The organism is Cyanobium sp. NS01 (genome assembly GCF_014280235.1).
Classification (GTDB): Bacteria; Cyanobacteriota; Cyanobacteriia; order PCC-6307; family Cyanobiaceae; genus NIES-981.
Genome location: NZ_CP047940.1, coordinates 55,296 through 110,875, shown reverse-complemented (window position 1 = coordinate 110,875; position 55,580 = coordinate 55,296). Strand labels below are relative to the sequence as shown.

50 protein-coding genes and 2 tRNA genes (2 of these 52 cut by a window edge) are annotated in these 55,580 nt (G+C 69.4%); 24 read left to right on the top strand and 28 right to left on the bottom strand.

The features are described 5' to 3' along the window. Window positions 1–1,745: the 5' portion of a DNA topoisomerase (ATP-hydrolyzing) subunit B gene (gene gyrB / locus CyaNS01_RS00515; RefSeq protein ID WP_186698014.1), read on the bottom strand. The gene continues 214 nt to the left of window position 1, outside the view; the window shows 1,745 of its 1,959 coding nt (coding positions 1–1,745); it begins with the start codon at window positions 1,743–1,745; its stop codon lies beyond the left edge, outside the window. Window positions 1,746–1,896: 151 nt separating this feature from the next. Here gyrB and miaA point away from each other — a divergent pair, with 151 nt between their 5' ends. Both miaA and infC read left to right on the top strand, forming a co-directional pair. Further along, window positions 1,897–2,865, top strand: coding sequence for a tRNA (adenosine(37)-N6)-dimethylallyltransferase MiaA (gene miaA / locus CyaNS01_RS00510; RefSeq protein ID WP_370561877.1), 969 nt, complete (start codon window positions 1,897–1,899; stop codon window positions 2,863–2,865). A 75-nt stretch (window positions 2,866–2,940) separates the two neighbouring features. Next, window positions 2,941–3,636 carry a translation initiation factor IF-3 gene (gene infC / locus CyaNS01_RS00505; RefSeq protein WP_186698012.1) on the top strand — a complete coding sequence of 232 codons (696 nt, stop codon included), beginning with the start codon at window positions 2,941–2,943 and terminating at the stop codon, window positions 3,634–3,636. A 12-nt stretch (window positions 3,637–3,648) separates the two neighbouring features. Here the strand turns inward: infC and CyaNS01_RS00500 are convergent, their stop codons facing one another. Then, the gene (locus tag CyaNS01_RS00500; protein WP_186698010.1) at window positions 3,649–4,419 is read right to left on the bottom strand and encodes a dienelactone hydrolase family protein; all 771 of its coding nucleotides are present in this window, start codon (window positions 4,417–4,419) and stop codon (window positions 3,649–3,651) included. Window positions 4,420–4,543: 124 nt separating this feature from the next. Here CyaNS01_RS00500 and CyaNS01_RS00495 point away from each other — a divergent pair, with 124 nt between their 5' ends. Further along, entirely contained in the window at window positions 4,544–5,533 is a 990-nt protein-coding gene (locus tag CyaNS01_RS00495; protein ID WP_186698008.1) for a GntR family transcriptional regulator, read from the top strand. A gap of 9 nt (window positions 5,534–5,542) precedes the next feature. Here the strand turns inward: CyaNS01_RS00495 and CyaNS01_RS00490 are convergent. Next, window positions 5,543–5,614: transfer RNA gene (locus CyaNS01_RS00490), tRNA-Gly, on the bottom strand. A gap of 121 nt (window positions 5,615–5,735) precedes the next feature. On the opposite strand from CyaNS01_RS00490, the gene cysE reads away from it, so the two are divergent. Next, a complete protein-coding gene (gene cysE, locus CyaNS01_RS00485) occupies window positions 5,736–6,485 on the top strand; it encodes a serine O-acetyltransferase (RefSeq protein WP_186698006.1) in 750 nt (249 codons plus the stop codon). A 3-nt stretch (window positions 6,486–6,488) separates the two neighbouring features. Here the strand turns inward: cysE and secA are convergent, their stop codons facing one another. The 6 genes from secA to rfbA form a co-directional block, all read right to left on the bottom strand. Further along, window positions 6,489–9,362 carry a preprotein translocase subunit SecA gene (secA, locus tag CyaNS01_RS00480; RefSeq protein ID WP_186698004.1) on the bottom strand — a complete coding sequence of 958 codons (2,874 nt, stop codon included), beginning with the start codon at window positions 9,360–9,362 and terminating at the stop codon, window positions 6,489–6,491. Between the two features lie 119 nt (window positions 9,363–9,481). Beyond that, window positions 9,482–10,387, bottom strand: coding sequence for an N-acetylmuramoyl-L-alanine amidase (locus CyaNS01_RS00475; RefSeq protein ID WP_186698002.1), 906 nt, complete (start codon window positions 10,385–10,387; stop codon window positions 9,482–9,484). 131 nt (window positions 10,388–10,518) lie between these two features. Next, entirely contained in the window at window positions 10,519–11,622 is a 1,104-nt protein-coding gene (rfbB, locus tag CyaNS01_RS00470) for a dTDP-glucose 4,6-dehydratase (RefSeq protein ID WP_186698000.1), read from the bottom strand. After that, on the bottom strand, window positions 11,619–12,635 hold the full coding sequence (gene rfbD / locus CyaNS01_RS00465) for a dTDP-4-dehydrorhamnose reductase (protein WP_225875713.1): 1,017 nt from the start codon (window positions 12,633–12,635) through the stop codon (window positions 11,619–11,621). Before rfbD ends, rfbB begins: the two co-directional genes overlap by 4 nt. Continuing rightward, the gene (gene rfbC / locus CyaNS01_RS00460; protein WP_186697998.1) at window positions 12,632–13,216 is read right to left on the bottom strand and encodes a dTDP-4-dehydrorhamnose 3,5-epimerase; all 585 of its coding nucleotides are present in this window, start codon (window positions 13,214–13,216) and stop codon (window positions 12,632–12,634) included. The genes rfbD and rfbC overlap by 4 nt, the downstream gene beginning before the upstream one ends. Continuing rightward, window positions 13,206–14,141, bottom strand: a complete 936-nt coding sequence (gene rfbA / locus CyaNS01_RS00455; protein ID WP_186697996.1) for a glucose-1-phosphate thymidylyltransferase RfbA — start codon at window positions 14,139–14,141, stop codon at window positions 13,206–13,208. Before rfbA ends, rfbC begins: the two co-directional genes overlap by 11 nt. On the opposite strand from rfbA, the gene CyaNS01_RS00450 reads away from it, so the two are divergent. Next, the gene (locus CyaNS01_RS00450) at window positions 14,140–14,643 is read left to right on the top strand and encodes a GNAT family N-acetyltransferase (RefSeq protein ID WP_186697994.1); all 504 of its coding nucleotides are present in this window, start codon (window positions 14,140–14,142) and stop codon (window positions 14,641–14,643) included. The two genes, rfbA and CyaNS01_RS00450, sit on opposite strands and share 2 nt — an antisense overlap. Before the next feature lie 60 nt (window positions 14,644–14,703). Here CyaNS01_RS00450 and CyaNS01_RS00445 read toward each other — a convergent pair whose 3' ends face one another. The 3 genes from CyaNS01_RS00445 to psbZ all read right to left on the bottom strand — a co-directional run bounded on the left by CyaNS01_RS00445 (window position 14,704) and on the right by psbZ (window position 16,080). Next, window positions 14,704–15,249 carry a hypothetical protein gene (locus CyaNS01_RS00445; RefSeq protein ID WP_186697993.1) on the bottom strand — a complete coding sequence of 182 codons (546 nt, stop codon included), beginning with the start codon at window positions 15,247–15,249 and terminating at the stop codon, window positions 14,704–14,706. 95 nt (window positions 15,250–15,344) lie between these two features. Next, window positions 15,345–15,824 carry a 6,7-dimethyl-8-ribityllumazine synthase gene (gene ribH, locus CyaNS01_RS00440; protein ID WP_186697991.1) on the bottom strand — a complete coding sequence of 160 codons (480 nt, stop codon included), beginning with the start codon at window positions 15,822–15,824 and terminating at the stop codon, window positions 15,345–15,347. Between the two features lie 67 nt (window positions 15,825–15,891). Then, window positions 15,892–16,080: a photosystem II reaction center protein PsbZ gene (gene psbZ / locus CyaNS01_RS00435; RefSeq protein WP_186697989.1), complete on the bottom strand. Its 189-nt coding sequence runs from the start codon at window positions 16,078–16,080 to the stop codon at window positions 15,892–15,894. Between the two features lie 215 nt (window positions 16,081–16,295). Between psbZ and mutS the strand changes: the two genes are divergently transcribed. Continuing rightward, on the top strand, window positions 16,296–19,085 hold the full coding sequence (gene mutS / locus CyaNS01_RS00430; protein WP_186697987.1) for a DNA mismatch repair protein MutS: 2,790 nt from the start codon (window positions 16,296–16,298) through the stop codon (window positions 19,083–19,085). Here the strand turns inward: mutS and CyaNS01_RS00425 are convergent. Beyond that, complete coding sequence (locus CyaNS01_RS00425) at window positions 19,070–19,771, bottom strand: precorrin-8X methylmutase (protein ID WP_186697985.1); 702 nt, start codon at window positions 19,769–19,771, stop codon at window positions 19,070–19,072. The two genes, mutS and CyaNS01_RS00425, sit on opposite strands and share 16 nt — an antisense overlap. A gap of 32 nt (window positions 19,772–19,803) precedes the next feature. Between CyaNS01_RS00425 and holA the strand changes: the two genes are divergently transcribed. Together holA and CyaNS01_RS00415 are read left to right on the top strand one after the other, a co-directional pair. Further along, complete coding sequence (gene holA, locus CyaNS01_RS00420; RefSeq protein WP_186697984.1) at window positions 19,804–20,853, top strand: DNA polymerase III subunit delta; 1,050 nt, start codon at window positions 19,804–19,806, stop codon at window positions 20,851–20,853. 60 nt (window positions 20,854–20,913) lie between these two features. Next, window positions 20,914–22,797, top strand: a complete 1,884-nt coding sequence (locus CyaNS01_RS00415) for an aspartate kinase (RefSeq protein ID WP_186697982.1) — start codon at window positions 20,914–20,916, stop codon at window positions 22,795–22,797. Here the strand turns inward: CyaNS01_RS00415 and uvrB are convergent. The 3 genes from uvrB to CyaNS01_RS00400 all read right to left on the bottom strand — a co-directional run bounded on the left by uvrB (window position 22,760) and on the right by CyaNS01_RS00400 (window position 26,167). Beyond that, complete coding sequence (gene uvrB / locus CyaNS01_RS00410) at window positions 22,760–24,766, bottom strand: excinuclease ABC subunit UvrB (RefSeq protein WP_304523749.1); 2,007 nt, start codon at window positions 24,764–24,766, stop codon at window positions 22,760–22,762. The genes CyaNS01_RS00415 and uvrB overlap by 38 nt on opposite strands. Before the next feature lie 88 nt (window positions 24,767–24,854). Then, window positions 24,855–25,283 (bottom strand): phage holin family protein, encoded by a 429-nt coding sequence (locus CyaNS01_RS00405; RefSeq protein WP_186697978.1) that lies wholly within the window; start codon window positions 25,281–25,283, stop codon window positions 24,855–24,857. Between the two features lie 89 nt (window positions 25,284–25,372). Next, on the bottom strand, window positions 25,373–26,167 hold the full coding sequence (locus tag CyaNS01_RS00400) for a DUF561 domain-containing protein (protein ID WP_186697976.1): 795 nt from the start codon (window positions 26,165–26,167) through the stop codon (window positions 25,373–25,375). A gap of 55 nt (window positions 26,168–26,222) precedes the next feature. Between CyaNS01_RS00400 and tilS the strand changes: the two genes are divergently transcribed. Then, the gene (gene tilS / locus CyaNS01_RS00395; protein ID WP_186697974.1) at window positions 26,223–27,311 is read left to right on the top strand and encodes a tRNA lysidine(34) synthetase TilS; all 1,089 of its coding nucleotides are present in this window, start codon (window positions 26,223–26,225) and stop codon (window positions 27,309–27,311) included. Further along, window positions 27,295–27,927: a hypothetical protein gene (locus CyaNS01_RS00390; protein ID WP_186697973.1), complete on the top strand. Its 633-nt coding sequence runs from the start codon at window positions 27,295–27,297 to the stop codon at window positions 27,925–27,927. The genes tilS and CyaNS01_RS00390 overlap by 17 nt, the downstream gene beginning before the upstream one ends. A gap of 13 nt (window positions 27,928–27,940) precedes the next feature. On the opposite strand, the gene CyaNS01_RS00385 is transcribed toward CyaNS01_RS00390, so the two are convergent. The 3 genes from CyaNS01_RS00385 to CyaNS01_RS00375 form a co-directional block, all read right to left on the bottom strand. Next, window positions 27,941–29,983: a ribonuclease J gene (locus CyaNS01_RS00385; RefSeq protein WP_186697971.1), complete on the bottom strand. Its 2,043-nt coding sequence runs from the start codon at window positions 29,981–29,983 to the stop codon at window positions 27,941–27,943. 75 nt (window positions 29,984–30,058) lie between these two features. Further along, window positions 30,059–30,976, bottom strand: a complete 918-nt coding sequence (gene dapA, locus CyaNS01_RS00380) for a 4-hydroxy-tetrahydrodipicolinate synthase (RefSeq protein WP_186697969.1) — start codon at window positions 30,974–30,976, stop codon at window positions 30,059–30,061. Further along, window positions 30,973–32,034 (bottom strand): aspartate-semialdehyde dehydrogenase, encoded by a 1,062-nt coding sequence (locus tag CyaNS01_RS00375; protein WP_225875965.1) that lies wholly within the window; start codon window positions 32,032–32,034, stop codon window positions 30,973–30,975. The genes dapA and CyaNS01_RS00375 overlap by 4 nt, the downstream gene beginning before the upstream one ends. Window positions 32,035–32,624: 590 nt before the next feature. On the opposite strand from CyaNS01_RS00375, the gene tig reads away from it, so the two are divergent. The 5 genes from tig (at window position 32,625) to CyaNS01_RS00350 (ending at window position 39,036) form a co-directional block, all read left to right on the top strand. Further along, on the top strand, window positions 32,625–34,034 hold the full coding sequence (gene tig / locus CyaNS01_RS00370) for a trigger factor (protein WP_186697965.1): 1,410 nt from the start codon (window positions 32,625–32,627) through the stop codon (window positions 34,032–34,034). Window positions 34,035–34,186: 152 nt separating this feature from the next. Continuing rightward, window positions 34,187–34,834, top strand: a complete 648-nt coding sequence (clpP, locus tag CyaNS01_RS00365; RefSeq protein WP_186699991.1) for an ATP-dependent Clp endopeptidase proteolytic subunit ClpP — start codon at window positions 34,187–34,189, stop codon at window positions 34,832–34,834. Between the two features lie 287 nt (window positions 34,835–35,121). Continuing rightward, complete coding sequence (gene clpX, locus CyaNS01_RS00360) at window positions 35,122–36,480, top strand: ATP-dependent protease ATP-binding subunit ClpX (RefSeq protein WP_186697964.1); 1,359 nt, start codon at window positions 35,122–35,124, stop codon at window positions 36,478–36,480. A gap of 7 nt (window positions 36,481–36,487) precedes the next feature. Beyond that, a complete protein-coding gene (locus CyaNS01_RS00355) occupies window positions 36,488–37,192 on the top strand; it encodes a lecithin retinol acyltransferase family protein (RefSeq protein WP_186697962.1) in 705 nt (234 codons plus the stop codon). A 29-nt stretch (window positions 37,193–37,221) separates the two neighbouring features. Then, window positions 37,222–39,036 (top strand): DNA polymerase III subunit gamma/tau, encoded by a 1,815-nt coding sequence (locus CyaNS01_RS00350; protein ID WP_186697960.1) that lies wholly within the window; start codon window positions 37,222–37,224, stop codon window positions 39,034–39,036. A 16-nt stretch (window positions 39,037–39,052) separates the two neighbouring features. On the opposite strand, the gene CyaNS01_RS00345 is transcribed toward CyaNS01_RS00350, so the two are convergent. Continuing rightward, on the bottom strand, window positions 39,053–40,474 hold the full coding sequence (locus CyaNS01_RS00345; protein WP_186697958.1) for a glycosyltransferase family 2 protein: 1,422 nt from the start codon (window positions 40,472–40,474) through the stop codon (window positions 39,053–39,055). A 24-nt stretch (window positions 40,475–40,498) separates the two neighbouring features. Then, window positions 40,499–42,049, bottom strand: coding sequence for a SpoIID/LytB domain-containing protein (locus tag CyaNS01_RS00340; RefSeq protein WP_186697956.1), 1,551 nt, complete (start codon window positions 42,047–42,049; stop codon window positions 40,499–40,501). Window positions 42,050–42,133: 84 nt separating this feature from the next. Here CyaNS01_RS00340 and rpmI point away from each other — a divergent pair, with 84 nt between their 5' ends. The 3 genes from rpmI to CyaNS01_RS00325 are packed head-to-tail and all read left to right on the top strand — an operon-like array spanning window position 42,134 to window position 43,319. After that, complete coding sequence (gene rpmI / locus CyaNS01_RS00335) at window positions 42,134–42,331, top strand: 50S ribosomal protein L35 (RefSeq protein ID WP_186697954.1); 198 nt, start codon at window positions 42,134–42,136, stop codon at window positions 42,329–42,331. A gap of 51 nt (window positions 42,332–42,382) precedes the next feature. Then, entirely contained in the window at window positions 42,383–42,730 is a 348-nt protein-coding gene (rplT, locus tag CyaNS01_RS00330) for a 50S ribosomal protein L20 (protein ID WP_186697953.1), read from the top strand. Window positions 42,731–42,770: 40 nt separating this feature from the next. After that, entirely contained in the window at window positions 42,771–43,319 is a 549-nt protein-coding gene (locus tag CyaNS01_RS00325; protein ID WP_186697951.1) for a tetratricopeptide repeat protein, read from the top strand. Between the two features lie 12 nt (window positions 43,320–43,331). Here the strand turns inward: CyaNS01_RS00325 and CyaNS01_RS00320 are convergent, their stop codons facing one another. After that, a complete protein-coding gene (locus tag CyaNS01_RS00320) occupies window positions 43,332–43,934 on the bottom strand; it encodes a hypothetical protein (RefSeq protein WP_225875712.1) in 603 nt (200 codons plus the stop codon). Window positions 43,935–43,993: 59 nt separating this feature from the next. Here CyaNS01_RS00320 and CyaNS01_RS00315 point away from each other — a divergent pair, with 59 nt between their 5' ends. From CyaNS01_RS00315 to CyaNS01_RS00300, 4 genes are all read left to right on the top strand, one after another. Continuing rightward, window positions 43,994–44,854 (top strand): thiazole synthase, encoded by an 861-nt coding sequence (locus CyaNS01_RS00315; RefSeq protein ID WP_370561615.1) that lies wholly within the window; start codon window positions 43,994–43,996, stop codon window positions 44,852–44,854. Between the two features lie 107 nt (window positions 44,855–44,961). Continuing rightward, entirely contained in the window at window positions 44,962–45,132 is a 171-nt protein-coding gene (gene psb34, locus CyaNS01_RS00310; RefSeq protein ID WP_186697949.1) for a photosystem II assembly protein Psb34, read from the top strand. Window positions 45,133–45,219: 87 nt separating this feature from the next. Next, window positions 45,220–46,413 carry an NAD-dependent epimerase/dehydratase family protein gene (locus CyaNS01_RS00305; RefSeq protein WP_186697947.1) on the top strand — a complete coding sequence of 398 codons (1,194 nt, stop codon included), beginning with the start codon at window positions 45,220–45,222 and terminating at the stop codon, window positions 46,411–46,413. 60 nt (window positions 46,414–46,473) lie between these two features. Then, window positions 46,474–47,622 carry a glycosyltransferase family 1 protein gene (locus CyaNS01_RS00300; protein WP_186697945.1) on the top strand — a complete coding sequence of 383 codons (1,149 nt, stop codon included), beginning with the start codon at window positions 46,474–46,476 and terminating at the stop codon, window positions 47,620–47,622. 29 nt (window positions 47,623–47,651) lie between these two features. Here the strand turns inward: CyaNS01_RS00300 and mrdA are convergent, their stop codons facing one another. From mrdA to cbiD, 5 genes are all read right to left on the bottom strand, one after another. Then, window positions 47,652–49,394, bottom strand: a complete 1,743-nt coding sequence (gene mrdA, locus CyaNS01_RS00295) for a penicillin-binding protein 2 (protein ID WP_186697943.1) — start codon at window positions 49,392–49,394, stop codon at window positions 47,652–47,654. A 2-nt stretch (window positions 49,395–49,396) separates the two neighbouring features. Continuing rightward, the gene (locus CyaNS01_RS00290) at window positions 49,397–49,792 is read right to left on the bottom strand and encodes a hypothetical protein (RefSeq protein ID WP_186697942.1); all 396 of its coding nucleotides are present in this window, start codon (window positions 49,790–49,792) and stop codon (window positions 49,397–49,399) included. Window positions 49,793–49,876: 84 nt separating this feature from the next. Beyond that, entirely contained in the window at window positions 49,877–50,506 is a 630-nt protein-coding gene (locus tag CyaNS01_RS00285; protein ID WP_186697940.1) for a hypothetical protein, read from the bottom strand. Window positions 50,507–50,587: 81 nt separating this feature from the next. Then, window positions 50,588–52,159 carry a glutamine-hydrolyzing GMP synthase gene (guaA, locus tag CyaNS01_RS00280; protein WP_186699984.1) on the bottom strand — a complete coding sequence of 524 codons (1,572 nt, stop codon included), beginning with the start codon at window positions 52,157–52,159 and terminating at the stop codon, window positions 50,588–50,590. Between the two features lie 117 nt (window positions 52,160–52,276). Beyond that, complete coding sequence (gene cbiD, locus CyaNS01_RS00275; protein WP_186697938.1) at window positions 52,277–53,440, bottom strand: cobalt-precorrin-5B (C(1))-methyltransferase CbiD; 1,164 nt, start codon at window positions 53,438–53,440, stop codon at window positions 52,277–52,279. Between the two features lie 121 nt (window positions 53,441–53,561). On the opposite strand from cbiD, the gene CyaNS01_RS00270 reads away from it, so the two are divergent. Both CyaNS01_RS00270 and CyaNS01_RS00265 read left to right on the top strand, forming a co-directional pair. Further along, a complete protein-coding gene (locus CyaNS01_RS00270) occupies window positions 53,562–54,713 on the top strand; it encodes an alanine--glyoxylate aminotransferase family protein (RefSeq protein ID WP_186697936.1) in 1,152 nt (383 codons plus the stop codon). Window positions 54,714–54,821: 108 nt separating this feature from the next. Further along, window positions 54,822–54,893, top strand: a tRNA-Gly gene (locus tag CyaNS01_RS00265). A 427-nt stretch (window positions 54,894–55,320) separates the two neighbouring features. Here CyaNS01_RS00265 and CyaNS01_RS00260 read toward each other — a convergent pair. Next, window positions 55,321–55,580, bottom strand: partial view of a M48 family metallopeptidase gene (locus CyaNS01_RS00260; protein WP_186697934.1) — the final stretch only. Its footprint extends 460 nt past the window's final position; 260 of the gene's 720 nt are visible here — the last part of the coding sequence; its start codon lies off the right edge, out of view — the gene reads right to left on this strand; it ends in the stop codon at window positions 55,321–55,323.

Genomic DNA, 55,580 nt, shown 5'->3' with positions numbered 1-55,580 from the left:
ATGTTGTAGTTGGCCTTCTCGCCAAACTCATCGATGGTGGCCTTGAGATCGGCCTCGTTATAGCAATAAACATGCTTCTTGCCCCTTTCCACTTTGTAGAGGGGTGGGCAGGCGATGTAGATGTAGCCACCTTCCACCAGGGCCTTCTGATAGCGGAAGAAGAAGGTGAGGATCAGGGTGCGGATGTGGGCACCATCCACGTCAGCATCGGTCATGATCACGATGCGGTGGTAGCGCAGATTTTTTTCGTCGAACTCTTCCCCCTTGATGCCCAGGCCCAGGGCGGTAATCAGGGCCTGGATCTCCGTGTTCTTGTAGATCTTGGCATCGTCTGTTTTCTCGATGTTGAGGATCTTGCCTCGCAGCGGCAGGATCGCCTGGAAGCGGCGGTCGCGGCCCTGCTTGGCGGAGCCTCCGGCCGAATCCCCCTCCACGATGTAGATCTCAGACTCGGAGGGATCACGGGAGGAACAGTCGGAGAGCTTGCCGGGCAGGGTGGAACTCTCCAGCACGCTCTTGCGGCGTACCAGCTCGCGGGCGCGGCGGGCGGCCTCAGCGGCATTAAAGGCCTGGATTGCCTTCTCGAGGATCAGGTCGATCACGGAGGGGTTGAATTCCAGGAATTCGCCCAGGGCTTCTCCCACCAGGGTGTCGACGATGCCGCGCACCTCGGTGTTGCCGAGCTTGGTCTTGGTCTGACCTTCAAACTCGGGCTCAGGCACCTTCACCGACAACACGGCGGTGAGGCCCTCGCGAATATTTTCACCGGCCAGATTGCTATCGGCATCCTTGCGCTTGCCACGCTTCTTGGCAAACACATTGAGGGTGCGCGTCAGCACCGTCTTGAGCCCCTCGATGTGGGTGCCCCCGTCGACGGTGCGAATGTTGTTGGCGAAGCCCAGGATGCTGTCGGAGTAGGCATCCACGCACCACTGCAGGGCGGCCTCCACCTGAACGCCTTCCTTTTCGGCATTCACATAGATGATGTCAGGGTGCAGAGGGTCTTTCTCCGCATTCATGTAGGCCACATACTCGCGGATGCCGCCTTGATAGAAGTAGATCTCCTCATGGGCTTCGCCGGCGACGTTGCGGGCCGAGCTGCGCTCATCGCGGAAGACGATACGTACGCCGCCGTTGAGGTAAGCGAGTTCGCGCAGCCTCGAGGAGAGGGTGGCGTAGTCGAAGACAATGCCGACCGTGAAGATCTCAATGTCGGGCTTGAAGCACACCGACGTGCCCGTGCGCCCCGCCTCGCCTGGAACGGAGACGAGGGTGCCGATCGGGGCGCCGCGCTCAAAGCGCTGCGTGTGCACCTGGTCTTGGCGGTAAACCTTGACCTCCACCCACTCCGAGAGGGCGTTGACCACGGACACGCCCACCCCGTGCAGGCCGCCGGACACCTTGTAGCCGCCGGAGCCGAACTTGCCGCCGGCGTGCAGCACCGTGAGCACCGTTTCCAGGGCGCTCTTGCCGGTGCGGGGGTGGATGTCGGTGGGGATGCCGCGGCCGTTGTCGGTGACGGCACAGGAGCCGTCGTCGTTGAGCACCACCAGGATCTGGTCACAGTGGCCGGCGAGGGCCTCATCCACGGCGTTGTCCACCACCTCGTAGACGAGGTGGTGGAGGCCCCGGGGCCCGGTGGTGCCGATGTACATCCCGGGTCGCTTGCGCACCGGTTCCAGGCCTTCAAGCACCTGGATCTGCTCGGCGCCGTACGCGGCCTGAACTTTCGTGGCTTCGCTCATGCGGGGGGTGCTTTCCAGGGGTCGGGCAGAGGCGGCGACTCGCCCTGGACAAGAGGGGGTGAGAAGTGGTGAAACCCCTTCTACGGTGGGCAATCTACCATCGCCAGCCCACCCGCCAGGGGGTATGAGGGCCACCTGGCACTGTGGGGAAATGGCCCTCGATGCGCCCCTGCCAACCAGCGCTGATCGCCCCGCTGAGCGTCCCGACCAGCGGCCCCTGGTGATTGCCCTGCTGGGTCCCACCGCCAGCGGCAAGACCGAGCTGGCCATCGCCCTGGCTCAGGCCCTGAACCTGGCCGTGCTGAACGTGGATTCCCGCCAGCTCTACCGCGGCATGGACGTGGGCACCGCCAAGCCCACTGCCGCCCAGCAGCGGCAGGTGCGCCACGAACTGCTGGACGTGAGCGACCCCGATCAGCCCCTCAACCTCGAGCAGTTCCGGCGCCTGGCCGAACCCCTGATCGCCCGCGAACACCAGCGTCTCCAGCAGCGGGGCGCCATGGCCCTGCTGGCCGGGGGCAGCGGTCTCTACCTCAAGGCCCTGCTGCAGGGGCTGCGGCCGCCGGCCGTGGCACCCCAGCCGGCCCTGCGCTCCCAGCTCAGCGCCCTTGGTCAACCCACCTGTCACCAGCTGCTGCGGGCCAGCGATCCGGCCAGCGGGGCCAGGATCGCCGCCGCTGATGCCGTGCGCACCCAGCGGGCCCTGGAAGTGCTCTATGCCACGGGCCAGCCCCTCTCCAGCCAGCAGGGCAGCTCACCCCCGGCCTGGAGGGTGCTGGAGCTGGGCCTCGACCCCGCCGACCTGCGCAGCCGCATCAGCGCCCGCACCGAGGCCATGTACGCCCAGGGGCTGGTGGCCGAAACGGCAGCTCTGATCGGCCGCTACGGGGCCGGGCTGCCCCTGCTCGACACGATCGGCTACGGCGAAGCGCGGCAGCTGCTGGCGGGCAGCCTGAGCGAGGCCGAAGCCCAGGCCCTCACCACCCGGCGCACCCTGCAGTTCGCCAAGCGCCAGCGCACCTGGTTCCGCCGGCAACACCGCCCCGTGTGGCTGAGCGGCCACGAAACCGACCAAAGGCTGGAGCAGGCGTTGCAGCAGGTCGAAGCCGTTCTAGGGTGAAAGGTGTGCTTGTGAGGGGCTGCCAGAGCCCTGCACCCGACAGACCCCTCACCCCCCAGATCCTCACCCCACTGAATGCCCCGTCCCCGTTTTGACCGCCGTGCTCCCGTTCGGGAGCTGCCCAACATCAATGAGCGCATCAACTACCCCCAGCTCAGGGTGGTCGACGCCGACGGCAGTCAACTGGGAGTGATCACCCGCGAGGCGGCCCTGGATGTGGCCAAAGACCGGGAGCTTGATCTGGTGCTAGTGAGCGAGAAGGCCGATCCGCCCGTGTGCCGGATCATGGACTACGGCAAGTATAAGTTCGAGCAGGAAAAGAAAGCCAAGGAAGCCAAGAAGAAGTCGCATCAAACGGAGGTCAAAGAAGTGAAGATGCGCTACAAGATTGACCAGCACGATTATGATGTGCGTATCGGCCAGGCTTCCCGCTTTCTCAAGGCCGGCGATAAAGTGAAGTGCACGGTGATCTTCCGGGGGCGCGAGATTCAGCACACCGCCCTGGCGGAGGTGTTGCTGCACCGCATGGCCCGCGATCTGGAGATGGCGGCTGAAATCCAGCAGCCCCCCAAGCGGGAGGGGCGCAACATGATCATGTTTCTCACCCCGCGCAAGGCGGCGGTGCCCAAGCCGGGCTCGGCCCCTGCTGCGGGCAAGCCCGCCACTCCCAAGCCGGTGCCCGTCAAGACAGCCGCTCGGGTGGTGACCAGAACCGTCGAGTCCAGAAACGCGGAACCCCCAGGCGGCGGATCCAGCCCGGCGACGCCCTAGTGCAGCAGCGGCTCAGCCCAGGCGGCGGGCGAACAGCTCCAGCATCAGCCGCCAACCCTCGGCCGCCGCTGAGGGGTTGTGGTCGGCGCGCTGCTCGCACATGTAGCCGTGGCCGGCGCCGGGGGCCAGCACCAGACGGCGCAGGCGAGCCGGATCGCGGCGGCTGTCGGCCTCGAGGGCGGCGGCGATGGCCTGCCGCTCCGGCTCAGGCATGAGCGGATCGTCTTCCCCGCAGAGGCAGAGCAGATCCCCGGAGATCCCAGGCAGCTGCTCCAGGCTGGGCGGTCCACCCCCGGGGCGGAACACCGAGACCCTGGCGCCATAGAAGTCGCAGGTGGCGGCCACCCCCTCCAGGCCGGCCACCAGCAGGGCCAGGTGGCCGCCGAAGCAGAAGCCCACACAGCCCACAGGGCGGCCCTCCAACCCGGGCTGGCCCTGCAGCCAGGCGATGGCGCGGCGGGCGTCTTCGAGGCAGCCGGCGGCCGTCACCTGGTCGCGGTGCCGGCGGCCGAGCTCCAGGCCGGCGGCGTCGTAGCCCACCTCGAACTGCGGCGCGGTGCGGGCAAAGATCGGCAGGGCCAGGGCGGCATAGCCCTCGGCCGCCAGGCGGTCGGCCACGCTGCGCACCCAGGCATTGACACCGAACACCTCAGGCAGCACCAGCACGGCAGCCCGGGGGGCGCCGCTGGCCGGCCGCGACCACCAGCAGCGCAGGGACGGCTGGTGGTCGCCCGGCAGCTGCTGCCAGGCCGAGAGCACCGGGCGGGAGGCGGAATCAGCCATCGGCAAGAGGCAGTTCAGGGGGATTCTGACCACGAACCGGCACAGCTCCGTATGCCAACGGGGGGATTGTCCGCAGGGCTCAGGCTCCGTAAGGTGAGCCCCTGCTCCCCTGGTTCACTCCTGCGTGCGATTTCACATCCAACAGGAAAGCGATATCCCGGCGTCGACCCAGCTGTACAACCAGATCTGCTTCGCGATCGCGGCGCGTCACTACCCCCCGGGCCACCGCTTGCCGAGCACGCGCCAGCTGGCCATGCAGACCGGTCTGCACCGCAACACGATCAGCAAGGTGTATCGGCAGCTGGAAACCGACGGCGTGGTGGAAGCCATGGCGGGCTCCGGCATCTACGTGCGCGACCAGCAGAAGCCGCGTGAGATCAAGCCACCGCCCGGCCCCCGCAACCGGGTGCTGCCGGACGCGGAACGCCAGGTGCGTGAGAGCATTGACGGCCTGCTGAACGGGGGCTGCACCCTGCAGCAGGCCCGCGACATGCTGACCCGCGAGATCGACTGGCGGCTGCGCTGTGGCGCCCGAGTACTGGTGAGCACGCCACGGGAAGACATCGGCGCCTCCCTGCTGATCGCCGAAGAGCTTGCGCCCAGCCTCGAGGTGCCGGTGGAAGTGGTGCCGATGGAAGAGCTGGAGGGTGTGCTGGAAACCTCCAACAACGGCACGGTGGTGACCAGCCGCTACTTCCTGCAGCCGGTGGAGGCGATCGCCAAGCGCCATGGGGTGCGGGCGGTGCCGGTGGATCTCAACGACTTCCACCAGGAGCTCAACCTGCTCAAGGAGCTGCGCTCCGGCAGCTGCGTGGGCCTGGTGAGCATCAGTCCGGGGGTGCTGCGGGCCGCCGAGGTGATCCTGCACAGCCTGCGGGGCAATGAGCTGCTGGTGATGACCGCCAATCCCGACACCGGCAGCCGCCTGCTGGCGCTGCTGCGGGCGGCGGGCCATGTGCTCTGCGACCGGCCGAGCCTGCCGCTGGTGGAGCAGAGCCTGCGCCAGAACCGCTCCCAGCTGATGCGCATGCCCGTGGTGCACTGCGCCCAGAGCTACCTCGGCGGCGCCACCATCGACCAGCTGCGCAAGGAGATCGGCGTGCTGGCCGCCTGAGGGCTGAAAAGCGGATGAAGAGATTCGAACTCTCGACCCTCTCCTTGGCAAGGAGATGCTCTACCACTGAGCTACATCCGCAATCCCGAACGGCCTGCGGCTGAAACCGCTGACGGGACTGGGCCGGCGACGCCGACCAGCTGATCATGCACGAGCGGGTGCCCCTCGGTCAAACGCCTCCAGGGTCCGGCAGGATGCCTGCATGCTCAAGGCAATCCAGGCCGACCTGGCGATCATCAAGGATCGGGATCCTGCCGCCCGCGGGGTGCTGGAGATCCTGTTGTGTTATCCGGGGCTGCATGCCCTGGTGCTGCATCGCATCAGCCACCGGCTCTGGAGCACCGGGCTGCCGATCCTGCCGCGGCTGCTCAGCCAGTTGGGCCGCCTGCTCACCGGCATCGAAATTCACCCCGGCGCCCGGATCGGCCATGGCGTGTTCATCGACCACGGCATGGGCGTGGTGATCGGTGAAACCACTGAGGTGGGCAACAACTGCCTGCTGTATCAGGGCGTGACCCTGGGCGGCACGGGCAAGGCCCACGGCAAGCGTCACCCCACCCTGGCGGAGAACGTGGTGGTGGGGGCGGGCGCCAAGGTGCTTGGCGCGATCACGGTGGGCGCCAACACCCGCATCGGCGCCGGCTCCGTGCTGCTGCGGGACGTGGGCCCGGACAGCACGGTGGTGGGCATTCCCGGCCGGGTCGTGCACCAGAGCGGCGTGCGGGTGGATCCCCTGGCCCACTCCGCCCTGCCGGACACCGAGGCCCGCGTGATCCGCAACCTGATGGAGCGGATCGACAACCTGGAGGGGGAGCTGGCCCGGGCCCAGGCCTGCCTGCGGGAGATCGCCGCCGGGCGGCCGCTGCCTGACCCCTGCCGCGGCGAGGCCCAGAGCCTCAAGGACCGCGAGATCCTCGAGTTCCTGGGCGACAACCCCGGCACCACCCGCTAGCGCTCAGACGGTGGCGCGCTGGGGTGCAGGCGCCGGCTGGAACATGAACATCGAGTAGATCACGTTGCGGCGCATCTGGGTCATCATCTCGAGGAACATGTCGTAGCCCTCGTTCTTGTATTCGATCAGCGGGTCTTTCTGGCCGTAGCCGCGCAGGCCCACCGACTCCCGCAGGGCATCCATCGCCTGCAGGTGCTCGCGCCAGAGGGTGTCGATCTGCTGCAGGATGAAGAAGCGCTCGGCCTGGCGCATCAGGTCTGGGCGCTGCTGCTCGATCTGACCCTCCTTGATGTCATAGGCATTGCGCATCTGCTCCTGCAGGAAGGCCTTGAGCTCCTCGACCCCCAGGCCCTGGAGCTGCTTGGGTTCAAGGTCTTCGAGGAGATAGATGAACTCCTTCACCTTCTCCACCAGGCGGCTGAGATCCCACTCTTCCGGCGGCAGATCCGGATTCACGTAGGCCTCCACGATGTCGTCGATGGTGCGTTCGCCATAGCCGATCACCTGTTGCTTGAGCTCACGGCCCTCCAGCACCCGGCGGCGTTCTGTATAAACCGCTTTGCGCTGATTATTCATCACTTCGTCATACTCAAACACCTGCTTGCGGATGTCGTAGTAGTAGGTTTCCACCTTCTTCTGGGCGCCCTCCAGCGAGCGGGTGAGCATCCCGGATTCAATCGGCATGTCTTCCTCCACGCGGAACGCGTTCATCAGAGAGGCCACCCGGTCGCCGCCGAAGATGCGCAGCAGGTTGTCTTCCAGTGACAGGAAGAAGCGGGTGGAGCCGGGGTCGCCCTGGCGGCCGGCGCGGCCGCGCAGCTGGTTGTCCACCCGGCGGGATTCATGGCGTTCGGTGCCGATCACATGCAGGCCACCGGCCTCCCTGACCCGGCCCTCCTCCTGCTTCACCACGGCGTCGTAGGTGGCCTTCACGGCCGTGATGCGCTCGCGCAGCAGGGCGACCTGCGGATCCTCGGTGGGGGCTTTCTCGGCCGCCTGGGCGATGCGATCTTCCAGTTCCAGCACGCTGAGGGCGCGATCGCCCCAGGCCTTCACCAGCTCCCGGGCCAGGGCGGCCAGGGCCTGGTCCTCCTCCTCGGGCAAGGAACAGGGGTAGAGGGCTCCGATGGCGCGGGCTTCCGAGGGGGCGCTGCCGTTGCGGGCGCCGGCGGCCTGGCCCTTGCCGGCGCCGAAGCCGGCCGCCTCGGCGGAGCGCTGCAGCGGCACCGGCGGGCGGTGCCCCTCCTCAGGGCGCACCAGCACAGGCAGCAGCACCTCGCGCAGCTTCAGGCGGGCCATGTAGTCGCTGTTGCCGCCGAGGATGATATCGGTGCCGCGGCCGGCCATATTGGTGGCGATCGTCACGGCGCCGGCACGGCCCGCCTGGGCCACGATCTCCGCTTCCCGCTCCACGTTCTCGGGCTTGGCGTTAAGCAAGTTGTGGGGCACCTCCTGCTCGGCCAGCAGGGCTGAGAGCAGCTCCGATTTCTCCACACTGGTGGTGCCCACCAGCACCGGCCGGCCGGAGTTGTGCACCTCGGCGGTTTCCAGGGCGACGGCGCGCCACTTGGCGGTTTCGGTCTTGTATACCTGGTCGGTCCAGTCAGCCCGGGACCGGGGCCGGTTGGTGGGCACGATGGCCACTTCGAGCTTGTAGGTCTTCTCGAACTCCACCTCTTCGGTCTTGGCCGTGCCGGTCATGCCAGCCAGGCGCGGATAGAGCAGGAAGAAGTTCTGATAGGTGATCGAGGCCAGGGTCTGGGTTTCGGGCTGGATCGGCAGAGCTTCCTTGGCCTCAATGGCCTGGTGCTGGCCGTCGCTCCAGCGGCGACCGGGCATCACCCGGCCTGTGAACTCATCGACGATCACGGCATCCTGACCACGCACGATGTAGTTCACATCCTTGATGAACAGCTCCTTGGCCTTGAGGGCATTGTTGATGTAGTGGGCCCAGGGGTCGGCGGGATCAAAGAGATCGCTCACCCCCAGCATCTGCTCAGCCTTGGCGAAGCCCTCATCGGTGAGCGTGCAGCTGCGCTGCTTCTCGTCCAGCTCGTAGTCGCCCTCGGGATCGATGCCGTCCTTGCCGAGCTCCGCCGCCCGCTCCAGGCGGGCGGCCACTTCGGCGGCCTTCTGGTATTTCTCCTGGGGACGCTCCACCTGGCCGGAGATGATCAGGGGCGTACGGGCCTCGTCGATCAGGATCGAGTCGACTTCGTCGATGACGCAGTAGTGAAAATCGCGCTGCACCACCTCGGCGATGTCGGTGGCCATGTTGTCGCGCAAGTAATCAAAACCCAGCTCGCTGTTGGTGGCGTAGGTGATGTCGCAGCCATAGTTCTCCCGCCGATCCGAGGGCGCCATGTCCTGCTGGATCAGGCCCACGGAGAGGCCGAGGAAGCGGTGGATCTGCCCCATCCACTCGGCGTCGCGGCGGGCAAGGTAGTCGTTCACGGTCACCACGTGCACACCCCGGCCGGTGAGGGCATTGAGGTAGCTGGGCAGGGTGGCCACGAGGGTCTTGCCCTCGCCGGTCTTCATCTCGGCGATCTGGCCGTCGTGCAGCACCATGCCGCCGATCAGCTGCACATCGAAGTGGCGCATGCCCAGCACCCGCTTACCGGCCTCGCGCACCACGGCAAAGGCCTGGGGCAGCAGCTCATCGAGCAGCTTGCGCTCCCGGGCCCGCACGGCCTCGGCATTGCCGCCGGCATCACGGGCCTGCTCCAGCCTCTGGCGGAACTCGCCGGTGAGGCGGCGCAGCTCGTCGTCGGAGAGGGGGGCGATCTCCTCCTCCAGCAGGTTGATGTCGGAGACAACCGGCTGGTAGCGCTTCAGCTTGCGGGCATTGGGGTCACCCAGCAGGAGCTTGAGCATGGAGGGAAGCCGGCACGCAGGGAAGTCAGCCTACCGAGGGCGGGCTCGGCGGAGCTCCAGAAGGCCGTACCACGGCCAGCGGCGCCCGCTCTGGATGGCCTGCGGGGGAGCCTCACCGCTCATCCGCCGCGCCTCTCCAGCAGCACGAACGGATCAAACGTGACGCTGATGCCGAACTCCTCGGCGAACTCCAGCACCCGACACCAGGCCCGGTTCTCCCGCAGGATGCCGCGCAGGATCACCGGGGCATTGCCGCTCTGCAGGGTCATCTCAAACAGGGGCCAGCCCACCGAGGGCTGCACCTGATCCTCCCGAAAGCTGGGCACCACATCGAGGCTGCCCACGAGGATGCGGCGCCGGCTGGCCTCCCAGGCATAGGGAATCTCGTAGGGGGCGAGCAGCTCGGCGGCCAGGGCCCAGGAGCTGCCGGCGGCATCGATCTCCACCGCCAGCTCCTGGCCGCGGGCGGGCATGGTGGCGGCCCGGCGAAAGACCAGCGCTGCCTCGGAGGACTGCAGCGGCAGCTCGGGGGGGAGCTGGGGCGCCGCCAGCACGCTGCGGATGCGCTGCCGGAGTTGGTCCCCGCCGGTGGGCGGGCCGTTCCGGGTGAGCTGCAGGAAGTCCCAGCGCTCGCCGGTGCCGCCCCAGATCACCGGACCGTAGTTCTCATGCATCCACTGGCCATCGCGGTTGGAGGCGGCCTCGGCATGGGTCATCACCCGCTCGATGCCGATGTCGGCCGCACCCCAGCCCCAGCTGCGGGCGACCTGGGCGGCCTCGCGGCAGAGGGCCTCCAGCTGGGCTTCGGTGGGGGGCAGCGTCCAGGGATCGGGGCGGCCGCCCATGCAGGCACAGGAAAGGGCCACGGCATTGCTGTTGCGGCGCCAGGTGTGGGCCGGCAGATCGATGCTGTAGGCATGCAGCCTGTGCAAGCGGCCATCGCCGCCGATGATCGTGTGATACAGCCCGGAGCGCACCCAGCTGTAGGAGGTGGCGGCCCAGTGCAGGTAGATGGTGGCCGGCATCGGCGGAAGCGCGCGCAGGAGCGCTGCGAAAGGGGCTGCAGCGCCACTTCAGACCGTAGCCACAGCCCATCCCAAGGCCTCCAGTGACTGGATTGATTAGCGGTGCCTGGTCAGCGGGCTCAGCTGAGCCCCTACCCCACCAACCCCAGCCGTCCGCCGGTGTAGCCGCCGCGCTCGCGCACGGCCGTACACCAGCCCTGCTGCTCCAGATACCAGCGCACCGTGGCCTCCAGGCCCGCCTCGAAGCTGTGGCGCGGCTGCCAGCCCAGCTCGCCGCTGATGCGGGCCGGGTCGATGGCGTAGCGGCGATCATGCCCGGGGCGGTCGGTGACCGGGGTGATCAGGCGGGCGTGGGGGGCACCGGCCGGACGCAGCTGATCGAGCAGGGCGCAGATCGCCACCACCACCTGCTTGTTGGTGCGTTCGCCGTGGCCGCCCACGCAATAGCTGCGGCCCAGCTCGCCCTGGGTGGCGGCCAGCAGCAGGGCGTCCACGTGGTCCTCCACATAGAGCCAGTCGCGCACGTTGGCGCCGTCGCCGTAGAGGGGGATCGGCTCGCCGGCGGCGGCCTTGAGGATCACCACCGGGATCAGCTTCTCGGGGAACTGCCAGGGGCCGTAGTTGTTGGAGCAGTTGGTGAGCACCACCGGCAGGCCGTAGGTGTGGTGCCAGGCGCTCACCAGGTGGTCGCTGGCGGCCTTGCTGGCCGAGTAGGGGGAGCGGGGGTCGTAGGGGGTGGTCTCCGAGAAGCGGCCCGTGGGCCCCAGCGAGCCGAACACCTCATCGGTGCTGATGTGGTGCAGCCGGAAGGCGGCGCGCCGCTCCTCGTTCAGACCCTCGTAGTGGCCCCGCAGGGCCTGCAGCAGGTGGAAGGTGCCGCTCACGTTGCTGGCGATGAAGGCCTCCGGACCCTCGATCGAGCGGTCCACGTGGCTCTCGGCGGCCAGGTGCATGACCAGATCCGGATCGGCCTGGCGTACCGCCGCGGCCGTGGCCTCGGCATCGGTGAGGTCCACCCGCAGCAGCTGGTGGCGGACCCCGGCGCCATCACCGAGCTCATCCAGCACGGCCTCCACGCTGGTGAGATCGCTGGCGTAGCCGCACTTGTCGAGGTTGAACACCGTGGCCTCGCTGTCGCGCAGCAGACGCCGCACCACGGCGCCGCCGATGAAGCCGGCGCCACCGGTCACCAGCACGCGGCGGCGGGGACCGAGCAGGGAGGGGAGGTGGTTCACGGGGGAGCGGCGGCGGGAAACGGAAGGGGGCGGGAAAGGGACGAGGGCAGCTGTTGCAACACCTGGCGCAGGGCCGCGCGCCAGTGGCGGGGCGGCAGCTCGAGCAGGCGGTGGCTGGCGGTGCACTCCAGCAGCGAATAGCTGGGCCGGCGGGCCGGGGTGGGGTAATCGGCCGTGGTGATCGGCCGCACCCGCGCCTGGCGCTGCAGCAGCCCCAGCTCCTGGCCCAGCTCGCCGATGGCCACGGCGAAGTCGTACCAGCTGGCGGCGCCGGCATCGCTCCAGTGCAGCAGGGGCGGCAGGGGCTCGGCCAGGTCGGCCGACACGGCGGCCTTCTCCCCACCGCTGGCCACCGCGATCAGCCGCCAGCAAGCCTCCGCCAGGGTGAGGGTGCTGGTGGGGCAGCCCACCTGGTCGGCCACCACGCCGATCTCCGGCTTCTCGGCGTGCAGGCGCAGCATGGTGAGGCAGAAATTGCGGCCCACCGGGCCATACACCCAGCTGGTGCGCAACACCTGCGCGCGGCCTGCCTCCGCCAGGGCGCTGGCCAGCACCGCCTGTTCACCGGCCGCCTTGCTGGCGCCATACACCCCCAGGGGCGCCAGGGGCTGGTCGGGCCGGTAAGGCGTGCCCTGGCTGCCGTCGAAGACGAAATCGGTGCTCACTTGCAGCAGCCGGCCGCCGCTGCCGGCCAGGGCCTCGGCGAAGGCCGCCGGCGCCGCGGCATTCACGGCGGCGGCCAGCTCCGGCTCGCTCTCGGCCCGGTCCACCGCCGTGTAGGCACCGGCGTTGAGCACCCAGTGGGGGCGCAGCTCCTGCACCAGCTGGCGGCAGGCGGCCGCATCGGCCAGGTCCAGGGCGCTGAGACCCTCGCCGCCGCTGCGGCTGGTGGCGATCAGCTCCAGGCCCGCCGGCGCACTGGCAACCAGCGCCTGGCCCAGCTGGCCGGCGGCGCCGGTGAGCAGCACCTTGAGGGGCTCACCGGCCGGCGGCCACATGGCCGGGTTGCTCATGGGAACAGGTCCCCCGCGGCCAGCTCGGCGAACAGCGGCGCGGCGCCGTCCTTGCCACTCAGCTGGGGCTGGGCCCCGGCCAGGGCCTCCAGGGGCCAGGCGATCGCCAGGGCCGGATCATCCCAGCGGATGGCGCGCTCGCAGTCCCTGCTCCAGAAGTCGGTGGTCTTGTAGAGCACCTCGGCCTCGGGGCTGAGGGTGAGGAAGCCGTGGGCGAAGCCCGGCGGCACCCACAGCTGCTGCTTGTTGTCGGCGCTGAGCAGGGCGCCGCCCCACTGTCCCCAGGTGGGCGAGCTGCGGCGGATGTCCACCGCCACATCGAAGATCTCACCCAGCACGCAGCGCACCAGCTTGCCCTGGGGGTGGGGCGGCAGCTGGTAGTGCAGGCCCCTGAGCACCCCCTGCTGCGAGCGGGAGTGGTTGTCCTGCACAAAGCTCGTGGCGCCCGCGGCGGCATTGAAGGTCTGCTGGTTCCAGCTCTCGTAGAAAAAGCCCCGCTCGTCGCCGAACACCCTTGGGCTCAGCTGCAGCACCCCCTCCAGAACGGCTCCTGAGGCACTGCGCAGCGGCTCAACCTGCATCGTCTGTCTCCAACACCTGCAGCAGATACTCGCCGTAGCCACTCTTGCGCAAGGGGGCAGCCAGGCCGGCGAGCTGCTCAGCGTCGATCCAGCCCATCCGCCAGGCCACCTCCTCAGGGCAACCCACCTTCAGGCCCTGGCGATGCTCGAGCGTGCGGATGTAGCTGCCCGCCTCATGAAGGGAATCGCAGGTGCCGGTGTCCAGCCAGGCCATGCCGCGGCCCATCAGCTCCACCCTCAGCCTGCCCTCCTCCAGGTACTGGAGGTTGAGGTCGGTGATCTCCAGCTCGCCCCGGGCCGAGGGCACCACCCGCCGGGCCCGCTCCACCACGGAGTCGTCATAGAAGTAGAGACCGGTCACGGCGTAGCGGCTGCGGGGCTGGGCGGGCTTCTCCTCGATGCTCAGCACCCGACCCTCGCCATCGAAGGCCACCACCCCGTAGCGCTCCGGATCGCGCACCGGGTAGGCGAACACCGTGGCACCCTGCTGCTGGCCATTGCAGCCCTGCAGCTGGGGGCTGAAGTCCTGCCCATGGAAGAGGTTGTCACCCAGCACCAGGGCAGCGGGAGCGCCGGCCAGGAAGGACTCCCCGATCAGAAACGCCTGGGCCAGGCCATCGGGGCTGGGCTGCACGGCGTAGCTAATGGCCATGCCCCAGCGGCGGCCGTCGCCCAGCAGCCGCTGGAACGGCTCCTGATCAGCGGGGGTGGTGATGATCAGCACCTCGCGGATCCCCGCCAGCATCAGGGTGCTGAGGGGGTAGTAGATCATCGGCTTGTCGAACACCGGCAGCAGCTGCTTGCTCACGGCCAGCGTGATCGGGTGCAACCGGGTGCCGCTGCCTCCGGCCAGAACGATGCCCTTGCGCTGCTGGATCAAAGCGTCGGGGTGACTGGGAGGATGTTGCCATGGTGTTGTTGCCATGGTCGCGATCCAGCTGCTTCGCCATGCTCCCGGCGCCCCAGGCCTGCGCTGGTTCGGCCTCGGCCCCGGCCTGCGCCCCAGCCGCGCCCTGCTCAAGCTGCGGCGCCTGTTCAACCACCACGCCTTCTGGGCCCAGGACCGCAGCTACGCCCAGCTGCGCACCCTGCTGGCCGGCAGCCCCGTGGTGGTGAGCCTGTGGCGGGGCAAGCGGCTGGTGGGCTTCGGGCGGGCCAGCAGCGATGGCGTCTGCCGGGCCGTGCTCTGGGACGTGGTGGTGGCGGGCGATCTGCAGGGGCGGGGCCTGGGCCGCCAGGTGGTGGCGGGCCTGCTCAGCGATCCGCGCCTGCAGCGGGTGGAGCGGGTGTATCTGATGACCACCAACAGTGCCGGCTTCTACGAGCAGCTCGGCTTTCACAGGGTGGAGAGCCAGCAGCTGTTGGCGCACCATCCCCTGGAGACCTCGCCCTCCCAACGGGTCGGACCCGGCCCTGAGCAGGTCTGATGGCCTGCCAAGCAGGCCTGCTGGTCAACCAGCAGGCCTGCGCCGAGAAGGAGACGGTGCTCAGTGGCTCACAGCCTTGAGGTCCTGCACGGTGCCGGTGTTCGAGACCAGACAACGATACTTTTGATTGGTTGATCCTCCACGCTCCCCAATCGCCCGGACAACCACCACAGAATTGGGTTTTTCATACTTGGTTCGCGTGACCTGCAGGTCACGAACATTACCTCCATAGAGATCATTGACACGGGCCATGCAGGCCGACTTCGACTGCTCACTCACGGCCGCACCGGCGTGGCCGTGGGAGGAACCAGAAGAAACCATGGTCAGCTCTTGCACTTGGCCACGATTGGAGACCAGACACTTCCAGGATTCCGCCTTGTTCGTGCCGCGGACCCGTAGGGCCTTGACCATCACGATGGAGTTGGCCTCGGAAAACTCACTGCTGGCCACCTTCAGATCACCAACGTTGCCTCCATAGTTTGAATTCACAGCCGTCAGACAAGCTGTGGTTGCGGCCGCTGGCACCTCAGCCGCCCTGATGCTGATCGGAGCAGCCATCACCAAACCCGAGGCGGCAAGCACTGCCATCCCGATATCAACTTTCATGGCGTTGCCTGAGTGTTTCAGCTTGCAAGGTACCAATCCATGCGGCCACTGCAAGATGTTCGCCAGGGCACATCAGTCAGTCTGGAAAGCAACCCCTAGCCGGGCAGGCCTGCCATCAGGCTGCCCATTTCGAGCGCCTGCAGGCCATAGCTCCAGCCCAGGTTGCTCTTGATGCCGGCCCGCTCCAGGGCCTGCTGCATCGTGTCGGTGGTGAGCACGCCAAAGATCACCGGCACACCGCTCTGGCGGCTCACCGCCGCCACGCCCTTGCTCACCTCGCTCACCACCACATCGAAGTGGGGCGTATCGCCGCGGATCACAGCCCCCAGGGTGACCACCACCTGATAGCGGCCGCTTGCTGCCAGGCGCTGGGCCACCAGGGGGATCTCAAAGCTGCCGGGCACCCAGGCCACATCCAGCTGGGCGCTGCTGGCGGAGGTGTCGATGCCATGGCGACCAAGGCAGTCGAGACAGCCGCTCAGCAGCTTCGCTGTGACCAGATCGTTGAAGCGGGCCACCACCACGCCGATCCGGAGGGACTCGGCACCGACGAAGCGGCCCTCGAAAATTGCCACAGGCAGGCGCCACAGCAGTGACGCGGCAAGGTGGCTTCAGGGTAGAAGGCGCGCTGCTGAGGCGGCTTCAGACCACGAAGTAGCTCATGCCCCAGTTCACCAGCACCAGGGCCAACCAGGCGATGCCACCGATCAGGATCAGACGGTTGGAGCGGCCACTGTCTTCGCTGGTGGCGTAGAGCACGGGCACCGCCACGATCAGGGCGAAGGACATCACCACCAGGGCCAGAACGGTGAGCGTGTTGAGGATCTGCATGGATCTGCGGCGTCGCCGGGCCGGTCAGTGCCGGGATTCTCACACGCAGGCCCGGGGTCTCCGGCGCGGCCAGCCCCGATCCTTCACAAGTTGTCGGGCTCCGGGATCGGGCAGCTGCGGCCCCGGCGGCGCAGGCAGCCGCAGCGATCGACCTACGATCAAATGGCCTCCAGCGCAGCGCCGTGGCCGCGGAAGCCGACCAGCAGCTTTCGCTCATGCCCGAGCCCGTCCTGCAGGGCTCCCTATTCGCCGAGATCCAGGGCCCGGGGCAGGCCGGTGCCAGCGGCGAGGCCGCAGCTGGGGACACTGCGGCAGGCGAGGGAGGCACGGCAGCATCGGACCCGCTTGCCGACGCCGCCGCCCGACCGCGGCAGCGGGCGGCACGAGTCCGCCGAGTAGAGCCTGAGCCCCACGAGGCCGCCAACGCAGACGAAGTCCCCCAGGCCCCTGGCAGCAGCGCTCCGGGGTCCAGCGCTTCAGGTGCGAGCGCTCCGCAGAGCGATCTGCCCCCCTGGCACCACCACAGCCTGGTGGAGCCGGCCCGGCTGCCGCCGATGCTGCGCCACTACGTGCAGCTCAAGCGCGACCACCCCGAGCGGGTGCTGCTCTACCGGCTGGGCGATTTCTTCGAGTGCTTCTTCGAAGACGCCATCACCCTCTCGCGGCTGCTGGAGCTCACCCTCACCGGCAAGGAGGCCGGCAAGGCGATCGGGCGGGTGCCGATGGCGGGCATCCCCCACCACGCCGCTGAGCGCCACTGCGCCGAGCTGGTGCGCCGCGGCTTCAGCGTGGCCCTCTGCGACCAGCTCGAGAGCACCCCCGCCAAGGGCGAACTGCTGCGCCGGGGCATCACCCGCGTGCTCACCCCTGGCACCGTGATCGAGGAGGGGATGCTTGCGGCCCGCCGCAACAACTGGCTCTGCGCCGTGGTGCTGGAGCCGCCGGGCAGCGGCGCCCGCTGGGGGCTGGCGGTGGCCGATGTGAGCACCGGCGAGTTCCGCGTCAGCCAGCAGCAGGGCAGTGATGCCCTGCATCAGGAGCTGCTGCAGGTGGAGGCGGCCGAGGTGCTCTGGCCGGCGGTGGCCAGTGAGGATGCGGCGGCAGCCGCGGCCTGGTGTCCAGCCACCCTGCGGCGCACCGCCCTGCCGCGCACGCCGTTCGAGACGCCCGAGGCCACGGCCACCCTCAAACAGCGCTTCGGCCTGGCCAGCCTGGCTGGCCTCGGCCTGGGGGAGCACCCCCTGGCCCTGCGGGCCGCCGGTGGGCTGGTGGCCTACCTCGATGGCACCCAGAGCGGCCAGGTGCCGCTCGATCCCCCCACCACCTGGCACCCCGACGAGGCCCTGGTGCTGGACGCCGCCACCCGCCGCAACCTGGAGCTCACCCGCACCCAGCTGAGCGGCGCCTTCGAGGGCTCCCTGCTCTGGGCCCTCGATCGCACCCAAACCGCCATGGGGGGCCGCTGCCTGCGGCGCTGGCTGGAGGCGCCCCTGCTGGATCTGGAGAGGATCGAGGCGCGCCAGGCGGCGGTGGGGGAGCTGGTGGGTCAGCGCCCGCTGCGGCTGGCCCTGCGCCGGCTGCTGCGACCGATGGGGGATCTGGAGCGCCTGGCGGGCCGCGCCGGCGCCGGCAGTGCCTCGGCCCGCGATCTGGTGGCCCTGGCCGATGGGCTGGAGCGGCTGCCCCAGCTCGCCGGCCTGCTGCAGCGCTGCGCTGCCGCCCCCCTGGCGGCCCTGGCGCGGCCCTGGCCCAGGCTCGATGCCCTGGCCGAGGACCTGCGCCACGTGCTGCTGGAGACGCCGCCGCTCTCGCTCACGGAAGGGGCCCTGATCCATGACGGCGTCGATCCGCTGCTGGATGGCCTGCGCAACCAGCTCGATGACCAGGACGCCTGGCTGGGCCGCCAGGAGGCCGCCGAACGGGCGGCCAGCGGCATCGCCAGCCTGCGGCTGCAGCACCACCGCACCTTCGGCTACTTCCTGGCGGTGAGCCGGGCCAAGGCCGCCGCCGTGCCTGACCACTGGATCCGCCGCCAGACCCTGGCCAACGAGGAGCGCTTCGTGACGCCCGCCCTCAAGGGCCGCGAGGCCGAGATCCAGCAGCTGCGGGCCCGCGCCGCCGAGCGGGAATATGCGCTCTTCTGCCAGCTGCGCGGCCGGGTGGGCGTGCAGGCGGCCGCCATCCGCCAGGCCGCCCGGCTGGTGGCCGAGCTCGACGCCCTGGTGGCCCTGGCCGAGCTGGCCGCCAGCGGCGGCTACTGCCGCCCACAGCTCAGCGACGGCCGGGAGCTGCAGATCGAGGCCGGCCGGCACCCGGTGGTGGAGCAGCTGCTGGTGGAGGAGCCCTTCACCGCCAACGGCATCGCCCTCGGCTGGGAGGGCCCACAGTCAGCGCCCGACCTTCTGATCCTCACGGGGCCCAACGCCAGCGGCAAGAGCTGCTACCTGCGCCAGACCGGGCTGCTGCAGCTGATGGCCCAGATGGGCAGCTGGATCCCGGCCCGCTCGGCCCGGCTGGGCCTCGCCGATCGCATCTTCACCCGGGTCGGCGCCGGCGATGACCTGGCCGCCGGCCAGTCCACCTTCATGGTGGAGATGGCCGAAACCGCCAACATCCTTCACCACGCCACGGCCCGCTCACTGGTGCTGCTGGATGAGATCGGCCGCGGCACCGCCACCTTCGATGGTCTCTCGATCGCCTGGGCCGTGGCCGAGGAGCTGGCCCAGGGCATCGGCGCCCGCAGCGTCTTCGCCACCCATTACCACGAGCTCAACGAGCTGGCCGAGCTGATGCCCAACGTGGCCAACGCCCAGGTGCTCGTGGAGGAAACCGGCAGCGACCTGCGCTTCCTGCACCGGGTGGTGCCCGGCGGCGCCAGCCGCAGCTACGGCATCGAGGCGGCCCGCCTGGCCGGCATTCCCGCCTCGGTGCTGCTGCGGGCCCGCCAGGTGCTGAGTCGCGTCGAGGCCAACAGCCACGTGCGGGTGGGTCAGGACGCCGCCTGACGGCAGCCGGCCCGCAGCAGGGCGTTGCAGGCCGCGCCCACCAGGGCGGCTCCGCCCCGGGAGCCCTCCAGCCGTACCTGGGCCAGGCCACTGGCGCCCAGGTGACGCTTGCTCTCCGCCACCCCCACGAACCCCACCGGCATGCCGATCACCAGGGCCGGCGCTGGCTCCGCGCCGGCAGCCACCAGCTCCAGCAGACGCTCCAGGGCCGTGGGGGCACTGCCCACCAGCACCACCAGGCCCGGCCCCAGGGCCGCCAGGGCACCCTCCATGCCCACGGCCGTGCGGGTGCTGCCCTCGGGCGCCCGCGCTGGTGCCCAGGCGAGCACGCTGTGCACCGGATTGGCGAAGCTGCGGGCCGCCATCGGCGCCACCGCCGCCGCGGCCATGGCCGTGTCGGTGAGGATGGCGCCGCCGGCGGCCAGGGCGGCGGCGCCGGCGGCGCAGGCCCCCGGGCTGAAGCGCAGATCCGCCGCGATCGAGAGGTCGCCACTGCTGTGGATGCAGCGCTCCAGCACGGCCCGCTCCAGGGGATCGGTGGGGCCGGCCACACCGCGCTCGGCCAGTTCGGCCCGGATCAGCCGCAGGCTCTCGAGAAAAATCGGATGATCCTGGAGGATGGGGGTCTCGATGGAACTCGGGGGGATCGGGCGGGAGTGCTCTGGCCTGACCGCCCTCACAGCCATGGCGCCCTCCAACCCTATGCACCCCCGCCGCCATGCCGATCCACCTGCTCTGGGGCGATGACGACGCCGCCCGGGGCCGGGCCGTGGATGGCCTGATCGCCCGGCTGGTGGACCCCGCCTGGGCCTCGATCAACCTCAGCCGCCTGGATGGCCAGGATCCCGCCCAGGCGGCCCAGGCCCTGGGGGAGGCGCGAACCGCCCCTCTGGGGGCAGGGGCGCGGCTGGTGCTGCTGCAGCGCAGCCCGTTCTGCAACCAGTGCCCCGCCGAGCTGGCCGATCAGCTTGAGGCCACCCTGCCGCTGGTGCCGGAGAGCTGCCATCTGCTGCTGGTGAACACAGCCAAACCCGATGGCCGCCTGCGCACCACCAAGGCGCTGCAGAAGCTGGTGAAGCAGGGCCAGGCCGAGGAGCAGGGCTTCCCCCTGCCGGCGATCTGGGATGGGGCCGGCCAGCTGGAGCTGGTGCAGCGCACGGCCAGGGAGCTGGGCCTGCAGCTGCAGCTCCGTGCCGCCGAGGCCCTCAGCGAGGCCATCGGCAGCGACAGCGCCCGGCTGGCCAGTGAACTGGAAAAGCTGGCGCTCTACTGCCAGAGCGCGCCAGCCGGCTCGGCAGCACCCCAGGCCGACAGGACGATCAGCCTGGAGGCTGTGCAGGCGCTGGTGGGGGGCCAGAGCACCAGCGCCCTGGCCGTGGGCGATGCCCTGCTGCAGGAACGGCCCGCCGAGGCGATCGCCCTGCTGGATGCCCTGATCGAGGCGGGCGAACCGGCGCTGCGCATCGTGGCCACCCTCTCCAGCCAGATCCGGGGCTGGCTGTGGGTGTGCCTGCTGGATCAGCGCGGTGAGCAGGACGTGGCCGCGATCGCCAAGGCCGCCGGCATCGGCAATCCGCGCCGCATCTATGTGATGCGCAAACAGATCAGGGGGATTCCCAGCTCCCGCTTCCTGGCCCTGCTGGCACGGCTGCTGGAGGTAGAGGCCGCCCTCAAACGGGGCACGGCCCCCGGGGATGCCTTCCGCGATGGCTTTCTGCTCGGTGCCGCCGCCCAGCAGCTCACCCCGGCGCAGGGCCGCAGCCGATAATCGGCCGTTGCGATCACCCTGGGCCCCCACCCAAGACCCCACCCCCGATCCCTCACCCCCATGGCCCTGCTGGTTCAGAAGTTCGGCGGCACCTCGGTGGCCGACGTGGCCCGGATCCAGGCGGTGGCCCGCAGGGTGGCCCAGTGCCGTGACGAGGGCCATGAGCTGGTGGTGGTGGTGTCGGCCATGGGCCACACCACCGACGAACTCTCGGGCCTGGCCCGGGCGATCAGCAGCGATCCACCCCAGCGGGAGATGGACATGCTGCTGGCCACCGGGGAACAGGTGTCGATCGCGCTGCTGTCGATGGCCCTGCATGCCGAGGGCGTGCCGGCGGTGTCCATGACCGGGCCACAGGTGGGGATCATGACGGAGTCGGCCCACGGCCGCGCCCGCATCCTCGAGATCCGCACCGAACGGCTGCGGCGCCTGCTGGGTGAAGGCCAGGTGGTGGTGGTGGCGGGCTTTCAGGGCACCAGCAGCGGCCTGGCCGGCACGCCGGAGATCACCACCCTGGGCCGGGGCGGCTCCGACACCTCCGCCGTGGCCCTGGCCGCCGCCCTCGGCGCCGAGGCCTGCGAGATCTACACCGATGTGCCCGGGGTGCTCACCACCGACCCGCGCAAGGTGCCGGATGCCCAGCTGATGACGGAGGTGAGCTGCAACGAGATGCTGGAGCTGGCCAGCCTCGGGGCGGCCGTGCTGCATCCCAGGGCCGTGGAGATCGCCCGCAACTACGGCGTGCCGCTGGTGGTGCGCTCCAGCTGGAGCGAGGCGCCGGGCACCCGGCTCACCAGCGGGGCACCGCAGCCGATCGGGCAGGGCGGCCTCGAGCTGGGCAAGCCGGTGGATGGCGCCGATCTCGAAAATCGCCAGGCCGTGGTGGCGCTCTCGCACGTGCCGGATCGCCCCGGCGTGGCGGCCCAGCTGTTCGAGGCCCTGGGAGCGGCGGCCCTCAACGTGGATCTGATCGTGCAGGCCACCCATGTGGGCACCACCGACGAGGCCTGCAGCTTCACCAACGACATTGCCTTCACCCTGCCCGAGGCCGATCTGGAGCAGGCCCAGCTGGTGTGCCGCGAGGTGCTGGCCGGCATGGGAGCCGAGCTGGGGGCCGGAGCCGCCACCCTCAGCGGCGAAGCGGGGCTGGCCAAGCTGAGCATCTCCGGCGCCGGCATCATGGGCCGCCCCGGTGTGGCGGCGCGGCTGTTCGACACCCTGGCCCGCTACGGCATCAACCTGCGGCTGATCGCCACCAGCGAGGTGAAGGTGAGCTGCCTGGTGGCCGGCGACCAGGGCAGCCGCGCCCTGCGGGCGGCCGCCGAGGCCTTTGAGCTGCAGGAGAGCCAGCTGCGCCACGATCCACCCCCGTGCCACAGCGGCGAGGCGGCCGTGCGGGGCGTGGCCCTCGACACCGGCCAGGCGCAGGTGGCCGTGCGCCAGGTGCCTGACCGCCCCGGCACCGCCGCCGCCGTGTGCAGGGCCCTCGCCGATGCGGGCATCAGCCTCGATGCGATCGTGCAGTCGGAGCGCACCGGCCTCAGCGGCCAGCAGCGCACCCGTGACATCAGCTTCACCCTGAAGCGCGACGACCGCAGCCGGGCCGAACAGGCCCTCGGGCCGCTGCTGGGCCAGTGGCCCGGCTCCCGCTTTGAAGAGGGAGCGGCCATCGCCCGGGTGAGCGCCGTGGGCGCCGGCATGCCATGCACTCCGGGCACCGCCGCGCGCATGTTCCGCTGCCTGGCGGAGGCCGGCATCAACATCGAGCTGATCGCCACCAGTGAGATCCGCACCAGCTGCGTGGTGGCGGCCGACCAGGGGGTGGAGGCGGTTCAGGCGGTGCACCGCACCTTCGAGCTCGGCGGCAGCACCACCCACCGGGCCGAGGGCAGCGAGGCCCCGGAGCTCAGGCCCGGCCCACCAGCTTCTGCCGCAGCCCCTTGATGCGGTCGCGCAGGTTGGCGGCCTCCTCGAACTCGAGGTTCTTGGCCGCCGTTTTCATTCTGTCCTCGAGCTGCTGAATCAGCTCCGGCAGGGAATCGAGGGGAACGGCGTTGTGCTCGGCCTGATCCGTGGCCTGCTCAAGCTGTTCGTCATTGAGGCGCCTCGACACCTCCAGGAAGGCCAGGATGGAATTCCCCGCCCGCTTGCCTGCGGCCGTGGGGGTGATGCCGTGCTTCTCGTTGTAGGCGTGCTGTATGGCACGGCGGCGTTCGGTTTCGCCGATCGCCTTGGCCATCGAATCGGTGAGATTTTCGGCATAGAGCAGGGCCTTGCCCTCCACATGGCGGGCGGCGCGGCCGATGGTCTGGATCAGAGAGCGCTCAGCCCGCAGGAAGCCCTCCTTGTCGGCATCGAGGATCGCCACCAGGGACACCTCTGGCAGATCCAGGCCCTCGCGCAGCAGGTTCACCCCCACCAGCACGTCGTACTCGCCATTGCGCAGATCCTGGATGATCTCGATGCGCTCGATCGAGTGGATCTCGGAGTGCAGATAGCGCACCCGCACTCCGTTCTCGGCCAGATAATCGGTGAGGTCCTCGGCCATGCGCTTGGTGAGCGTGGTCACCAGCACCCGTTCCTGCTTGTCGGCGCGCTGGCGGATCTCGCCGAGCAGGTCGTCCACCTGGCCCTCGGTGGGGCGCACCTCCACCACGGGATCGAGCACGCCGGTGGGGCGGATCACCTGCTCCACCACCTGGCCGCGGCTCTCGGCCAGCTCCCACTGGCCGGGGGTGGCGCTCACGAAGATGGTCTGGCGGGCCTTCTGCCAGAACTCCTCGCCCTTGAGGGGCCGGTTGTCGGCGGCACTGGGCAGGCGGAAGCCGTGCTCCACCAGCACCTGCTTGCGGCTCTGGTCGCCGTTGTACATGGCCTGCAACTGGGAGCAGGTGACGTGGCTCTCATCCACCACCAGCAACCAGTCGTCGGGGAAGTAGTCGATCAGGCACTCGGGCGGGGTGCCGGCCTGGCGGCCGGCGAGGTGGCGGGCGTAGTTCTCCACGCCGTTGCAGTAACCCACCTGCTCCAGCATCTCCAGGTCGTAGATGGTGCGCTGCTCCAGCCGCTGGGCCTCCAGCAGCCGCCCCTGGCCATTGAGCAGATCGAGCCGCTCATGCAGTTCGTGGCGGATCGCGGCGATGGCCTCGGCCAGCCGCTCCTTGGGGGTCACGAAGTGCTTGGCCGGGTAGATGTTGATCGCGTCGAGGCTCTGCAGGATCTCGCCGGTGGTGGGATCCACATAGCGGATCGCCTCCACCTCATCGCCGAACAGCTCAATCCGCACCAGGCGGTCTTCATAGGCCGGGCCGATCTCCAGCACATCGCCCCGCACCCGGAAGCGGCCGCGGGAGATCTCAATATCGTTGCGGGAATACTGGTTGTTGACCAGGTCACGCAGGGAGGCACGCAGGTTGAGCGTGTCGCCCACCTGGAATTTCACCGCGGCCTTGAGGTATTCGCTGGGGATGCCGAGGCCGTAGATGCAGCTGATCGAGGCCACCACGATCACATCGTGGCGCTCGAACAGGGAGCGGGTGGCGGAGTGGCGCAGCATGTCGATCTCTTCGTTGATCGACGCCGTCTTGGCGATGTAGGTGTCGGAGACGGGCACATAGGCCTCCGGCTGGTAGTAGTCGTAATAGGAGATGAAGTATTCAACGGCGTTGTTCGGGAAGAACTCGCGCAGCTCATTGCAGAGCTGGGCCGCCAGGGTCTTGTTGTGGGCCAGCACCAGGGTGGGACGCCCGGTGCTGGCAATCACATTGGCGATCGTGAACGTCTTGCCGGTGCCGGTGGCCCCCAGCAGGGTCTGGTAGCGCTCGCCGGCCTGAACGCCCTGCACCAGCCCGGCGATCGCCGTGGGCTGATCGCCCTTTGGCTGGTAGGGGGCGTGGAGCTCGAAGGGAACCATCATGGTGCCCATTGTTGGCGAGCCGCGCCCGCTACCGCGGTGCCGAGAGCAGCGAAATGGCCGTCCCGAAGGCCCGCAGGGGCGCGGATCAGCCCGCAGCCACCTGGCTCATCAGCGCCGAGACCCGGGTGAAGTCCACATCGAGGCCGAGCATGCGCAGGATCACCGCCGACAGCACCGCGTAGACCACCGCCCCGAGCACGGCGCTCAGCAGCCCCTGGCGCAGCCGGAAGCCCTGGATCAGCCAGGCCGCCAGGCCGAACAGAATCACGGTGATCAGCCAGTTGAACAGCAGACTCACCGGACTGATCACCCCGCCGAGGCTGGTGACGGCCCAGAAGGGCCCCAGCAGCAGCTTGAGCGGCCAGATCAACAGGGTGCCGAGCAGGCCGATCACAACAGCGGCGAGCAGGGCGATCGGGAAGCTCTCGATCTCAACACCCAGGGGAAGCCAGGCGACGATCAGCAGCACCAGAGCACGGATCGGCCACTGCAGCAGCCAGACGAGGGAGCCCATGACAGTTCAGGTGGAACCTTCGAAACGTAGGCCTGGGAACGCCCACTGGCACTCTGTTGTGACTGAGGGTTGCTGAGCCAGGCCTCCGTTCAGAGCGTCGCCGCCACCGGACGGGGTAGGGCCGTCCGCAGCTCCCGCACCACCGCCGCCATGGCCCAGGGCTCCTGCAGCCTGTTCACAGCGGAGCCCACACCAACGCCAGCGGCGCCGGCCGCCACGGCGAGGGGCAGGGTCACGGCCGAGAGGCCCGAGGCACAGAGCACCGGCACGGCAGGGGCTTCGGGGCCGGCGGCAGCGGCCAGGGCCCGGCTGATCGCATGGGTGGCCGCCAGGGTGGGGGCCGCCTTTTCGATCAGGCCCAGAACGCCAGGGCTGAAGGGCCGGGCGCTGGTGCCGCCCTCGGTCTGGATCAGGTCGGCACCGGCCGCCACCAGGTCGAGAGCCAGCTGCTCCTGCTGATCCAGGGGCAGAACATGCGGCACCGTGACCGACAGCACCACCTCGGGCAGCAGCTCGCGGGTGCGGCGGGTGATCGCCAGCACCTCGTCGGCCTCGAAGCGGCGACCGAGGGGATAGAAGGCGTCGTAGTTGCCGATCTCCACCATCGCCGCGCCGGCGGCCACAGCGGCTGGGAACAGCTCGGGGTCCACCGCCGACACGCAGATCGGCAGGCCGGACGCCGCTGCAGCCCGTCGCACCAGGGCCGGGTCACAGGCCACGTCGATCAGGTCGGCACCCCCTTCCCCAGCCGCCTGGCTGATGCGCTCCACCGCGGCGGCATCGAAGTTGGTGAGGCCGGCGATCACCTTGATCAGGCGACACTCCGCCAGGGCGCTCCGCAACGGGGCAGGCAGCTGGGCAAGACGGGAGGAGCCGGACGACATCGCAGGAACAGCTGCACAGTGGGGTCATTCTCCCACCTGAGCCCCCGTTGTCAGGGTGTCCGATCCCCAGCCCCAGCCCAGCGCCGCGGCCGACTGGAGCGCCGATCACCTGCGGCTGCACCGTCACCTGCGGCGCCACCCGGCCCTGCTGCCCGATGGCGACACCCTGCTGCTGGCTGTTTCCGGCGGCCAGGACTCCATGGCCCTGGTGGCGCTGCTCACCGCCCTGCGGCGGCTGCACGGCTGGCGGCTGCACCTCTGGCACGGCGATCACGGCTGGCGGCCCGAATCAGGCCGAACGGCGCAGCAGCTGGCGGCCTGGGCCGCCGGGCAGGGCCTGCCGCTGCTGGGGGAGCGCTGGCAGCCCGAGCCAGGAGAGCCTGCCGCAAGCGGCGGCGCTGGCGCCATCCCCAGCGAGGCTGCGGGTCGGGCCTGGCGCTACGGGCGGCTGGCGATCGGCGCCGCAGCGCTCGGGGCCAGCCGGGTGGTGACGGGCCACACCGCCAGCGATCGGGCCGAGACGCTGCTGTTCAACCTGGCCCGGGGGAGCCACCGCCGGGGGCTGGCCAGCCTGCGCGGCCTGAGGGCCCTGGAGGGTGAGCTGCAGCTGGCCCGGCCGCTGCTGCCGTTCAGCCGGGCCGACACCGGCCGGCTCTGCCGGCAGCTGCAGCTGCCGGTGTGGCCTGACCCCAGCAACAACGACCGGCGCTACAGCCGCAACCGGCTGCGGCAGGAGGTGCTGCCGGTGCTGGAGGCCCTGCATCCCGGCGCCGCCCGGCGCCTGGCCGCCCTGGCCGAGCAACTCGCCGCCGATGACGACGCCCAGGGGGAACTGCTCTCCCTGGCGCTGGCCGCTCTGGGGGCCAGGGACAGCAACGGCGCCGAAAGCGATCAGCAGCTGCCGCTTGCCCCCCTGCGCGCCCTGCAGCGCGCCAACCAGGGCGCCCTGCTGCAGCACTGGCTCAGCCACCACCTGGGGGAGCGGCTCAGCCGCCGCAGCCTCGAAACGCTGCTCGATCGGCTGGCCCCGGGGACTGTGGCAGGCACCCTGCAGCTGTCCGCCGGGTGGCGTCTGCACTGGGAAAGCAGCACACTGGTTCTCACCAGAGCCGAAGCAGCCGAGATCCATGGCCCGGAACCATGACTCCCATGCGCAGCGCTATGCCGCGATCGAGCATGTGTACAGCGAACGCGAGTGGTCCGAGGTTGAGTCCCAGGGAGAAGCACTGCTGGTGGATCTCCCAGACGATCCCACCGACCCGCTGCGCCTGCGGGTGATCCTCCTGCTGGCCCACACCCGGCTGTATGGCCTGGGGGATGTGGCCACGGCCAAGGGGTACTACCGCGCCCTGCTGCGCCAGTGCAGCGATGCCAGCTTGCGCCAGATCGCCGAGCAGGGCCTGGAGGACTCCGAGGTGGTGGCCCGCCAGCAGGGGCGTGACCACCAGCACACCGCGGAGCAGGCAGCGATGCCCTGGCTGGAGCAGCTGGATGGGGACCCGGGTTCAGGGCCTCAGGCCGGAGAGAACCCACTCCGGCCTGAGCCGATTGCCGTGGAGGTGATTGAGGAACCCGAGCAGATCGAGGTGGCCCAGGCGGATCCCGAGCGGCAGCAGGTGGTGGAGGTGCAGGAGGTGAAACGGCTGCAACCGGCCGGCAGCATGCTGGAGGCCCTGCGCCGTCAGGATGAGCCCAAGGGCTTCAGCCCCGAGGAGATCAAGGAGCTCTCCCGGGGCCTGCTGCATGTGAGGCTGGGCTGAGGCCCAGCCGAACTCAGCCCGCGGCGGCCGCCGAGCGGCGGCGGCGGGTGCGGCCTGCGATCTCGGGCTCGGGAGCGGCCGCAGCCGGCACGACCGCTGCCGGGGCCGCCTTGACCGCGGCTTTGACGACAGGAGTGGCCGCTGAGGTCGCCACCGGGGCCGCCGAGGCGGCGGCTGAGGCCGCTCCCACCGGAGCCCCGTCCCGCCGGGGGGTGCGATCCAGCGAGCGGCTGTCACGGCCGCCAGCGCGGCCGCGGGGTGCCGGCCGGGAATCGGGCTCGGCATCGGCCCGCCCCTGGTAGGCCGGGGTGCCGGCCGGAGCCGGCTGCACCAGGCAGAGGATCAGGGGCTCCACCTGGAGTTCGCGGCGCAGGCGGCGCTGCAGCCCCAGCTCCACCTCCCGTTGCACGCCCACCCAATCCACATCCGGGGCCTTGCCACCGGTGTTGCGGCTCAGCTGGCTCCAGCGGTTCTCCAGCACCCAGGAGATTTCGCGTTCGGCCCAGAGGCTGAGCTTGCGGGCATCGGCCGTGGTGACCACGCCCCGCAGGTTCACCCGCGGCGGCGCCGCCATCACGCCATCGGTGCTGATCACCGCCAGCAGGGTGATCACACCGTCTTCGGCCAGCTGTTGGCGCTCCTTGAGCACCCGGGAGTCGACGATGCCATTGCGGGAGGCATCGAGCAGCTCGATGCCGGCCTTCACGGGCTCACCCCGGCGGATCGAATCGGGGGTGAGTTCCACCACATCGCCGTTGTCGATGATGAGGGTGTTTTCGGGCGGAATGCCCATCGACATGCCGGTCTTGGAGTGGGCCACGAGCATGCGGTGCTCGCCGTGCACGGGCACGAAGAACTTGGGCTTGGCCAGGGCCAGCATCAGCTTGTGGTCTTCCTGGAAACCATGGCCGGAAACGTGAATGCCTTCGCCTTTGCCATAGACAACCTTGGCCCCAAGCATCATCAGGCGGTCGATGGTGTTCACCACGGAGATGGTGTTGCCCGGGATCGGGCTGGCCGAGAAGATGATGGTGTCTGAGGGCTTCACCTGCACCTGGGGGTGCTCGCCCCTGGAGATGCGGCTGAGGGCAGCGAGGGGCTCGCCCTGGCTGCCGGTCATCAGCAGCAGGGTTTCCCGATCCGGCAGATCACGGATCTGCTTGATCGGCACGAACAGATCATCGGGGGCGCGCATGTAGCCGAGTTCGCGGGCCTTGGCGATCACATTCAGCATGGAGCGGCCCAGCAGGCCCACCTTGCGGCCATTCTTCATGGCCAGCTCCAGGATCATCGACACCCGGTGGATCGAGCTGGCGAAGGTGGTGATGATCACCCGGCCATCGGCCTTGGCGATGTGCTGGTCGAGCTTCGGGAACACCGAGCGCTCGGGAGGACAGAAGCCAGGCACCTCGGCGTTGGTGGAGTCACTGAACAGGCAGAGCACCCCCTTGTCGCCGTAGTGGGCCAGGCGGGCCATGTCGAAGTGCTCGCCGTCCACGGGGGTGTGGTCGAACTTGAAGTCACCGGTGAAGATCACCGTGCCCACCGGGGTGGTGATGGCCAGCGTGAAGCTGTCTGCCATCGAGTGGGTGTTGCGGATGAACTCCACGGAGAAGTGCTGGCCCACCTTCACCACATCGCGAGGGCCGACGGTCTTGAGGATGGTGCGATCCATCACACCGGCTTCCTCCATCTTGCCGGTGAGCATCGACAGCGCCAGGCGCGGCCCATGGATCACCGGGATCGTGAAGTTCTTGAGGTGGTGGGCAATGCCACCGATGTGGTCTTCGTGACCGTGGGTCACGATCATGCCGCGGATGCGCTTCTGATTTTCCTTCAGATAGCTGGTGTCGGGCATCACCACGTTGACGCCGTGCATGCCATCACTGGGGAAGGCCAGACCGGCATCCACCATCATCAGCTCATCGCCGTACTCGAACACGCAGGTGTTCTTGCCGATCTCATGGAGGCCACCGAGGGGAATCACCCGCAGGGCCGGTTGCTTGCCGTTGGATCCGTTCTGGGAGGAACTATGACGAACCTGGGAATTTGACATGTAAGAAAACTCGAAGAGTCAGAGGTTGAAACTGGAAGGTTGCTGATTGCAGATCAGCCATTCAGCCTTGGCGTCTCAGGTAGGACGCAGGGCAGCCAGGGTTTCGCAGAGGCGTTGTTTCACGTCGTCGTTCGCGGGGAGAAGGGGAAGTCTTGGGTCGCCCACCGGCCAGCCGCTGAGGGCCAGGGCAGCTTTCACGGGCACCGGGTTGGTGGTGCAGAACAGGGCCCGGCACAGGGGCAGCAGCTGTTCATGCAGGGCCAGGGCCAGGGGCAGATCACCGTCGAGGAAGGCCTGCACCATGCGGCTGATGCGCGGGCCCTCCAGGTGACTGGCCACGCTCACCACACCCACGGCCCCCACCGCCAGCATCGGCAGGGTGAGGGCGTCGTCGCCGGAGTAGATCGCCAGGCGGTCGCCGCAGGCCAGGCGCAGGGCGCTGACCTCGTCGGTGGTGCCGCTCGCCGCCTTGAAGGCCACCACATTGGGCAGATCGAGCAGTCGGGCCACGGTGGCGGGCTCGAGGCTGGTGGCGGTGCGGCCGGGGATGTTGTAGAGCATCAGCGGCAGGCTCGGAGCCGCCTGGGCGATCGCCCGGAAATGGGCCTCCAGGCCGTCCTGGGGGGGCTTGTTGTAGTAGGGCACCACCACCAGGGCGCCGTCGGCACCGAGGGCTGCGGCCTCGCGGGTGGCCTCCACCGCCTCGGCGGTGCAGTTGCTGCCGCTGCCCGCGATCAGGCGGGCCCGTCCCGCCACGGCGTCTTTCACAGCGGCGAACAGGGCGTGCTGCTCCTGCCAGCTGAGGGTGGGCGATTCGCCCGTGGTGCCGCACAGCACCAGCGCATCAGAGCCGTGGGCCACCAGGTGATCAGCGAGCCGGGCCGCCTGGGCCAAATCCACCTGGCCGTCGGGCTGAAACGGCGTGACCATCGCCGTGGCCACCCGTCCGAAGGGGGCGTGCAGCCAGGGCTGCTGCTGGGCGGCAACGCTCAAACCCCACCTCCTTGAGCCAGCGTCGGCGGCCCCTCCTGGGGCGGCACCGGGCCCTGGAGCAGCAGCTCGGCGATCTGAACCGCGTTGAGGGCGGCGCCCTTGCGGATCTGATCACCGCACAGCCACAGCTCCAGGGTGTTGGGATCGCTGAGGTCCTGGCGGATGCGCCCCACGGCCACCGGATCGCGACCGGTCACGTCGGTGGGCATCGGAAAGCGGTTGGCCTCGAAGTTCTCGATCAGCTCAACCCCCGCAGCCTGGGCCAGCAGGGCCCGGGCCTCCGCCACGGGGAAGGGCTCGGCAAAACAGATGTTCACCGCCTCGGAGTGGGCCCGCAGCACCGGCACCCGCACGCAGGTGGCCGAGAGCCGCAGCTCAGGCAGCTCCATGATCTTGCGGGTTTCGTTGAGCATCTTGAGCTCCTCCTCGCAGTAGCCGTTGGGCTGCAGGGGGGAGTTGTGCAGGAACAGGTTGAAGGCGAGGGAATGGGGCAGCACGGTGCTCACCGGCTCGCCGCCGTCCAGCACCGTGCGGCTGAGCTGGCGCAGCTCCTCCATGGCCCGGGCGCCGGCGCCGCTGGCGGACTGGTAGGTGCTCACCACCACCCGCTGGATGGGGCGCCGGGCCTGCAGAGGCGCCAGGGCCAGGGTGAGCAGGATCGTGGTGCAGTTGGGATTGGCAATGATGCCGCGGTGGCCGAAGGCGGCGGCGGGGTTCACCTCGGGCACCACCAGGGGCACGTCCGGATCCAGCCGGAAGGCGCTGGAGTTGTCGATCACCAGGGCGCCGGCGCCGGCGGCCACGGGCGCCCACTGGCGCGACGTGGAGCCGCCCGCCGAAGCGAGCACCAGATCCACCCCCGAGAACACCGCCTCGTTGACGCTCTGAATGGTGAGGGTTTCCCCCTGCCAGGCGAGGGGCTGGCCAGCGGAGCGGGGCGAGGCCAGGGGGATCAGCTCGGCCACCGGGAAGTGGCGTTCGGCCAGCAGCTGCAGCAGCTCCTGCCCCACGGCCCCGGTGGCCCCGAGGATGGCCACCCGCAGGGGGCGATCCGGCAGCGTCGCAACCCAGGGGCTGACCTGGGGGCTGGCCGCAGCGGCAGACGTGGTGGTGGCCGTGGTGGGCTGAGCTGTGGTCAAGGGCGGTAGGGGCCTGGGAGAGATGGAGGGGATGCAGCCTCGGCTCGGAACCTGAAAGGGCGGCCCGCTCGAGCTGCAGAACCCTGGCTAAGGCCTGGGAAACGGGAACGCGGCAAGCGGCGACTCATCGCAGCAGGGGCGTTGCGACAGGGGCGTTGCAACAGGGTGGGCGATCGAGGGGTTCCGAAGACCGGTGAAGAGACGGGGGCCAACGGTGAACGGTTGAGGGAGAGGAAAGGTGAGCGTGGTGGCGAAGGGCTGGTTGGAAAACTTGGGGAAGGGCTCGACCGGCAAACGATCTCAGGCTCTCGGATCAATAAGGCCTGGATCTGCAGGGCCTGGGCGGAGTCTGCCGTGGTTGCTCGGAACTGACAGGCGAATCACAGCGCAGCTGTGATGCATGGGCCAGGGAGACCACCACGGGGATCTCACGTCTTGATGCTGCAAACACTACCGGAAACAGTGCCTGCAAGCCACTTTCTTAGGATAGGGGGCTGCATCGAGCTGCCATGAGTCCTGCTGCCGCCTCTTCCGCCCCCACCAGCCCCGCCAAGGGCGACACCTTCAGCGTGACCGCCACGCCACGTCCGGGCAGCCGCATGGCCCTCGAGGTGGCGATTCCAGGCGAGCGCTGCAAGGCCAGCTACGAGACGGCGGTGGAGAAGCTCAGCCGCAGCATCAAGCTGCCGGGATTCCGCAAGGGCAAGGTGCCCCGGGCGGTGCTGCTGCAGCAGATCGGCCCCCTGCGGGTGAAGGCCACCGCCCTGGAGGATCTGGTCGATGCCGCCTTCCGCGACGCCCTGGCCCTGGAGGAGCTGTCTCCGCTGAGCCGTCCGGAGCTGAACGAGGCCTTCGAGCTGGTGCTGGAGAGGTTCCAGCCTGGAGAAGCGCTCAGCTTCACGCTGGAGCTCGACGTGGAACCCACCCCGAAGCTGAACAACACCCGCGGCCTCAAGGCCGAGGCCGAGGCGATCAGCTACGACCCGGCCAGGGTCGATGAACTGATCGAGCAGTCGCGCAAGCAGCTGGCCACCCTCGTGCCGGTGGAGGGCCGCAGCGCCGAGAGCGGCGACGTGGCCGTGCTCAGCTTCAGCGGCGTGTTTGTCGACAGTGGCGAAGCGATCACCGGCGGCAGCAGCGATGCCACCGAGGTGGAACTGGAGGAGGGTCGCATGATCCCCGGCTTCGTGGAGGGTGTGATCGGCATGGCCGTGGGCGACGCGCGCACGGTGGAGTGCCAGTTCCCCGAGAGCTACCCCCAGGAGGAGGCCGCCGGTCGCCAGGCCCGCTTCGAGATCGACCTCAAGGACCTCAAGACCCGGGAGCTGCCCGCCCTCGACGACGCCTTTGCCAAGCAGGCCAGCGACAAGCAGACCATGGCCGAGCTGCGGGCCGATCTGGAGCAGCGCCTCCGGGACGACGCCGCAAGCCGGGCCAGGACAGCCCGCCACGAGGCCCTGCTGGGCGCCCTGGTGGAGGAGCTGGAGGTGGAGCTGCCGGAATCTTTGCTGCAGCAGGAGATCCGCAACCTGATCGAGCAGACCGCCGGCCAGATCGCCCAGCAGGGCATGGACGTGAAAAAACTGTTCACCCCTGAGCTGGTGCGCAGCCTGGTGGACAGCTCCCGGCCTGAGGCGGAACAGCGCCTGCGTCGCAACCTGGCACTCCAGGCCCTCGCCACTGCCGAGGCGATCAAGGTGGACGACGCCGAGCTGGACGCCAAGGTGAAGGAAGTGCGCCAGGGGCTCGAGAACCAGAGCAACATCGATGCCGATCGGCTGCGCCAGGTGGTGGGCGACGACCTTCTGCGCGACAAGCTGCTCGACTGGCTCGAGAGCCACAGCACGATCACCGAGGGCGCTACCGCCGGCGATGAGGCTGCTGCTGCCGAGGAGGCGGCTCCGACCAGCGAAGACTGAGCGGTGCGGGGGCTGTCCTGCCCCTGGCTGCGGCAATCCACCCAGCGAGCACCGATCCCATCCCCATAGATTGCCGGTACCAGACCTTGCCGCGCGTGATCGACGCCCACTCCCCCTCTGCCCTGCGGACCCACCCGATCCAGAACCTCTGGATGGGAGGGCGGCCCGAGGCCACCATCGGGGCGCCCGCCGCCGCCCCCGGGGTGCTGCCCACCGTGGTCGAGCAGTCGGGCAAGGGCGACCGGGCCTTCGACATCTATTCGCGCCTGTTGCGCGAGCGGATCATCTTTCTGGGCACGGGCATCGACGATGCCGTGGCCGACGCCCTGGTGGCCCAGCTGCTCTTCCTGGAGGCCGAGGACCCCGAGAAGGACATTCAGATCTACATCAACTCACCGGGCGGCTCGGTGACGGCCGGGCTGGCGATCTACGACACCATGCAGCAGGTGGCTCCGGATGTGGTCACCATCTGCTACGGCCTGGCGGCCTCGATGGGGGCCTTCCTGCTCACGGGGGGCAGCAAGGGCAAGCGCCTGGCCCTGCCCAGCGCCCGGATCATGATTCACCAGCCCCTCGGCGGCGCCCAGGGCCAGGCGGTGGACATCGAGATCCAGGCCAAGGAGATCCTCTACCTCAAGGACACCCTCAATGGCCTGATGGCGGAGCACACCGGCCAGCCCCTTGAGAAGATCACCGAGGACACGGACCGCGACTACTTCCTTTCCCCCGCGGAGGCGGTTGAATACGGCCTGATCGACCGGGTGGTGACCGAAACCACTTCACCCCAAGGGCCCTCATGACCCCCCTGGCGAGCCAGCTCGATCCATGGGATCTTTTAGGCCCTTGGCCCTGAAGCCGATCTGCTGGCCATGGTTCCCCCGCCGGGTGGACAGCTGGCCCTCCACCGCTCGGCTCGGGTGCCGCTCAGAGGCCTCCTCGCTGAAGCGTCCTGTCTGGCCCCCCGTCTGAACCTTTCTGTCCGATCCTTAAGGAAAGTGTCCTGAACCGGTTCCAGGGTCAATGCTGACCCGGGGACCACTCCTCTCCCGCCCCCCGACCCGGACGTTCCGTCCTGCCGCTCCTGCCGATGGCCAAGTTCGACGCCCATCTCAAGTGCTCGTTCTGCGGCAAGTCCCAGGAGCAGGTGCGCAAGCTCATCGCCGGGCCGGGGGTCTACATCTGCGACGAGTGCATCGATCTCTGCAACGAGATCCTCGATGAGGAGCTGGTGGACAGCCACGGCTCGGCGGGCGGCCGCCATGCCCCCGAACCCACTCGCGCCAAGAGTTCGGCCAAGAAGCCGTCCAGACCGGCTCCCACCCTGGCGGAAGTGCCCAAACCCCAGGAGATCAAGGAGTTCCTCGATGGCCAGGTGGTGGGTCAGGAAGAGGCCAAGAAATCGCTTTCCGTGGCGGTCTACAACCACTACAAGCGCCTGGCCTGGCAGGGCGACGGCAAGGGCGAGACCGACCAGACCGCCACCCGGCTGCACAAGAGCAACATCCTGCTGATCGGCCCCACCGGCTGCGGCAAGACGCTGCTGGCCCAGACCCTGGCCGAAATCCTGGATGTGCCCTTCGCCGTGGTCGATGCCACCACCCTCACCGAAGCCGGTTACGTGGGGGAAGACGTGGAGAACATCCTGCTGCGGCTGCTGCAGAAGGCCGACATGGATGTGGAACTGGCCCAGCGGGGCATCATCTACATCGATGAGATCGACAAGATCGCCCGCAAGAGCGAGAACCCCTCGATCACCCGGGATGTGTCCGGCGAAGGGGTGCAGCAGGCCCTGCTGAAGATGCTGGAGGGCACCACCGCCAACGTGCCGCCCCAGGGGGGCCGCAAACATCCCTATCAGGACTGCATTCAAATCGACACCAGCCAGATCCTGTTCATCTGCGGCGGCGCCTTCGTGGGCCTCGACGACGTGGTGCAGAAACGGATGGGCCGCAATGCCATCGGCTTCATCAACCCCGACGGCAGCAGCCGCCCCCGCAGCGTCAAGGAGCGCCAGGCGGCCAGTGTGCTGCGGCACATGGAGCCCGACGACCTGGTGAAGTACGGCCTCATCCCTGAGTTCATCGGCCGCCTGCCGGTGAGCGCCGTGCTCGAACCGCTCGATACCCGCGCCCTGGAATCGATCCTCACCGAGCCCCGGGATGCCCTGGTGAAGCAGTTCCAGACGCTGCTCAGCATGGACGAGGTGCAGCTGCACTTCGAGCCCGGCGCCATCGCGGCGATCGCCGCCGAGGCCCACCGCCGCAAGACCGGGGCCCGGGCCCTGCGCGGCATCCTCGAAGAGCTGATGCTGGAGCTGATGTACGACCTGCCCTCCCGCAGCAACGTCAAGGACTTCACCGTGACCCGCGAGCTGGTGGAGCAGCGCAGCCAGGCCAAGGTGGTTCCCCTGGGCGCCAGCCACGAGGGCGCCCAGGCCAGCGCCTGAACCCTGCGTGGCCGCCGCCGATCACCTGCAGGTGCCGCGCCAGCACGGCCTGTTCAACCACCACGGCATCGACCTGGGCGACGGCACGGTGGCCCACTACCTGGAGGGCCGCGAGATCCTGCGCAGCGCCAGCGACGACTTCAGCCTCGGCCAACCGCTGAGCGTGGTGCCCTATCCCGAGGGCAGTTGCTCCCCGGATGGGGTCTGCCTCAGACGGGCCATGGGCCGCCTCGGGGAGCAGAACTACAACCTGCTGTTCAACAACTGCGAGCACTTCGCCCACTGGTGCAAGACCGGCCGGCATCGCAGCTCCCAGGTGGAGGGCTGGCTGCACACCGGCACCCTGGGGGCGCTGGCCCTGGGGCAGGTGATGCCGGCAGCGGTGCTCGCCGGCGCCCGCCTGCTGCTGCGGCAGGGTGCCCGCCTCGAAGGCCTGAATCTGGAATCGCTGAATCTGGATCCGGGTCAGCTGGACAAGGGCCTGGAGCTGGCCCGGCAGACCATCGCCCAGCTGGAGGGCCTGCGCCAGAAGCTGCAGGGTCGGCTGGATGAGGAACTCGCCAAGGCCGAGGCCCGCTGGGGCCAGGGCCAGTTCGAGGCCCTGCGGCGCACGGCCCAGGGCCTGGCCGACCAGCTGGCCGAGGTGGAAGACATGGAGGCCGCGCTCGAATCCCGGCTGCATGGGCTGCTGGAGCCCGGGGACGACCAGTAGCCTCGACACTTCGCTCCTGAGGCCGCCCCATGGGCCAGGCCTACCAGCCGCTCCACCACAAGTACAGACCTCAGCGCTTCGACCAGCTGGTGGGGCAGGAGGCCATCGCCGCCACGCTGGTCAATGCCCTGCGCTCCGGCCGTATCGCGCCGGCCTACCTGTTCAGCGGGCCCAGGGGCACGGGCAAGACGTCCAGCGCCAGGATCATGGCGCGCTCGCTCAACTGCCTCAGCGCCCCCGGGCCCACGCCTGAACCCTGCGGCCACTGCGAGCTCTGCACCGGGATCGCCTCCGGCAGTGCCCTCGACGTGATCGAGATCGACGCCGCCTCCAACACCGGCGTGGACAACATCCGCGAGCTGATCGAGCGCTCCCGCTTCGCGCCGGTGCAGGCCCGCTGGAAGGTGTATGTGGTGGACGAGTGTCACATGCTCTCCACGGCGGCCTTCAACGCCCTGCTCAAGACCCTGGAGGAGCCACCGCCGCAGGTGGTGTTCGTGCTGGCCACCACCGACCCCCAGCGGGTGCTGCCCACGATCCTGAGCCGCTGCCAGCGCTTCGACTTCCGCCGCATCCCCCTGCCGGCCCTGGAGCGCCATCTGGGCTGGATCGCCGCCCAGGAAGCGATCGCGATCACGCCCGAGGCCCTCCACGTGGTGGCCCAGCGGTCCCAGGGCGGGCTGCGCGATGCCGAAAGCCTGCTCGATCAGCTCAGCCTGCTGCCCCCGCCCATCGAGGTGGAGGCCGTGTGGGACCTGCTCGGGGCGGTGCCGGAACAGGAGCTGCTGCACCTGGCCGCGGCCCTGGCGGGGGCCGAGCCACTCGGCCTGATCGAGGCCAGCCGCGAGCTGCTGGAGCGGGGCCGGGAGCCGGCGGCCGTGCTGCAGGGGATGGCCAGTCTGCTGCGGGATCTGGTGCTGGTGGGCCTGGCCCCCGAGCGACTCGAGCTCACGGCCGTGTCCCGGCAGTTCCGCAGCCAGCTGCCGGATCTGGCCAGCCGCCTGGGTCAGCCACGCCTGCTGCAGTGGCAGGCCCAGCTCAAGGGCAGCGAGCAGCAGCTGCGCCACAGCGTCAACCCCCGCCTCTGGCTTGAGGTGCTGCTGCTGGGCCTGCTGGCGCCGCGGCAGCCCGTGGCCGCCAGCCAGCCTGAGACGCAGCGGGCTGCTGCCGCGCCGCCGCCAGCAGCCACTCCTGCCGCCACCCCAGCCGCCACGCCGCCGGGGCCCCCGGTGGCCCCGCAGCCGGCTGCGACATCCCCGCAACAGCTGGCCCCGGAGCCACGGGCGGTGAACCTCAGCGAGCTCTGGCAGCAGATCCTGGCCTGCCTGGAGCTGCCCTCCACCCGCATGCTGCTGAGCCAGCAGGGCCGCCTGGTGGGGCTGGATGAACGCCGGGCGGTGGTGCAGGTGGCCAGCCAGTGGGTCGCCATGGTGCACAACCGCCAGGCCCTGGTGGAGCAGGCGATCGCCAAGGCCCTCGGCAGCCCCCGCCAGCTGGTGCTGGAAGCCGGCCGAGAGCCCACGCCCGCAGCACCGGCAGCCCCGCCGCCCGAACGCGTCGTGCGGGCAGGAGCCCCCAGCCCCGCCCCAACCCCCACCGCCGAGGCCGCACCGCCACCGCCCCCGAGCCGGCCCGCAGCGCCGCCGACCCCGGCCCCACCTCCAAGCCCAAGCCATCCAGCCCCCAGCAACAGCTCCGCAGGCCCGGCCAGGGCCGCCGGCGAGCCAGGCCCTGGCCACTCCTCCCCCCTGGATGACAAGGCCCGCCGTCTGGCGGACTTCTTCAACGGCGAAGTGGTGGAACTGGACGGGCCCCTCGACGACGCCGGCCAGGATGTGGCCTGAGCAGCGGGGGCTGCGCTCAGGCCACCGCCGGGTCTTCCACCGAGGCGTCCTCGGCTGAGGGGTCCGCAGAGCCGGACTCGCCCAGGTGCAGCGTCTTGGCCCAGACCAGGCGCTTGGGCAGCAGGGCCATGCGCAGGCTGGTCCAGGGAATCACCACGAACCAGTGGCCGAGATAGGCAATGCCGAGGGCCAGGTTCCAGGGAGCCATGGGCGGGAACACCGGGCCCTCCGAGGGCCGGCGGCAGCCCAGCAGGATGGAGCAGCCCGACAGCCCGAACGCCACGAACGACAGGGGCCAGATCAGCGGCGGCGTGGTGGTGAGCAGGGCGCCGAGCAGATCGGCCATCGCCACCACGGGCATGGCGTACTGCAACAGGAAGAAACTGCAGAGATCGAGCCGGCGGCGGCGGCTCAGCTGCCGGGACAACAGCCCGGGCCCGTAATCAAAGAAGCGCTGCAGGCCGCCCTCAGCCCAGCGCTGGCGCTGGCGCCAGAGGGCCGCCAGGCTGAGCACCGCCTCCTCCCGCACCGGGGGATCCCAGAGGATGCCGATCGAGGCCCCCTGCAGCAGCAGGCGGAAACTGAGGTCGAGATCGTCGGTGACCGTGGCCTCGTTGAAGCCGCCGGCGGCCAGCAGGGCCTCACGGCGCAGCAGCTGGCCGTTGCCCCGCAGCTCCACCACACCGCCGCGGCTCTGGCGCCCCTCCTGGACCACGGCGTCGAGGGCCATCTCCATCGACTGGGCCCGGGTGAGCCAGTTGCCCAGAGGGTTCACCACCGCCTTGCGCAGCTGCACCGCCGCCCACTCGCCCGCCTCAGCCCAGGGGATCAGCCGTTCGAGGCTGTCGCTCTGCAGATCGGCATCGGCATCCAGCACCAGCATCCAGGGAGCCTGGAGCTGCTGCAGGGCCAGGTTCAGGGCTCCCGACTTGCCCCCGCCGGCATCGGCCTCGCGCCGCAGCACCCGCAGGAAGGCAAAGCGCTGGCGCAACTCAGCCAACAGCTGGGGAGTGGCATCGGAACTGCCGTCATCCACCACCCACAGCTGCAGCTGACCGGCCGGGTAGCGCAACGCCGCGATGCGCTCCACCAGCCGGCCGATCACGGCCTGCTCATCGCGGGCGGCCACCACCACATCCACCGCACTGGCGCCTGGGCTGGGGATCCCGGCTGGGGAAGGGTTGGGGGCGGCTGCCTGCCGGGCCGCACCGGCACGGCCCCGCCCCAGCGCCGGCAACAGCACCGCGTAGACGCTGTAGCCCCCCAGCAGCAGGGCCATGCCGGTGGAGGGCCAGAGCCGAATGGCCGGATCGAGCCAGTGGGGCACCATGCCGGCCCAGCCGCAGGCGATCACGAACAGCGCCGATTTGCCACGGCGGCGATCAGCAGCGGCCGCCGCCGGACGCAGGACGTTGGTGGTACTGCCGTCCGCAGCCATGGCGTTCCCGGAAGTGTGCGGACTCTAAGGGGCACTCCCAGGTGCTTTGGTGTCCAGGGCAGACAGGGGCTGCAGCGTGGTGCCGGGGTAATAGCGGCTGAGGATGCGCTGCAGGGTCCAGCCCCGCCGAGCCAGGTCGATGGCTCCAGCCTGGGAGAGGCCGGCGCCGTGCCCGAAGCCGCCGCCATCGAAGCGCCAGCTGCCGGCGCCGCTGGGCGCCACCACGAACAGGGTGCTCGGCAGCTGGCGCAGGGTGCGGCGGATCGCATCCAGCCGCAGCACGGTGGAACCACCGCTGCCCTGGATGCCCAGGGCGAGCACCCGGCCGCTCACCCCCCGCTCCAGCACCGACACGGTCTGGGGGGTGCCGAGCTGGGGGGCGGTGGCGCGCAGGGCCTGGCCGAGCTGCACCGCCGTGATGGTGCGGCTCCAGCGGAAGCGGGGATGGTCGGCGCCGTAGAGGGCCGAGCCCCCCGAGAGCAGAGGAGCCACCTGGGCAGCCGCCAGGGGCAGCGGGAAACGGGTCTGGAGGGCCTGCGGGCCATCCAGAAAGGGCTTCAGGTAGGGGAGGGGAGGCCCGCTCCAGACCTCCTCAAAGCCGGCCGCCACGCCGCCATTGGTGGCGTGATAAACCGCGTGGATGGGCTCCCCCTGCCAGCTCAGCACCTGGGAGCGGGTGGCTGCGATGGCCTGGCGCACGGCCGCGCCGGCCTGGCGTGGATCGGCATAGACCTGGCACTGGGTATCGGCACAGAGGTGGTAGCCGTCCACATGGAAGCGGATCTGGTTGCGCAGGGCCCAGGTGCGGGCCAGCACCGCCTGGGCGGCGAGGGCGGCCGGCGGGGAGCCGGCACCGATCTCGTGGGGCACCACCCCCTGGAGATAGCGCTCCACGGGAACCTCCTCCACCAGCGCCCAGGTGCCATAGGCATCGGGTTGGAGCCGGAAGGGTCCCTGGAACAGACCGCCCTGCCAGAGCAGCCCGCCTGGGGTCTCCAGCCGCACGGGCCCCTCCATCAGCACGGGGCCGTCATCACGGCGCAGCTCCAGCACCAGCCGCTGGCTGAGGGTCTGTTCAACGCGCCGGGCCTGCCCGAGGCCCTCGGGCAGGGGCGCATCCAGGGGCGCCCACACCTCCCATTCGCGCGGATTGGCGATCAGCGGGGCCACGCCGGCGGCGCGCCAGCGGCCGGCGGCCTCCTCGGCACTCTCGAAGCTGGCGAAGGGGCCCAGCACCTGGCGACGGATCTCCAGCGCCGGCTGCACCGGCACCGTGCGCCAATGCAGCACCAGGCGCGGCGAGCTGTAGCGGCCACCGGAGGCCGTGACCAGGGTCATCAGGCCACCGCCACTGCGCAGCTCCAGGGGCATCGCCGCGCTCAGCCGGGGGGCCAGGCCCACCCAGAGCACCGGGTTGGCGGGGTCGATCCGGGGCGGCGCCGGCACCGGCCAGCGCAGCGTGCTCTGGAGCGGGGGCGGGGCGAGAGGCTGGGCCGAGCAACCCGTGCCCACCTGCAGGGCACCGGCCCAGAGGCTGGTGAGGGCCAGATGGCGCAGGGAGGCGGTGGGAGACATCAGCTGGGGGCGGACGGCACCAAGAGCTTGGAGGATGGCGGGGCCAGGTCGTAGGGTGATTGTTTGTGCCAGCGCCGGGGAGACATGCCCAAGCTCAAGACCCGCAGAGCAGCCGCCAAGCGGTTCAAGGCCACCGGCACCGGCAAGTTCATGCGTCGCCGGGCCTTCCACAACCACCTGCTCGATCACAAGAGCCCCAAGCGCAAGCGCTACCTGGGCACGATGGCCGTCGTCGACGAGCGCGACGCCGACAACGTCAAGGGCATGCTGCCCTACGCCTGAGGGCAGCGGCCACCGCTACGCCTTCCCTTCATCTCCACCTGATTCCCTGCCATGGCCCGCGTCAAGAGGGGCAACGTTGCCCGTAAACGCCGCAATAAAGTTCTGAGATTGGCCCGCGGCTTCCGCGGCGGCAATGGTTCCCTCTTCCGCACCGCCAACCAGCGGGTGATGAAGGCCCTCTGCAATGCCTACCGCGACCGTCGCCGCCGCAAGCGCGATTTCCGTCGGCTCTGGATCGCTCGCATCAACGCCGCGGCGAGGATCAACGGCGTCAGCTACAGCCGTCTGATGGGCGGCCTCAAGAAGGCGGATGTGCGCCTGAACCGCAAGATGCTGGCCCAGCTGGCCGTGGTCGACCCCACCAGCTTCAGCAGCGTCGTCGGCTCCGCCAAGGCCTGATCGCCGACCACCCGATCCCTCCTCCCAGCCCCGGCGCCCCTTGGAAAACCTGCTTCCCCAGGCCTATCTGATCGGCCTGGTCGTCTTGCTCGGCGGTGCTGCCGTGGTGGTGGCGCGCCAGATCTGGAAGGTGCGCCAGGACGAGGTCACCCTGGCGCGCCTCGAGCGCCAGGGTGGTCAAGGCGCCCAGACGGAGGCCAGGGATGCCGCCAGCCTCTATGAGCTGGGCTCCGTGCAACTGCGCAAGCGCCTGTTCGGCCAGGCGGTGGAGAGCCTCAGTGAGGCCCGCCAGCTGGCCACGGCGGAAGAGGCCCCGGCGGAGGCCCTGGCCCTGATCGAGAACGCGCTGGGCTTCGCGCTGGCGGCCCAGAAGAATTACAAGACGGCCCTCAAGCACTACCGGGCTGCCCTCAAGGCCAAGCCTGACTATCCCGTGGCCCTCAACAACCTCGCCTACGCCCTGGAGAAGGAGCAGGACCCCGAGCAGGCCCGTGCCACCTATCAGAAGGTGCTCGAACTCGACAGCGGCAACCGCACGGCCCTCAAGCGCCTGAACAGGCTGGAGCGCACCCAGGGGAAGGCGGCCTGAAGGCCGCCAGCCTCACCAGAGCCCGCGCACGGGCGCGATCGGCGCCGGCCCCCCTGGGGCGCTGACGGGCTGAGACTGGGGCTGCAGCTCCAGGCGTCCGCCGGAATTGGTGAGCCGCGGGGCATTCCAGCCGACAAGGGCGAGCCCCTGCTGACCCGAGAACATGCCGCCCATCTCCAGGCCGCCCACATTGCAGCGGCAGAGCAGGATCAGATCGAGCTGGTCGGACTCGGCATTGAGGTTGCCCTGCACCGCCGTCGAGGCGCCGTTGATGGTCATGGTGCCGCGCAGATCGACGATCTGACCCACCGCTCTCAGCTCGGAGAGGCTGAGGCTGGCAGGCACGACCTCACTGCCGCCGAAGGCCTGGTAAGAGCCCACCCAGGACCGCGGGATCTCGCGCACCAGCAGCTCGGCGCGACCGACGGGATCGAAGGTCTCGACGCTGGAGTCGCGCTGGTCGGCGGCAGGGACGCCGAATTCGGCGGGGAGGCTGAAGGGAAGAAAGCTGTCAGCGCCCAGGAACTGCGCCGCCGCTGGCGCGGGTGTGAGGGGCAGAGCGGCCAGCGGCAGCGCAGCGAGGGGCAGAGCCGTGAGCAGGAGCGTTCGAAGCACGGCAGGGCCGGAGTTGATGGGAGGCTAGAGCCATTGTGAGCCATGCGCCGGAAGCCATCGTGGTGCCCAACCCAACCGGGATCCCCCTCTCCAGCAGCGCCGCCGCCGGCGAGGCCCCTGCCGCCGGCAGCGACGACCTGCTGATCGGCGGACGCCGCTTCCGCAGCCGGCTGATGACCGGCACGGGCAAGTACGCCGATCTCGCCACCATGCAGGCCAGCCTGGAGCGCAGCGACTGCGCCATCGTCACTGTGGCGGTGCGCCGGGTGCAGAGCGGCGCTCCGGGCCACGGCGGCCTGATGCAGGCGATCGACTGGCAGCGCATCTGGATGCTGCCGAACACCGCCGGCTGCGCCACCGCCGAGGAAGCGGTGCGGGTGGCCAGGCTGGGGCGGGAGCTGGCCAAGCTGGCGGGGCAGGAGGACAACAGCTTCGTGAAGCTGGAGGTGATCCCCGACAGCCGCCACCTGCTACCCGATCCGTTCGGCACTCTGGAGGCGGCCGAGCAACTGGTGAAGGAGGGCTTCACGGTGCTGCCCTACATCAATGCCGACCCGCTGCTGGCCAAGCGGCTGGAGGAGGTGGGCTGCGCCACGGTGATGCCGCTGGCCTCACCGATCGGCTCCGGCCAGGGCATCCGCAATGGCGCCAACATCGCCCTGATCATCGAGAACGCCAGCGTGCCGGTGGTGGTGGACGCGGGCATCGGTGTGCCCAGCGAGGCGGCCGAGGCCATGGAGATGGGGGCCGATGCCCTGCTGATCAACAGCGCCATCGCCCTGGCCGGCAACCCGCCCCTGATGGCCCAGGCCATGGCCCAGGCCTGCCAGGCCGGCCGCCTGGCCTTCCAGGCCGGACGGCTGCCGCGACGCCCCCAGGCCAGCCCCAGCTCCCCCGGCCAGGGGCGCGTGGGCAGCTGATCGCCCTTCCGCCGGGCGCCGCATGAACTTCCGTTGACGTTCTGGCCGCGGCGGCCTGACAGCCCGGACATCTCTCCATAAGGTGAGCCCTCCTAGAGCCCTGGTCCATGCAGGTCACCGAAGAAGACGGCGGCAAGCTCAACGCCTTCGCCCGGGAGCCCCGCATGGTGGTGATGGAGGAGGGCGAGCGCAGCAGCAGCCAGTCGCGGTTGCTGCTGATCGGCGGGGCCGTTCTGGTGCTGGCCCTGGTGGTGGTGGCCGTGGGGATCAGCGGCTGAGAGCGCCGGAACGCCTGTAGTAGCTTGCCCCGATGAGCGACAGCTCGTCCTGCAGGGGTCTGGGGTTTTCGGAATGAAGGTTTCGGAATGAAGGTGTTCGTTCTCGGCGGCGATGGCTTCTGCGGCTGGCCCTGTGCGGTCAACCTGGCGGATGCCGGCCACGATGTGGTGATCGTCGACAACCTGAGCCGGCGCAAGATCGACGTCGACCTGGAGGTCGAGTCGCTGACGCCGATCGCCACCATCAGCGAGCGCCTGCGGGCCTGGGAGCAGGTGGGGGGCCGGGCGATCCGCTTCGTGCGGATGGACATCGCCCAGGAGTACACCCGCCTGCTGGATCTGCTGCGCGACGAGCGGCCCACGGCCGTGGTGCACTTCGCCGAGCAGAGGGCGGCCCCCTACTCGATGAAGTCCAGCGCCACCAAGCGCTACACCGTGGACAACAACGTCAACGGCACCCACAACCTGCTGGCCGCGATCGTGGAGAGCGGCCTCGACATTCACATCGTGCACCTGGGCACGATGGGGGTCTACGGCTACGGCTCCCATCGCGGCGCCACGATTCCCGAGGGCTACCTCACGGTGGAGGTGCCCCAGCCGGATGGCAGCCGCTTCACCGAGAAGATCCTGCACCCTGCCAGCCCCGGCAGTGTGTATCACATGACCAAGACTCTGGATCAGTTGTTGTTCCTCTACTACAACAAAAACGACCAGATCCGCATCACTGATCTGCACCAGGGCATCGTCTGGGGCACCAACACGGAGCTCACCGAAAGGGATCCCCGCCTCACCAATCGTTTCGACTACGACGGCGACTACGGCACGGTGCTGAACCGCTTCCTGATGCAGGCCGCCATCGGCTACCCGCTCACGGTGCATGGCACCGGCGGCCAGACCCGCGCCTTCATCCACATCCGCGACTCCGTGCGCTGTGTGCAGCTGGCCCTGGAGCACCCGCCCGCCCATGGCGAGAAGGTGAAGATCTTCAACCAGATGACCGAGAGCCACCAGGTGGGCGAACTGGCCCGCAAGGTGTCGTCCCTCACCAACGCCGAGATCACCTACTTGCCCAACCCTCGCAATGAGGCCGTGGAGAACGACCTGATCGTGGACAACCGCTGCTTCATCGAGCTGGGCCTCAACCCCACCACCCTCGACGACGGTCTGATGGCCGAAGTGGTGGATGTGGCCCGCCGCTGGGCTGACCGCTGCGACCGCAGTCGGATCCCCTGCGTGTCGGCCTGGACCACCACCCAGGCCCAGGCCATCAAGACGGCTTGATCCGGGCGACCTGATCGAACCCGCCTGCATCCAGCTCTCCCCCCCTGCGGCACCCGAGCCTTGAAGATCGCCTTCTTCACCGAGACCTTCCTGCCCAAGGTCGACGGGATTGTGACCCGCCTCACCAAGACGGTGCAGCACCTGGTGGATCTGGGAGATGAGGTGCTGATCTTCTGCCCGGAGGGCGCTCCGGCCGAGTACATGGGTGCGCGGGTGGTGGGGGTGCCGGCCATGCCGCTGCCCCTCTATCCGGAGCTGAAGCTGGCCCTGCCCCGCCCCGCCGTGGCGGAGGCCCTCGAGGAGTTCCAGCCCGATCTGGTGCATGTGGTGAACCCGGCCGTGCTCGGCCTGGGCGGCATCTGGCTGGCGAAGACCAAGGGCTATCCCCTGATCGCCAGCTACCACACCCACCTGCCCAAGTATCTGGAGCACTACGGCATGGGCATGCTGGAGCCGCTGCTGTGGGAACTGCTCAAGGCCGCCCACAACCAGGCCAGCCTCAACCTCTGCACCTCCAGCGCCATGGTGCAGGAGCTGAGCGAGAAGGGCATCCAGCACACCGACCTCTGGCAGCGCGGCGTGGACACCGAACTGTTCCGCCCTGAACTGCGCAACCAGGCCACGCGGGAGCAGTTGCTGGGCGGCCACAGCGACACCGGCAAGCTGCTGCTCTACATCGGCCGCCTCTCCGCCGAAAAACAGATCGAGCGGATCCGGCCGGTGCTTGAGGCCATGCCTGAGGCCCGCCTGGCCCTGGTGGGGGATGGTCCCCACCGCCAGGCCCTGGAGAAGGTGTTCGCCGGCACCGCCACCACCTTCGTGGGCTACCTGACAGGCGCGCCCCTGGCCAGCGCCTATGCCAGCGGCGATGCCTTCGTGTTCCCGAGCAGCACCGAAACCCTGGGCCTGGTGTTGCTGGAGGCCATGGCGGCCGGTTGCCCGGTGGTGGGGGCCAACCGCGGCGGCATTCCGGACATCGTCAGCGATGGCGTCAACGGCTGCCTCTATGAGCCCGATGGCGCCGACGGCGGCGCCGCGAGTCTGGCGGCGGCGGTGGGGCGGCTGCTGGGGGATCCAGGCGAGCGCCAGCTGCTGCGTCAGGCCGCCCGCAGCGAGGCCGAGCGCTGGGGCTGGGCCTCCGCCACCCAGCAGCTGCGCGGCTTCTACTGCCGCCTGCTGGAGCGGCCCCAGCTGCAGCTGGTGGCCTGAACAGTTGCGCAACCTGAGCCGGCACGGGCTCAGTCGGGCCGGGCGCCGCCGCTGAACCAGGTGGTCATCAGGGCCTTGACCATCGGTGCCGCCACCGTGCCGCCGTAGCCCCCGGAGTTCTCGCCGAAGGCCACGATCACCAGGCTGGGCTTGTCGGCTGGCGCATAGCCACCGAACCAGGCGTGGTCGGGGCGGGGGGGATCCTCACCGGTGCCGGTCTTGCCGGCCACCGGCGGCAGGCTCGGATCGTTGAGCAGCCGCGCCGTGCCCTCGGTGACCACCATGCGCAGACCCTTCTGCAGCACGGCCACGGTGGAGGGCTTGAGGCCGATGCGGGTGCGGGTGGGGGGCTTCTCCACCAGGTGGGGCGTGACCAGCCAGCCGCCATTGGCCACGGCCGCGTAGAGACGCGCCATCTGCAGCGGCGTCACCAGCAGGGCCCCCTGGCCGATCGAGGAGGTGATCGTGTCCACGGGGGTCCAGGGCTCATCGAGCGCCTTGCGCTTCCAGGCCTGATCCCCCAGCAGCCCCCCCGTTTCCTCATCGCTGAGCTCGATGCCGGTGGGGCTGCCGAAACCCAGCCGCCGCGCCGTGGCGAACAGGGCATCAGGGCCGATCTTCAGGCCGGCCCGGTAGTAGAAGGTGTTGCTGCTCACCGCCAAGGCGAAGGGGAAACCCACAAGCCCATGGGCGCCGTGGTCGCGGTAGCAGAGGCCGGCGTAGCAGAAGGAGCTGGTGGTGAGCACCTTGTCGTTGGGGCCGTAGACCCCCGACTCCAGCGCCGCCGCGGTGGTGACCACCTTGAAGGTGCTGGCGGGGGGGAACCCCTGGAAGGCACGGTTCAGCAAGGGCGCCTCCGGGCCGTTGAGGGCGGCCCACTCCTGGCTCGACGGAGCCGGCGAGAACACGTTGGGGTCAAAGGCCGGCCGGCTGGCCAGCGCCCGGATCGCCCCCGTCTCGGGATCCATCGCCACGATGGCGCCCTTGCGCACCGAGTCGAGCGCCCGCTCCGCCGCCTGCTGCAGGGGCAGATCCAGGGTGAGCCGCAGGTCTTTGCCCGCCTCGGCCGGCTTGTCGCCGAGCACCCGCTGCACCTGGCCCGCGGCATTCACCTCCACCTGCTGGCCGCCCCACTGGCCGCGCAGATGGGATTCGAAGGCGCTCTCCAACCCCGTGCGGCCCACCCGGTCGCGGATGCGGTAGCCCTTGTCGCGCTTGCGCTCGTATTCCTCTTCGGTGATGCCGCTGGTGTAGCCGAGCACGTGGGCCGCCAGGCGGCCATGGGGATAGCTGCGCAGCACGTCCACATCCACTTCAGCGCCGCGCAGCTCACTGGCCTGTTCGCGAAAGCGCAGCACCTGCTCAGCCGCCAGGCCCTCCGCCAGGGTGATCCGGAAGCCCTCGGCATTGCTGCCGCTGCTGCGTTTCTGGTCGAGGCTGGCGGGATTCAGCTTCAGCAGTGCGGCCAAGGCGTCCCGCAGGGGCGGCCATTGGTCGTCAGACACCTCGCGGGGCTGGATGTAGAGGTTGTAGGTGAGCCGACTGGTGGCGAGCACCTCGCCCTGACGATCGAGCAGACGGCCGCGGATCGGGTTGCGCGGCATCAGCCGGATGCGGTTCTGATCGGCCCGCTCGCGGTTCTCAACGCCGTGCACCAGCTGCAGCCAGGCCAGCCGCGACACCATGGCGCCGCTGCACAGCAGCACCACCAGCAGCAGCAGCAACGGCTGCTGGCCCATGCCGCTGTGGCGGCCTGCCTGGCCGTAGGCCATGGCTAGGGGGTCTCCCCATCCGGGGTGAGCCGCAGCTCCAGCAGCCGCAGGCTCTCGGCCACCGAGGCCAGACGCCGCTGCAGTTCGGCAGGATCGCTGGCTTCCTGGGAGAGAGGTGGATCGGCCCCATCAGAGCCGGGATCCACATCCCGCACGCTCACCTTCATCACCGGATTGCCGAGTCCGGGGCTGACCCGATCGAGCTGCTCGCGCACCTGACTGGCGGCCTGTTCGCCCTCCTGGCGCAACTGGGCCAGGGGATCGGCGCTGGAGCCATCGAAGGCGGCGATCAGCTCCTGGGGGCCGCCCTTGCGTACCCGGTCCACGGCGGCCAGGCCCATGGGCAACATGTCCTGCATCAGGCTGAGCCGCAGGCTGTCGAGGGGATCGGCGGCCATGGACAGGAAGCAAACGCGCTCCCGCCAGTCTGCCGCGCCCACGGCCCCTGACGGAGCGCCGCGGCCAGCGCCTTGAACCAGGGCCTAGGGCATGGGGTTGGCCTGCAGAGCCGGCACGCCGGGAGCCACGATCACCTGGCGGCAGGCCTGCTGACTGCCCCACCACCAGCCGGCCCCCACACTCAGCACCACCGCCATGGCCGCCGGCACCAGGGCCTGCCGGGTCACCTCCAGGCCGATCCACTCGTTCCAGGCCCGCAGGGTGCGGTCACGGTCGAAGCGGCGCCGTTCCCTGAGCTCCTCCTGCTGGCGGCGCCGCAGGGCCCGGGCCACCCAGCGCTCGAAGGCGCGCTTCTTGGTCACGGCCATCTTGCGCTCCACTTCGAGCAGCTGGCCGGCGGTGAGATCGGGGTTGAAGGTGCTGATCAGTTCCAGGGTCTTGAGGAACATCTCCACGGAGCCCTCCTTGGCCAGCCGCTCCTGGGGATCGAGTTGCTCCCAGTTGAGTTCCGGGTAGAAACGGCCGCGGTTGGCGGTGATCTGCTCCTCCGGCAGCTGGCCGGGCTCCCGCAGCCAGCGGTCGGTGTTGGCGTCGAAGCGACGCCAGTAGAGGAAGGGGTTGAGGTAGATCGTCCTGCCAGCCAGCAGGATGCTGTCCTGCTGCAGCTTGCGCTGCAGGTCGGGATCGCTGGATGTCGCAGGAGCGGCCGTCACGGCGGAGCAGGCTTGGGGCCCCGAAGGTAACGGAGGCCTCCCGACCAGGCCAGCGGGGGCTCAGTCAGCGAAGCCGGGCGATCACTCCCACTCGATCGTGCCGGGGGGCTTGCTGGTGATGTCGAGCACCACCCGGTTCACGCCCTTCACCTCATTGACGATCCGGTTGGAGATCGTTTCGAGCAGGTCGTAGGGCAGACGCGACCAGTCGGCCGTCATGCCGTCTTCCGAGGACACACAGCGCAGCACCACCGGGAAGGCATAGGTGCGCTTGTCACCCATCACGCCCACGCTGCGCACCGGCAGCAGCACCGCGAACGCCTGCCAGATGCTGTGGTAGAGCCCGGCATCGGTGATTTCCTCGCGCACGATCAGGTCGGCGTCGCGGAGAATGTTGAGCTTGTCATCGGTCACCTCGCCGAGGATGCGGATGGCCAGGCCCGGGCCGGGGAAGGGATGGCGGCCGACAATCTCCTCCGGCAGCCCCAGGGAGCGCCCCACCTTGCGCACCTCATCCTTGAACAGCTTGCGCAGCGGCTCCACCAGCTTGAACTGCAGATCCTTGGGCAGGCCGCCCACGTTGTGGTGGCTCTTGATCTTCACCGCCACCCGCTCACCGGTCTTGGGATCCACGTTGGTGCCGGCGCTCTCGATCACATCGGGGTAGAGGGTCCCCTGGGCCAGGTAGTCGAAGGGACCGAGGCGCTTGCTCTCCTCCTCGAACACCCTGATGAACTCCGTGCCGATCAGCTTGCGCTTCTCCTCCGGGTCGGTCACACCAGCCAGCTTGCTGATGAAGCGCTGGCGGGCATTGATGTACTCCACATTGATGTGGAAGCGCTTGTCGAAGAACTCCACCAGGAATTCGGGCTCCCCTTTGCGCATGAAGCCCTGGTCGATGAACATGCAGGTGAGCTGATCACCGATCGCCCGGTGCAGCAGGAAGGCCAGGGTGGAGGAGTCCACGCCACCGGAGAGGGCCAGCAGCACCCGCTTCTGGCCCACCTGGCGGCGCACGTCGGCCACGGCCTCCTCGATGAAGGCCGCCGTGGTCCAGTCGGGCTCGCAACCGCAGATCTGATACACGAAGTTGCGGATCAGCGCCATGCCGCCCTGGGAGTGCACCACCTCGGGATGGAACTGCACGCCATAGAGGTGGCGGCCGTGGTGGGCGATCGCCGCCTCGGGGGTGTTGTCGGTGTGGGCCAGGCGCACGAAGCCCTCAGGCAGGCGCTCCACCGAGTCGCCGTGGCTCATCCACATCGTGGAGTGCTGCTCCACGCTGGCGAGCAGATCCACCGCGTCATCCACGTGCAGCGGCGCCTTGCCGTATTCGGCCCGCCCCGCCGCCACCACCGCCCCGCCCAGCTGCTGCACCATCAGCTGCATGCCGTAACACACCCCCAGCACCGGGATGCCGAGGTTCCAGAGCTCCGGATCACACACCGGCGCGCCGCTCTCGTACACCGAGCTGGGCCCACCGCTGAGAATGATGCCCCTGGGGGCGATGGCCCGCAGCTCCTCCACGCTGGTGGTGTAGCTCAACACCAGCGAGAACACCTCGGTTTCGCGCACGCGCCGGGCGATCAGCTCCGAATACTGGGAGCCGAAATCGAGAATCACGATGGCCGGGGCCCGGCTGGACTGGGACATCTCGTCGATGGGAGATGCGGGCTGGGCCGTGCCCTCAAGGCTGGACGTCGCGTCCCGTGGGGTCATCTGGGGAGCGGCGGACATCGGCAGCACGGAACCCCGGAGATTTGACCCAGCCTAGGCGGCGCCCCCTCCCCGCAGTTCGGCCAGCAGGGGGGCACCCAGGGGGCCCCGGGCACAGAGCTGACGGCTGCGGTCGAACAGCACCGCGCCCACCGCCAAGGCCTCGTGGCCGTAGCGGGCCAGGTAGGCGCGGCTGCGCTGCTCGATCGCCGCTGCGATGCGGGCCCGCAGCCTCGCCGCCAGGGCGGGCTGGGTGGCCTGCAGGTCTGCGAGGGCGGCTTCCACCGTGGCGGCCTGATGCAGGCAGGCCAGCTCCTGGCCCGCCAGACCCTCCAGGGCCGCCAGGGCGGTGAGCACCTCGCTGCGGCCATCGGCCAGGTGGTGATGGGTGTGAAAGATGCCGCCGGCCAGCTTGATCAACTTGCCCTGGTAGCCGAACAGCAGCAGCTGGCTCACACCCGCCTCGGCCGCCGCCACCAGCAGGGGCCCCAGCCAGTTGCCGGCCTTGAGCAGCAGCTGGGGAGGGAGGCCGAGGCGGGGGGCCAGATCGAGGCCGTTCTCGCCGATCACCAACACCAGGGCCCCGGCGAAGCCAGGGGAGGCCACCAGGCGACGCAGCTGCTCCAGGGCCTGCTGCAGCTGGTCGGGGGCCGCGCTGCGCTGCACCAGGGCCTGGGTGCCGATCAGGGCCAGCCCATCCACCACCCCGAAGGCGGCATTGCTGGTGCGCTCGGCAAGACGCCGACCCGCCGGGATCACCAGGTGGAGCTCCAGGCGCCGTCCTGGCGGCAGCAGCGGCTGCAGGGTGCGCTGCAGCAGCTCGCGGGCATAGGCCGAGAGGCAGGGAGCGCCGGAGCTGGCAATCACCCCCACCCCCTCGCCAGCCACCAGTTCCAGCCAGTGCCCAGGGCCCTCCAGCCAACGGGCCTGGGCCCACACCGGCTGACCGCGGGTGAGATCCAGCACCTCAGGGCCCGGGTCAGCCCTGGCCACCGCCAGCACCCAGCCTGCGGCCAGGGGCGCCGCGGCCTCCACCAGCACAGGCCGCGGGGGAGCGCCAGGCTCCAGCTCCAGGGGCTGCTCAGGGCAGAAGGGCTCCCCCAGCAGCCCCTGCACGGCGGCGCGGGCCGCGGCGGCGAGCCACACCGGCAGGATCAGGCCGGGCTCAGGGGTGGCGGGCTCAGCCGTGCCGCGTTCAGGTGTGGGGAAGGATTCCATGCAACGGGCAGCCGATGGGAGGAGGGCGCGGTGGCTCGGGGTTGGGCCCCTGTGGTCGGTTTTTTACATTGGTGGATTGCGCCGCCCCGCGGCCGCGCCCCTCCTCTGCTCCGCAGCACCCATGCAGGACAAGCTCAGCCTGATGATCCCCGGCCCCACGCCGGTGCCGGAGACCGTGCTGCTGGCCATGAGCCGCCATCCGATCGGCCACCGCAGCGCCGACTTTCAGAAGATCGTCAAGCGCACCACCGAGCAGCTGCAGTGGCTGCACCAGACCAGCGGCAGCGTGCTGGCCCTGGCGGGCAGCGGCACGGCCGCGATGGAGGCGGGGATCATCAACGTGCTCAGCAAGGGCGACACCGTGCTCTGCGGGGACAACGGCAAGTTCGGCGAGCGCTGGGTGAAGGTGGCGAAGGCCTACGGGCTCGAGGTGGAGGTGGTGAGGGCCGAGTGGGGCCAACCGCTGGATCCCGAGGCCTTCCGCGCCGCCCTGGAGGCCGACACCGACAAGCGCATCCGCGCGGTGATCCTCACCCACTCGGAAACCTCCACCGGGGTGATCAACGACCTGGAGACCATCGCCGGCCACGTGCGCGCCCACGGCACCGCGCTCACCATTGCCGATTGCGTGACCAGCCTCGGCGCCTGCGACGTGCCCATGGACCGCTGGGGCCTCGATGTGGTGGGCTCCGGCTCCCAGAAGGGCTACATGATGCCGCCGGGCCTGGGCTTCGTGGCCATGAGCGAGCGGGCCTGGACGGCCTACGAGCGCTCCGACCTGCCGAAGTTCTATCTGGACCTCGGCAAATACCGCAAATCGGCCGCCGCCGACAGCAATCCCTTCACCCCGCCGGTGAATCTGTACTTCGCCCTGGAGGCCGCCCTGGGGATGATGCAGCAGGAGGGCCTGGAGGCGATCTTCGCCCGCCATGCACGCCACCGCAGCGCGGCCCAGGCCGGCATGAAGGGGATGGGGCTGCGGCTCTATGCCGCCGAGGGCCATGGCAGCCCGGCGATCACGGCCGTGGCTCCCGAGGGGGTCGACGCCGAGGTGCTGCGCAAGGCCGTGAAGGAGCGCTTCGACATCCTGCTGGCCGGCGGCCAGGACCACCTCAAGGGCCAGGTGTTCCGCATCGGCCACCTCGGCTTCGTGGCCGATCGCGACGTGCTCACCGCCGTCGCGGCGATCGAGGCCACCCTGCAGGGCCTGGGCCTGCTGCGGGGAACGGCGGGGGCCGGCGTGGCCGCCTGCGCGGCGGCCCTGGCCGGCTGAGCCGCCGCAACGGCGGCAGAGACTGGCAAGGGGGGCACCTTGACCCTTGCTAGTCTCAACAAGCCAACAACGCAGACAACATCAGGACGCCTGAGTTGGCTACACCTTGCGGGTGTAATTCAGTGGTAGAATGTCAGCTTCCCAAGCTGAACGTCGCCGGTTCGAGTCCGGTCACCCGCTTTTTGGTTGAGGGCCGATATATTCTAGAAAAGATCCGGCGGGCACGCGCTTTGACAATGTCAGCGGCCTCAACATCGTGCCCAGGGCGGGCGACGGCAAGCCGCGTCAGATCGCCTGCCATTGCGATAATGCCAGAAAGGCTGGCATTGCTACTTACACGCCCTTCGAACTCTTAAGAAGTGGGATAGGGGCCGAACAGGGACCAGAGGTGATCAGATTCCCATGATCGGAAGGCTTAGCTTGCAACTTAGCTGTCAGCAATACATTGACATCTGAGCCAGTATCCGTGTATTGCCACCAGCTTGTCTTCAGCGGGAAGCCCTGGTGGGCCGGGATGGCGCAGCAACAGCCACGGGTGGCGAGCGCAGGTCCGCTACCGCCGGCAGAAGCTCGCCAAGTGATCATGTCCGCAATACGGCCTACCTGATCAACCGCATAGAAGCGGCAAGGTGTTCAGCAACCGACGACGTTCTTCCCAATCTGGGAGGTGAGAATCCAGCAGAGCAATGAACTCCTCGCCATGCCTAGGTACGCGTAGATGGGCAAGCTCATGGAGGACGATGTAATCAAGGCAGTTCTTTGGCTTCTGAGCCAGCTGAGTATTCAGGCGGATATTCCTTGATTTCGGATTACAGCTCCCCCATTGACGGGTCATTGCCTGAACAAAGAGTCGATTCGCCTGCACGT

Coding starts and splice junctions, on each gene's coding strand:
- miaA (WP_370561877.1), top strand. CDS start 1,897: ATGGCCCTCGATGCGCCCCTGCCAACCAGCGCTGATCGCCCCGCTGAG.
- infC (WP_186698012.1), top strand. CDS start 2,941: ATGCCCCGTCCCCGTTTTGACCGCCGTGCTCCCGTTCGGGAGCTGCCC.
- CyaNS01_RS00500 (WP_186698010.1), bottom strand. CDS start 4,419: ATGGCTGATTCCGCCTCCCGCCCGGTGCTCTCGGCCTGGCAGCAGCTG.
- cysE (WP_186698006.1), top strand. CDS start 5,736: ATGCTCAAGGCAATCCAGGCCGACCTGGCGATCATCAAGGATCGGGAT.
- secA (WP_186698004.1), bottom strand. CDS start 9,362: ATGCTCAAGCTCCTGCTGGGTGACCCCAATGCCCGCAAGCTGAAGCGC.
- CyaNS01_RS00475 (WP_186698002.1), bottom strand. CDS start 10,387: ATGCCGGCCACCATCTACCTGCACTGGGCCGCCACCTCCTACAGCTGG.
- rfbD (WP_225875713.1), bottom strand. CDS start 12,635: ATGAGCAACCCGGCCATGTGGCCGCCGGCCGGTGAGCCCCTCAAGGTG.
- rfbC (WP_186697998.1), bottom strand. CDS start 13,216: ATGCAGGTTGAGCCGCTGCGCAGTGCCTCAGGAGCCGTTCTGGAGGGG.
- CyaNS01_RS00450 (WP_186697994.1), top strand. CDS start 14,140: ATGGTCGCGATCCAGCTGCTTCGCCATGCTCCCGGCGCCCCAGGCCTG.
- rfbA (WP_186697996.1), bottom strand. CDS start 14,141: ATGGCAACAACACCATGGCAACATCCTCCCAGTCACCCCGACGCTTTG.
- CyaNS01_RS00445 (WP_186697993.1), bottom strand. CDS start 15,249: ATGAAAGTTGATATCGGGATGGCAGTGCTTGCCGCCTCGGGTTTGGTG.
- psbZ (WP_186697989.1), bottom strand. CDS start 16,080: ATGCAGATCCTCAACACGCTCACCGTTCTGGCCCTGGTGGTGATGTCC.
- mutS (WP_186697987.1), top strand. CDS start 16,296: ATGCCCGAGCCCGTCCTGCAGGGCTCCCTATTCGCCGAGATCCAGGGC.
- CyaNS01_RS00425 (WP_186697985.1), bottom strand. CDS start 19,771: ATGGCTGTGAGGGCGGTCAGGCCAGAGCACTCCCGCCCGATCCCCCCG.
- holA (WP_186697984.1), top strand. CDS start 19,804: ATGCCGATCCACCTGCTCTGGGGCGATGACGACGCCGCCCGGGGCCGG.
- CyaNS01_RS00415 (WP_186697982.1), top strand. CDS start 20,914: ATGGCCCTGCTGGTTCAGAAGTTCGGCGGCACCTCGGTGGCCGACGTG.
- uvrB (WP_304523749.1), bottom strand. CDS start 24,766: ATGGTTCCCTTCGAGCTCCACGCCCCCTACCAGCCAAAGGGCGATCAG.
- CyaNS01_RS00405 (WP_186697978.1), bottom strand. CDS start 25,283: ATGGGCTCCCTCGTCTGGCTGCTGCAGTGGCCGATCCGTGCTCTGGTG.
- CyaNS01_RS00400 (WP_186697976.1), bottom strand. CDS start 26,167: ATGTCGTCCGGCTCCTCCCGTCTTGCCCAGCTGCCTGCCCCGTTGCGG.
- CyaNS01_RS00390 (WP_186697973.1), top strand. CDS start 27,295: ATGGCCCGGAACCATGACTCCCATGCGCAGCGCTATGCCGCGATCGAG.
- CyaNS01_RS00385 (WP_186697971.1), bottom strand. CDS start 29,983: ATGTCAAATTCCCAGGTTCGTCATAGTTCCTCCCAGAACGGATCCAAC.
- tig (WP_186697965.1), top strand. CDS start 32,625: ATGAGTCCTGCTGCCGCCTCTTCCGCCCCCACCAGCCCCGCCAAGGGC.
- clpP (WP_186699991.1), top strand. CDS start 34,187: ATGGGAGGGCGGCCCGAGGCCACCATCGGGGCGCCCGCCGCCGCCCCC.
- clpX (WP_186697964.1), top strand. CDS start 35,122: ATGGCCAAGTTCGACGCCCATCTCAAGTGCTCGTTCTGCGGCAAGTCC.
- CyaNS01_RS00350 (WP_186697960.1), top strand. CDS start 37,222: ATGGGCCAGGCCTACCAGCCGCTCCACCACAAGTACAGACCTCAGCGC.
- CyaNS01_RS00345 (WP_186697958.1), bottom strand. CDS start 40,474: ATGGCTGCGGACGGCAGTACCACCAACGTCCTGCGTCCGGCGGCGGCC.
- CyaNS01_RS00340 (WP_186697956.1), bottom strand. CDS start 42,049: ATGTCTCCCACCGCCTCCCTGCGCCATCTGGCCCTCACCAGCCTCTGG.
- rpmI (WP_186697954.1), top strand. CDS start 42,134: ATGCCCAAGCTCAAGACCCGCAGAGCAGCCGCCAAGCGGTTCAAGGCC.
- rplT (WP_186697953.1), top strand. CDS start 42,383: ATGGCCCGCGTCAAGAGGGGCAACGTTGCCCGTAAACGCCGCAATAAA.
- psb34 (WP_186697949.1), top strand. CDS start 44,962: ATGCAGGTCACCGAAGAAGACGGCGGCAAGCTCAACGCCTTCGCCCGG.
- CyaNS01_RS00305 (WP_186697947.1), top strand. CDS start 45,220: ATGAAGGTGTTCGTTCTCGGCGGCGATGGCTTCTGCGGCTGGCCCTGT.
- mrdA (WP_186697943.1), bottom strand. CDS start 49,394: ATGGCCTACGGCCAGGCAGGCCGCCACAGCGGCATGGGCCAGCAGCCG.
- CyaNS01_RS00290 (WP_186697942.1), bottom strand. CDS start 49,792: ATGGCCGCCGATCCCCTCGACAGCCTGCGGCTCAGCCTGATGCAGGAC.
- guaA (WP_186699984.1), bottom strand. CDS start 52,159: ATGTCCCAGTCCAGCCGGGCCCCGGCCATCGTGATTCTCGATTTCGGC.
- cbiD (WP_186697938.1), bottom strand. CDS start 53,440: ATGGAATCCTTCCCCACACCTGAACGCGGCACGGCTGAGCCCGCCACC.
- CyaNS01_RS00270 (WP_186697936.1), top strand. CDS start 53,562: ATGCAGGACAAGCTCAGCCTGATGATCCCCGGCCCCACGCCGGTGCCG.